Origin of the sequence: Pseudoalteromonas sp. MMG010 (assembly GCF_018100905.1) — a bacterium.
Lineage (GTDB): Bacteria > Pseudomonadota > Gammaproteobacteria > Enterobacterales > Alteromonadaceae > Pseudoalteromonas.
Genome location: NZ_JAGJEG010000015.1, coordinates 1 through 57,671 on the forward strand (window position 1 = coordinate 1; position 57,671 = coordinate 57,671).

At 38.5% G+C, this 57,671-nt stretch carries 58 protein-coding genes (1 of these 58 running past the window's edge); 35 read left to right on the forward strand and 23 right to left on the reverse strand.

What is annotated here, in order from left to right:
- Window positions 1-1,080: 1,080 nt before the first annotated feature.
- On the reverse strand, window positions 1,081-1,500 hold the full coding sequence (locus J8L70_RS13635; protein WP_211056152.1) for a TIGR02444 family protein: 420 nt from the start codon (window positions 1,498-1,500) through the stop codon (window positions 1,081-1,083).
- Window positions 1,484-3,406 carry a ribosomal protection-like ABC-F family protein gene (gene abc-f, locus J8L70_RS13640; RefSeq protein ID WP_211056153.1) on the reverse strand — a complete coding sequence of 641 codons (1,923 nt, stop codon included), beginning with the start codon at window positions 3,404-3,406 and terminating at the stop codon, window positions 1,484-1,486. Before abc-f ends, J8L70_RS13635 begins: the two co-directional genes overlap by 17 nt.
- 119 nt (window positions 3,407-3,525) lie before the next feature.
- On the opposite strand from abc-f, the gene J8L70_RS13645 reads away from it, so the two are divergent.
- Window positions 3,526-3,729 (forward strand): YheV family putative zinc ribbon protein, encoded by a 204-nt coding sequence (locus tag J8L70_RS13645; protein WP_211056154.1) that lies wholly within the window; start codon window positions 3,526-3,528, stop codon window positions 3,727-3,729.
- Window positions 3,730-3,764: 35 nt separating this feature from the next.
- On the opposite strand, the gene J8L70_RS13650 is transcribed toward J8L70_RS13645, so the two are convergent.
- Both J8L70_RS13650 and J8L70_RS13655 read right to left on the reverse strand, forming a co-directional pair.
- Window positions 3,765-3,980 carry a SlyX family protein gene (locus J8L70_RS13650; protein WP_211056155.1) on the reverse strand — a complete coding sequence of 72 codons (216 nt, stop codon included), beginning with the start codon at window positions 3,978-3,980 and terminating at the stop codon, window positions 3,765-3,767.
- Window positions 3,967-4,965, reverse strand: a complete 999-nt coding sequence (locus J8L70_RS13655) for a hypothetical protein (RefSeq protein WP_211056156.1) — start codon at window positions 4,963-4,965, stop codon at window positions 3,967-3,969. The genes J8L70_RS13650 and J8L70_RS13655 overlap by 14 nt, the downstream gene beginning before the upstream one ends.
- A 211-nt stretch (window positions 4,966-5,176) precedes the next feature.
- Here J8L70_RS13655 and fkpA point away from each other — a divergent pair, with 211 nt between their 5' ends.
- Complete coding sequence (gene fkpA / locus J8L70_RS13660) at window positions 5,177-5,944, forward strand: FKBP-type peptidyl-prolyl cis-trans isomerase (protein WP_211056157.1); 768 nt, start codon at window positions 5,177-5,179, stop codon at window positions 5,942-5,944.
- Between the two features lie 41 nt (window positions 5,945-5,985).
- Here fkpA and rsd read toward each other — a convergent pair whose 3' ends face one another.
- Window positions 5,986-6,456: a sigma D regulator gene (gene rsd / locus J8L70_RS13665; RefSeq protein WP_211056158.1), complete on the reverse strand. Its 471-nt coding sequence runs from the start codon at window positions 6,454-6,456 to the stop codon at window positions 5,986-5,988.
- A 448-nt stretch (window positions 6,457-6,904) separates the two neighbouring features.
- Between rsd and hemE the strand changes: the two genes are divergently transcribed.
- Complete coding sequence (gene hemE, locus J8L70_RS13670) at window positions 6,905-7,969, forward strand: uroporphyrinogen decarboxylase (protein ID WP_211056159.1); 1,065 nt, start codon at window positions 6,905-6,907, stop codon at window positions 7,967-7,969.
- Between the two features lie 65 nt (window positions 7,970-8,034).
- Here hemE and sthA read toward each other — a convergent pair whose 3' ends face one another.
- Window positions 8,035-9,465 (reverse strand): Si-specific NAD(P)(+) transhydrogenase, encoded by a 1,431-nt coding sequence (gene sthA, locus J8L70_RS13675; protein ID WP_211056160.1) that lies wholly within the window; start codon window positions 9,463-9,465, stop codon window positions 8,035-8,037.
- Between the two features lie 13 nt (window positions 9,466-9,478).
- Entirely contained in the window at window positions 9,479-10,612 is a 1,134-nt protein-coding gene (locus J8L70_RS13680; protein WP_211056235.1) for a fatty acid desaturase, read from the reverse strand.
- A gap of 127 nt (window positions 10,613-10,739) precedes the next feature.
- Between J8L70_RS13680 and fabR the strand changes: the two genes are divergently transcribed.
- From fabR to leuD, 5 genes are all read left to right on the forward strand, one after another.
- Window positions 10,740-11,375, forward strand: a complete 636-nt coding sequence (gene fabR / locus J8L70_RS13685; protein ID WP_211056161.1) for an HTH-type transcriptional repressor FabR — start codon at window positions 10,740-10,742, stop codon at window positions 11,373-11,375.
- Between the two features lie 379 nt (window positions 11,376-11,754).
- A complete protein-coding gene (leuA, locus tag J8L70_RS13690; RefSeq protein ID WP_211056162.1) occupies window positions 11,755-13,308 on the forward strand; it encodes a 2-isopropylmalate synthase in 1,554 nt (517 codons plus the stop codon).
- Entirely contained in the window at window positions 13,305-14,381 is a 1,077-nt protein-coding gene (leuB, locus tag J8L70_RS13695; RefSeq protein ID WP_211056163.1) for a 3-isopropylmalate dehydrogenase, read from the forward strand. Before leuA ends, leuB begins: the two co-directional genes overlap by 4 nt.
- 54 nt (window positions 14,382-14,435) lie before the next feature.
- Complete coding sequence (gene leuC, locus J8L70_RS13700) at window positions 14,436-15,836, forward strand: 3-isopropylmalate dehydratase large subunit (RefSeq protein ID WP_211056164.1); 1,401 nt, start codon at window positions 14,436-14,438, stop codon at window positions 15,834-15,836.
- Complete coding sequence (leuD, locus tag J8L70_RS13705; RefSeq protein ID WP_211056165.1) at window positions 15,836-16,435, forward strand: 3-isopropylmalate dehydratase small subunit; 600 nt, start codon at window positions 15,836-15,838, stop codon at window positions 16,433-16,435. Before leuC ends, leuD begins: the two co-directional genes overlap by 1 nt.
- Window positions 16,436-16,482: 47 nt before the next feature.
- Here leuD and J8L70_RS13710 read toward each other — a convergent pair whose 3' ends face one another.
- Entirely contained in the window at window positions 16,483-16,878 is a 396-nt protein-coding gene (locus J8L70_RS13710; protein ID WP_211056166.1) for a hypothetical protein, read from the reverse strand.
- Between the two features lie 194 nt (window positions 16,879-17,072).
- On the opposite strand from J8L70_RS13710, the gene J8L70_RS13715 reads away from it, so the two are divergent.
- The 5 genes from J8L70_RS13715 to J8L70_RS13735 all read left to right on the forward strand — a co-directional run bounded on the left by J8L70_RS13715 (window position 17,073) and on the right by J8L70_RS13735 (window position 21,800).
- Window positions 17,073-17,660 carry an ECF-type sigma factor gene (locus J8L70_RS13715; protein WP_211056167.1) on the forward strand — a complete coding sequence of 196 codons (588 nt, stop codon included), beginning with the start codon at window positions 17,073-17,075 and terminating at the stop codon, window positions 17,658-17,660.
- Entirely contained in the window at window positions 17,657-17,983 is a 327-nt protein-coding gene (locus J8L70_RS13720) for a hypothetical protein (RefSeq protein WP_211056168.1), read from the forward strand. The genes J8L70_RS13715 and J8L70_RS13720 overlap by 4 nt, the downstream gene beginning before the upstream one ends.
- Before the next feature lie 303 nt (window positions 17,984-18,286).
- Complete coding sequence (locus tag J8L70_RS13725; RefSeq protein ID WP_211056169.1) at window positions 18,287-19,819, forward strand: serine/threonine-protein kinase; 1,533 nt, start codon at window positions 18,287-18,289, stop codon at window positions 19,817-19,819.
- 199 nt (window positions 19,820-20,018) lie between these two features.
- Window positions 20,019-21,131, forward strand: a complete 1,113-nt coding sequence (locus J8L70_RS13730; protein ID WP_211056170.1) for a hypothetical protein — start codon at window positions 20,019-20,021, stop codon at window positions 21,129-21,131.
- A gap of 45 nt (window positions 21,132-21,176) precedes the next feature.
- On the forward strand, window positions 21,177-21,800 hold the full coding sequence (locus tag J8L70_RS13735; protein WP_211056171.1) for a hypothetical protein: 624 nt from the start codon (window positions 21,177-21,179) through the stop codon (window positions 21,798-21,800).
- 93 nt (window positions 21,801-21,893) lie between these two features.
- On the opposite strand, the gene J8L70_RS13740 is transcribed toward J8L70_RS13735, so the two are convergent.
- The gene (locus tag J8L70_RS13740; RefSeq protein WP_211056172.1) at window positions 21,894-23,399 is read right to left on the reverse strand and encodes a DUF3360 family protein; all 1,506 of its coding nucleotides are present in this window, start codon (window positions 23,397-23,399) and stop codon (window positions 21,894-21,896) included.
- A 431-nt stretch (window positions 23,400-23,830) separates the two neighbouring features.
- Between J8L70_RS13740 and J8L70_RS13745 the strand changes: the two genes are divergently transcribed.
- Window positions 23,831-24,424, forward strand: coding sequence for a hypothetical protein (locus tag J8L70_RS13745; protein ID WP_211056173.1), 594 nt, complete (start codon window positions 23,831-23,833; stop codon window positions 24,422-24,424).
- A gap of 6 nt (window positions 24,425-24,430) precedes the next feature.
- Here the strand turns inward: J8L70_RS13745 and J8L70_RS13750 are convergent, their stop codons facing one another.
- Window positions 24,431-24,757: a hypothetical protein gene (locus J8L70_RS13750; protein ID WP_247664838.1), complete on the reverse strand. Its 327-nt coding sequence runs from the start codon at window positions 24,755-24,757 to the stop codon at window positions 24,431-24,433.
- 128 nt (window positions 24,758-24,885) lie between these two features.
- On the opposite strand from J8L70_RS13750, the gene J8L70_RS13755 reads away from it, so the two are divergent.
- On the forward strand, window positions 24,886-25,326 hold the full coding sequence (locus J8L70_RS13755) for a TerB family tellurite resistance protein (protein ID WP_211056175.1): 441 nt from the start codon (window positions 24,886-24,888) through the stop codon (window positions 25,324-25,326).
- Between the two features lie 6 nt (window positions 25,327-25,332).
- Here the strand turns inward: J8L70_RS13755 and J8L70_RS13760 are convergent, their stop codons facing one another.
- From J8L70_RS13760 to J8L70_RS13775, 4 genes are all read right to left on the reverse strand, one after another.
- Complete coding sequence (locus J8L70_RS13760; protein ID WP_211056176.1) at window positions 25,333-25,710, reverse strand: hypothetical protein; 378 nt, start codon at window positions 25,708-25,710, stop codon at window positions 25,333-25,335.
- Window positions 25,711-25,713: 3 nt separating this feature from the next.
- Window positions 25,714-27,315, reverse strand: a complete 1,602-nt coding sequence (locus tag J8L70_RS13765) for a S41 family peptidase (protein WP_211056177.1) — start codon at window positions 27,313-27,315, stop codon at window positions 25,714-25,716.
- 88 nt (window positions 27,316-27,403) lie between these two features.
- A complete protein-coding gene (locus J8L70_RS13770) occupies window positions 27,404-28,060 on the reverse strand; it encodes an endonuclease (protein ID WP_247664839.1) in 657 nt (218 codons plus the stop codon).
- A gap of 105 nt (window positions 28,061-28,165) precedes the next feature.
- The gene (locus J8L70_RS13775; RefSeq protein WP_211056178.1) at window positions 28,166-28,879 is read right to left on the reverse strand and encodes a hypothetical protein; all 714 of its coding nucleotides are present in this window, start codon (window positions 28,877-28,879) and stop codon (window positions 28,166-28,168) included.
- A gap of 174 nt (window positions 28,880-29,053) precedes the next feature.
- Here J8L70_RS13775 and J8L70_RS13780 point away from each other — a divergent pair, with 174 nt between their 5' ends.
- Window positions 29,054-29,434 carry a hypothetical protein gene (locus J8L70_RS13780; protein WP_211056179.1) on the forward strand — a complete coding sequence of 127 codons (381 nt, stop codon included), beginning with the start codon at window positions 29,054-29,056 and terminating at the stop codon, window positions 29,432-29,434.
- Window positions 29,435-29,439: 5 nt separating this feature from the next.
- On the opposite strand, the gene J8L70_RS13785 is transcribed toward J8L70_RS13780, so the two are convergent.
- Window positions 29,440-29,880, reverse strand: a complete 441-nt coding sequence (locus tag J8L70_RS13785) for a hotdog fold thioesterase (protein ID WP_211056180.1) — start codon at window positions 29,878-29,880, stop codon at window positions 29,440-29,442.
- A 364-nt stretch (window positions 29,881-30,244) separates the two neighbouring features.
- Here J8L70_RS13785 and lexA point away from each other — a divergent pair, with 364 nt between their 5' ends.
- The 8 genes from lexA (at window position 30,245) to J8L70_RS13825 (ending at window position 38,154) form a co-directional block, all read left to right on the forward strand.
- Complete coding sequence (gene lexA, locus J8L70_RS13790; protein ID WP_211056181.1) at window positions 30,245-30,862, forward strand: transcriptional repressor LexA; 618 nt, start codon at window positions 30,245-30,247, stop codon at window positions 30,860-30,862.
- 177 nt (window positions 30,863-31,039) lie between these two features.
- Complete coding sequence (locus J8L70_RS13795) at window positions 31,040-31,660, forward strand: SCO family protein (protein WP_211056237.1); 621 nt, start codon at window positions 31,040-31,042, stop codon at window positions 31,658-31,660.
- A gap of 226 nt (window positions 31,661-31,886) precedes the next feature.
- A complete protein-coding gene (locus J8L70_RS13800; protein ID WP_211056182.1) occupies window positions 31,887-32,153 on the forward strand; it encodes an STAS domain-containing protein in 267 nt (88 codons plus the stop codon).
- Window positions 32,154-32,163: 10 nt separating this feature from the next.
- Window positions 32,164-32,526: a response regulator gene (locus J8L70_RS13805; protein ID WP_211056183.1), complete on the forward strand. Its 363-nt coding sequence runs from the start codon at window positions 32,164-32,166 to the stop codon at window positions 32,524-32,526.
- A gap of 16 nt (window positions 32,527-32,542) precedes the next feature.
- A complete protein-coding gene (locus J8L70_RS13810; RefSeq protein ID WP_211056184.1) occupies window positions 32,543-34,516 on the forward strand; it encodes a chemotaxis protein CheA in 1,974 nt (657 codons plus the stop codon).
- On the forward strand, window positions 34,513-35,007 hold the full coding sequence (locus tag J8L70_RS13815) for a chemotaxis protein CheW (protein ID WP_211056185.1): 495 nt from the start codon (window positions 34,513-34,515) through the stop codon (window positions 35,005-35,007). Before J8L70_RS13810 ends, J8L70_RS13815 begins: the two co-directional genes overlap by 4 nt.
- Before the next feature lie 41 nt (window positions 35,008-35,048).
- Entirely contained in the window at window positions 35,049-37,325 is a 2,277-nt protein-coding gene (locus tag J8L70_RS13820; protein ID WP_211056186.1) for a methyl-accepting chemotaxis protein, read from the forward strand.
- A 16-nt stretch (window positions 37,326-37,341) separates the two neighbouring features.
- Window positions 37,342-38,154, forward strand: coding sequence for a protein-glutamate O-methyltransferase CheR (locus J8L70_RS13825; RefSeq protein WP_211056187.1), 813 nt, complete (start codon window positions 37,342-37,344; stop codon window positions 38,152-38,154).
- Window positions 38,155-38,162: 8 nt separating this feature from the next.
- On the opposite strand, the gene J8L70_RS13830 is transcribed toward J8L70_RS13825, so the two are convergent.
- Window positions 38,163-39,191, reverse strand: a complete 1,029-nt coding sequence (locus tag J8L70_RS13830) for a polysaccharide deacetylase family protein (protein ID WP_211056188.1) — start codon at window positions 39,189-39,191, stop codon at window positions 38,163-38,165.
- On the opposite strand from J8L70_RS13830, the gene dinF reads away from it, so the two are divergent.
- Window positions 39,171-40,505 (forward strand): MATE family efflux transporter DinF, encoded by a 1,335-nt coding sequence (gene dinF / locus J8L70_RS13835; protein WP_211056189.1) that lies wholly within the window; start codon window positions 39,171-39,173, stop codon window positions 40,503-40,505. The genes J8L70_RS13830 and dinF overlap by 21 nt on opposite strands.
- A 1-nt stretch (window position 40,506) precedes the next feature.
- Here dinF and J8L70_RS13840 read toward each other — a convergent pair whose 3' ends face one another.
- Both J8L70_RS13840 and nfuA read right to left on the reverse strand, forming a co-directional pair.
- A complete protein-coding gene (locus tag J8L70_RS13840; RefSeq protein ID WP_211056190.1) occupies window positions 40,507-40,776 on the reverse strand; it encodes a hypothetical protein in 270 nt (89 codons plus the stop codon).
- Window positions 40,777-40,784: 8 nt separating this feature from the next.
- A complete protein-coding gene (gene nfuA, locus J8L70_RS13845) occupies window positions 40,785-41,360 on the reverse strand; it encodes a Fe-S biogenesis protein NfuA (RefSeq protein ID WP_211056191.1) in 576 nt (191 codons plus the stop codon).
- A gap of 146 nt (window positions 41,361-41,506) precedes the next feature.
- Between nfuA and J8L70_RS13850 the strand changes: the two genes are divergently transcribed.
- The 3 genes from J8L70_RS13850 (at window position 41,507) to J8L70_RS13860 (ending at window position 46,655) form a co-directional block, all read left to right on the forward strand.
- Window positions 41,507-44,065: a M14 metallopeptidase family protein gene (locus tag J8L70_RS13850; RefSeq protein WP_211056192.1), complete on the forward strand. Its 2,559-nt coding sequence runs from the start codon at window positions 41,507-41,509 to the stop codon at window positions 44,063-44,065.
- A gap of 90 nt (window positions 44,066-44,155) precedes the next feature.
- On the forward strand, window positions 44,156-44,455 hold the full coding sequence (locus J8L70_RS13855) for a hypothetical protein (RefSeq protein WP_211056193.1): 300 nt from the start codon (window positions 44,156-44,158) through the stop codon (window positions 44,453-44,455).
- A gap of 79 nt (window positions 44,456-44,534) precedes the next feature.
- Window positions 44,535-46,655 carry a TonB-dependent receptor gene (locus J8L70_RS13860; RefSeq protein WP_211056194.1) on the forward strand — a complete coding sequence of 707 codons (2,121 nt, stop codon included), beginning with the start codon at window positions 44,535-44,537 and terminating at the stop codon, window positions 46,653-46,655.
- 9 nt (window positions 46,656-46,664) lie between these two features.
- On the opposite strand, the gene J8L70_RS13865 is transcribed toward J8L70_RS13860, so the two are convergent.
- Window positions 46,665-47,360 carry a ComF family protein gene (locus J8L70_RS13865; protein WP_211056195.1) on the reverse strand — a complete coding sequence of 232 codons (696 nt, stop codon included), beginning with the start codon at window positions 47,358-47,360 and terminating at the stop codon, window positions 46,665-46,667.
- Between the two features lie 57 nt (window positions 47,361-47,417).
- On the opposite strand from J8L70_RS13865, the gene bioH reads away from it, so the two are divergent.
- The 3 genes from bioH (at window position 47,418) to J8L70_RS13880 (ending at window position 49,401) form a co-directional block, all read left to right on the forward strand.
- Window positions 47,418-48,155, forward strand: a complete 738-nt coding sequence (gene bioH / locus J8L70_RS13870) for a pimeloyl-ACP methyl ester esterase BioH (RefSeq protein WP_211056196.1) — start codon at window positions 47,418-47,420, stop codon at window positions 48,153-48,155.
- 91 nt (window positions 48,156-48,246) lie between these two features.
- On the forward strand, window positions 48,247-48,555 hold the full coding sequence (locus tag J8L70_RS13875; protein WP_211056197.1) for a hypothetical protein: 309 nt from the start codon (window positions 48,247-48,249) through the stop codon (window positions 48,553-48,555).
- 3 nt (window positions 48,556-48,558) lie between these two features.
- The gene (locus J8L70_RS13880) at window positions 48,559-49,401 is read left to right on the forward strand and encodes a putative metalloprotease CJM1_0395 family protein (RefSeq protein ID WP_211056198.1); all 843 of its coding nucleotides are present in this window, start codon (window positions 48,559-48,561) and stop codon (window positions 49,399-49,401) included.
- A gap of 77 nt (window positions 49,402-49,478) precedes the next feature.
- Here the strand turns inward: J8L70_RS13880 and J8L70_RS13885 are convergent, their stop codons facing one another.
- The 4 genes from J8L70_RS13885 to greB form a co-directional block, all read right to left on the reverse strand.
- Window positions 49,479-51,806, reverse strand: coding sequence for a Tex family protein (locus J8L70_RS13885; protein WP_211056199.1), 2,328 nt, complete (start codon window positions 51,804-51,806; stop codon window positions 49,479-49,481).
- A gap of 167 nt (window positions 51,807-51,973) precedes the next feature.
- Window positions 51,974-52,555, reverse strand: a complete 582-nt coding sequence (locus tag J8L70_RS13890; RefSeq protein ID WP_211056200.1) for a CBS domain-containing protein — start codon at window positions 52,553-52,555, stop codon at window positions 51,974-51,976.
- Window positions 52,556-52,603: 48 nt separating this feature from the next.
- Window positions 52,604-52,915, reverse strand: coding sequence for a hypothetical protein (locus tag J8L70_RS13895; RefSeq protein WP_211056201.1), 312 nt, complete (start codon window positions 52,913-52,915; stop codon window positions 52,604-52,606).
- A gap of 116 nt (window positions 52,916-53,031) precedes the next feature.
- A complete protein-coding gene (gene greB / locus J8L70_RS13900; RefSeq protein ID WP_211056202.1) occupies window positions 53,032-53,511 on the reverse strand; it encodes a transcription elongation factor GreB in 480 nt (159 codons plus the stop codon).
- A 178-nt stretch (window positions 53,512-53,689) separates the two neighbouring features.
- Between greB and ompR the strand changes: the two genes are divergently transcribed.
- The 4 genes from ompR to J8L70_RS13920 form a co-directional block, all read left to right on the forward strand.
- Complete coding sequence (gene ompR / locus J8L70_RS13905) at window positions 53,690-54,409, forward strand: two-component system response regulator OmpR (protein ID WP_282098182.1); 720 nt, start codon at window positions 53,690-53,692, stop codon at window positions 54,407-54,409.
- A 5-nt stretch (window positions 54,410-54,414) separates the two neighbouring features.
- A complete protein-coding gene (envZ, locus tag J8L70_RS13910; RefSeq protein ID WP_211056204.1) occupies window positions 54,415-55,728 on the forward strand; it encodes a two-component system sensor histidine kinase EnvZ in 1,314 nt (437 codons plus the stop codon).
- Window positions 55,729-55,865: 137 nt separating this feature from the next.
- On the forward strand, window positions 55,866-56,489 hold the full coding sequence (locus J8L70_RS13915) for a methylamine utilization protein (protein WP_211056205.1): 624 nt from the start codon (window positions 55,866-55,868) through the stop codon (window positions 56,487-56,489).
- Window positions 56,479-57,671, forward strand: the 5' portion of a protein-coding gene (locus J8L70_RS13920) for a hypothetical protein (RefSeq protein ID WP_211056206.1). The gene runs 37 nt beyond the window's last position; 1,193 of the gene's 1,230 nt are visible here — the first part of the coding sequence; its start codon is at window positions 56,479-56,481; the stop codon falls past the right edge of the window. Before J8L70_RS13915 ends, J8L70_RS13920 begins: the two co-directional genes overlap by 11 nt.

Here is a 57,671-nt window from a genome sequence, read left to right on the forward strand (position 1 = left end):
CAGCGTCTCCTAAGCGAAGCGCCTCTTTGTGCATATATGTCTTAGTTACTTAAAACCAAAGACAAAAGCCATTGCTCACAAAGAGAAGTAAATGAGGGTAAATGAGAAGCCAAAAAACAAAGACAATCGCTAAATTACTAGGTCACTAAATCACTACTCTGAAGCGTAGTGTCTCTGTGTGCATAAATGTCTTAATCACTAGCTTTAATCACTAACAAATCAAAGACAAAAACCATTGCTCACAAAGAGAAGTAAATGAGGGTAAATGAGAAGCCAAAAAACAAGCACAATCACTAAATTACTATCACTACTCTGAAGCGTAGCGTCTCCAAAGCGCAGCGCCTCTTTGTGCATAAATGTCTTAATCACTAGCTTTAATCACTAACAAATCAAAAACAAAAGCCAATGCTCACAAAGAGAAGTAAATGAGGGTAAATGAGCAGTGATAACACATGCTCTAGTCACTAAATCACTACTCTGAAGCGTAGCGTCTCCAAAGCGAAGCGCCTCTTTGTGCATAAATGTCTTAATCACTAGCTTTAATCACTAGCAAATCAAAAACAAAAAACATTGCTCACAAAGAGAATAAAATGAGGGTAAATGAGCAGTGATAACACATGTTCTAGTCACTAAATCACTACTCTGAAGCGTAGCGTCTCCAAAGCGAAGCGCCTCTGTGTGCATAAATGTCTTAATCACTAGCTTTAATCACTAACAAATCAAAAACAAAAAACATTGCTCACAAAGAGAAGAAAATGAGGGTAAATGAGAAGTGAAAACACATTAAAAACAACAGGCTAGTCACTAAATTACTACTCTAAAGCGTAGCGTCTCCAAAGCGCAGTGTCTCTTTATGCATAAATGTCTTAATCACTAGCTTTAATCACTAACAAATCAAAAACAAAAGCCAATGCTCACAAAGAGAAGTAAATGAGCAGTGAAAACACATAAAAGTAATGGCTTAGTCACTAAGTTACTAAAAAATAACCATAAATAAATAGCAATGAAGAGCCGTAAGATAAAGCTCGTGTTTGTATAGCATCGGTGTTTTTGTTGAGAATCAGCCGCGGGAATATAATCTTATGCTTTTATATATAATTCTATATTGTTGGGGTTTTTGGCTTCTAACAATGTAAATTCATTGACTGTGTTAATTAGTATGTGTTGTTGCTGTTTTTCTAACTTTAGTTCAGCACTTAATAACTCTTTACGAATGAGAGCGTAATCGGGAATACTATCTTTATTTGATTTTAAATAGTATCTGGCAGAGCGTAAGGGCTGTAAAGCATGAGTATCAAATAGCGCGATAGCATTAATTAAGCAGGCTAATTGCTCATTATTAATGCTCAACTTAAGCGAGTCTAAATAGAATAATAATAAGCACAAATTAACATTTTTACCTTGCTGGTCTTGCATTGCCAGCAAAGTTGTTTGTTGTTGTGGCTCTGCGTATAAAGTACACGCAAATTGCCAAAAAGCATCTTTATTTAGCAAGTTCATCGGCAAAGGCCTGCTCTTTTTCTTCCATTTCTTCAAGGGCTATCAGCAACTCTTCTTCAGTGTGATTGAGCTTAGGTGTAAGTGTTGCTTGTTTTGTTATTAATTCTTTTAACTTGGCTTTGTTATCATCGTTATATAAATCATTATCACCCAGTGCCACTTCTACATCGCTAAGCTCAGCACTGTATTTGTCGAGCTGTTTTTCGAGTTTATCAATTTGCTTTTTAAGCGGTTGAATATTTTTTCTAAACTCGGCTTCTAAACGTTTTTGCTCTTTTCGGTTTATACCACTACTTACTTTTTCATCGTCTGATTGCTGGCTTTTAGCAGCTTCTTTATTGGCATTTAGTAACCATTGATAATAAGCATCTAGATCATAGCCAAATTGTGTGACTTTTCCGTCGTCTACTAAATAAAATTCATCAGCGGTATTTTTAAGCATATGACGATCATGCGATACCGTAACCATCGCTCCTTCAAAGCCTTGCAGTGCCATAACTAAGGCATGGCGCATTTCTAAATCGAGATGGTTGGTTGGCTCATCAAGTAATAAAAGGTTTGGTTTTTGATAGACTAACATGGCTAATACCAGTCGTGCTTTTTCTCCACCTGAGAATGGAGCGACGGGTTCGAGTGCTTTATCGCCTATGAAGGCAAATCCACCTAAAAAGTCTCTTAATGATTGCTCACTGGCTTTTGGGTTTAAACGTTGAATGTGAGTAACCGCACTTGCTTTTAAATCAAGTGATTCTAATTGATGTTGTGCAAAGTACCCAATATTTAAACCATGGTGCTGTATTACTTTACCAGCTTGCGGCTCGAGCTCGCCCGCTAATAATTTTATAAGAGTTGATTTACCTGCGCCGTTTCGTCCAAGTAATGCAATACGACTTCCAGGTACTAAGTTGAGCGCTATATTATCTAAAATAGTAACATCACCATAACCGGCCTTTGCTTTATCTAAACTCATCAGCGGGTTAGGTAAAGCTGTTGGCTCGGCAAATTCAAAGTCAAACGGTGAATCGGCATGCGCCGGTGCGAGTTTTTCCATGCGTTCTAGCGCTTTCACACGACTTTGTGCTTGTTTTGCTTTGCTGGCTTTAGCCTTAAAGCGTGTAATAAACTGCTCAAGGTGGGCTATTTGCTCTTGTTGCTTTTCGAACATCGCTTGTTGTTGTAATAAGCGCTCTGCTTTTTGGCGTTCAAATTGAGAGTAATTACCTTTGTACACATTGATCAGTTGTTTATCTACATGCCAAATTTGATCAACCACCGCATCTAAAAACTCTCTATCGTGCGATATCAGAACTAGCGTACCAGTATAGGCACGTAAAAATCGTTCTAGCCAGTAAACGGCATCTAAATCTAGGTGGTTTGTTGGTTCATCGAGTAATAATAAATCCGCATCGCGGATCAGTGCCTGAGCAAGGTTTAAGCGCATACGCCAGCCACCAGAGAAAGCACTGACGGGGTTTTCTATTTGATTATTTGCAAAGCCTAAACCATGTAATAACTCGCCGGCCTTTGACTCTATACTGTAGCCTTTAATATTTTCTAATTGAATATGTACTTTAGCTTGCGTGTCACCATCATTAACTTGCTCAGCCTCACGTAATGCAATACGTAAAGCGTAATATTCAGGATGTCCTTGTAGTACGTAGTCTATTGCACTTATTTCAAGAGCTGGGGTTTCTTGTTTAACCGAGGCAATAGACCAATCTTTTGGAATATTACAATCGCCTGCATCAAGCTGTAGTTCTGATTTTAATAAACTAAATAAGGTTGATTTTCCGCAGCCATTGGCACCTACTAATCCAACTTTATGTTCTGGAAATAAAGTTGCAGAGGCATTTTTTAATAAGGCTTTACCGCCACGAAGAAGTTCGATTTCTGAGATTTGAATCATTACTATACATACCCTTATTTAGTTGCGCAGTATGATAACACAATCGGTTTTCTTTAAACGTATCCTCCATTAAGGATATGCGATAAAATAACCTTAGTTAACATGATGAGAATGATTAAATGAAGCAAAAAAAACGATTTATTGCAGGTGCAATCTGTCCAGAATGTAAAACTATGGATTTAATGATGTTGTACAAAGAACACGATGTAGAAAAAGTTGAATGTATGCAATGTGGCCACAAAATGGCTCAGCCAGAACAAGCAGTTCAGGCATCTACACGCCAATTTGAACAGGTTATCGGCGTGTTTAATCCCGGCGATTAAAAAATGCCTTCGGCTTAGCTAGTCTCATTACTTTTTTAGTAATGAGGCGGTGGTGGCTCTTGCATTTGTGACATAAGAGAAGGCGATGATTGCGACTCTTTTATTTTTTCTGCCAGTAGCTCCGTTTGACGCTTCATTTTAGCTAGCTGTTGCTGGTGTACTTTTATTTCGTCATTTAACACTTCGATTGTTTCGTCTTGAAAAGCAACTTTAGCTTCAAGTTCCATTAAGCGGTGTTCAATTGTGTTCATTATGTTCTCGTATAGTAAAACGCTCGGCGATCCCGCTTGAGCTTTCTGTAAGTAATGACAATTCGTCATCAATAAATGCAATATCTAATACGACTGCCGATTTTGGTCTACTGCCTTTTCGAGGGGTTACCTGCCACGATTGTAGCTTTTCACCATTACTCACACGCCATAAGTCGACTTGTTTATTCGGTGAGCCTGTTGCAAGCAGTGTACCTTGTTGATTAAAGCGAACAGCTGTAAATATTTTCTGGCGAGCAATATACTTTAGTTTGCTCACAAGATCACCTGTAGTCAGCTGCCATACATGTGCTTGCTGCATACTGTCTGCGGTAAATGCGTACTGACCTTGTGAGTCAAGTGTAACTTGTGTCACCCGAGTAGGGTGATTAAATCGATGTATTACTTGCCCTGTGCGTGTGTCCCAAAAATAAGCTGCATAATCGTTAGAGCCCGATAATGCATAATATCCATTGGGTGATATATCTACGGTATTAATTTTATCTTGATGTCCAAGGAACTCTATGCGCCTTGCAGTCTCTAAGTCAATGTAGACAACAACGCCATCACTGCGCCCGTATAGTACGCTGCGGCCCTGATTGCTAATAGCGATGTCGCGAATACTTGACGTTTGTATTTTGTAATAACCGAGGTTTTCACCGGTTGAAATACTCCATACTGAAAATGTATTTTTTTCTGCGGTGACAGCCACGCTATTGTCATAAGCAATAGCTACTGTGTGGACTAGACTGTCTTGGTCTTGTTGTTCTGACCAGAGATATTTAAGGGCGTGCTGTTGATTATCCCACAGAGCGACCCCATGATTTATAGAGGAGATCAGGCTGTATTTACCATCATGTGATAACGCTGATGAAAAAGCACCTGTCGATGTGTGTTCATAACTCGCCGTTGCTTGTTGATGCTTATCTTCGCAAGAGAAGATGAATAAGCAGCTCACAGTAAGTAAAAATGTACGAAATATCGTCATGTTACAAGATTTCCTCTTAACTCTCAGTGATTGAGAGGTTAGACTAAGTTTGTTGAAGCTTAGGTTGTTTGTCTAATCACTGGCTATGTATTTAGTTTAGCTAACAACGTACAATTTAGTTATTAAACAAACAGCCTATCATGAAGGCTAATCATGTTTAACTGGTATTAATATAACAAATGACAACTGCAAAGTATGTCGGAGACTTAAAATGAGAAAAACGATTAAATTATCATTAATTGCAGCGTCAGTTTTAGCACTTACTGCATGTAATGATGAAGCTAAAACAGAAAAAACTGAAGCTGTAGCAGCAACCGCACAAGTTGAACTAAATACGCTAGAACAACAACAAGCATATGCATTTGGTTCTTCTGTAGGTAGCTTTTTAGGTAAAGATTTAGAGAGAAGAAAAGAGCTTGGCTTTGATGTAGATCTTAAATTACTACTTCGTGGTTTAGAAGACTCTTTAAAAGGTGAGTCGCAATATGATGAAGTAAAAGTTAATGAAATCTTAACGCAATTTGAAGCATCGCTACAAGAAAAGCAAGAAGCACAAATGAAAGCTGAAGCTGAGAAAAACATTGCTGCTGGCACAGCTTATTTAGCTGAAAACGCTAAAAAAGAAGGTGTAAAAGTAACTGAGTCTGGTTTGCAGTACAAAGTGATTTCGTTAGGCGAAGGTGCTAAACCTGCTGCAGAAGATACAGTGAAGGTACATTATAAAGGTACTTTGCTTGACGGCACTGAATTTGATAGCTCATATGCGCGTAACGAGCCGGCTACATTCCCATTAAATCGTGTGATTTTAGGTTGGACTGAAGGCTTACAGTTAATGCCAGTTGGCTCAAAGTTTGAGTTTACTATCCCAAGCGATTTAGCATACGGGCCAAGTAATAAAGGTCCAATTCCAGCTAATTCTACGTTAATCTTTGAAGTAGAGTTACTTGCTATTGAAAGTGATGACGCTGCGGCTGAGTAATAATACGCCGCTAAAAAAGGGACCCTTTAGGTCCCTTTTTTTTAGGCTGTATGATTAGAATATAAGTTATCTATTAATTCATCTTCAAGTTCAAAGCGAAGTTCTAACGCCTCACCTAAAATCGATAAGTCTTTATCAAAATCTTTTAATAAATCTTCTTTATCTACCTCAGCGTATTTATCATTAAAATCTAATGCAACATCGGTGGTGTCAGAAATACGTGGGTAAAGTGCGTTTGCTAATTGCTGACTTTTAGGGCCTTTATGCTCACACGCTTTGGCAATGTCATCATAAATCTCAAAATGTCCCGCTGATAGATAATCCATCATTAGCTGACAAAATGATAAAATTTTCTCGGGTAATGGCAAAGAGTGATCTTTTTTATCTGCAGGTGAAAAGCCCGCTATTTGACAATATAAAACGATTAACGCTTGTCGTTCACTTAGCCAAGTATCGATAACTGTATGGCTACCACCCCATTTCTGTTGTGCTTTTTCTACACGTGTCAGCATGCTTGTTCTCCTAGAGTGAGTTATCTACGTAAATCAATAAGCTATTATAAATTAAGATATAGCTAAATTAAGTGTATATCAATGTTTTATAATCAATTGGTAAAAAAGTATTGGACTGAATGATTGATAAGAAAAAGCCACCGAAAAGGTGGCTGAATTTCTTTTTAATGGCTTGCTTAAACAAGCTTTTTATTTTTATTAAAATGATTTGTTATTGTTTTATAAACACGAAAGCACAATAGCAAGCTTTTACTTGTGTTGCAAATACATTAACAAGTGGTTTTTATGTTGTTTTATTGAAACTAAAATATCGTTTTTTGGTAAATAAACTTTGTATTTTTAACAGCTGGTTTAAGAAAGTTCATTTTAACGGTTCATTGAATAGAGAGGGGAGAAATATGGTGGTATAATATTCGTTCATACTCTTTAGCTTTGGACTCTTTTTACAATGAGCGAATTAAAAAACGACCGTTATTTACGTGCATTAGCAAAACAACCTGTTGATGTAACACCGGTATGGATGATGCGACAAGCAGGACGCTATTTACCAGAGTACCGTGCCACACGTGCACAAGCGGGCGACTTTATGAGTTTATGTAAAAATGCTGAGCTAGCTTGTGAAGTCACATTACAGCCACTTCGTCGTTACCCATTAGATGCCGCTATTTTATTTAGTGACATTTTAACCATTCCTGATGCGATGGGCTTAGGCTTATATTTTGAAACCGGCGAAGGTCCTAAATTTGAGCGCCCAATTTCTTCATTAGCTGATGTTAAAAAAATTCCAAAAATAGACCCTACCGATGAGCTTGGCTATGTCATGAATGCGGTGAGCACTATTCGTCGCGAGCTTAAAGGTGAAGTGCCATTAATTGGTTTTTCTGGTTCACCATGGACTTTAGCAACATACATGGTTGAAGGTGGTAGCAGTAAAGTATTCGGTAAAATTAAGAAAATGGCATTTGCTGAGCCACAAACATTACACTTACTTTTAGATAAAGTCGCCGATTCGGTTATTGATTATCTTAATGCACAAGTAAAAGCCGGTGCGCAGTCATTAATGATCTTTGACTCATGGGGTGGAGTGTTAAGTCCACGTGATTACAATGAGTTTTCATTACAATATATGCATAAAATTGTTGATGGCCTAATTCGTGAAAACGATGGGCGTAAAGTACCTGTTACTTTATTTACTAAAAATGGCGGGCAATGGATTGAAGCAATTGCGGCAACAGGATGTGATGCCGTCGGCCTTGATTGGACTATTAATATTAGTGATGCAAAACGTCGTGTTGGTGATAAAGTTGCATTGCAAGGTAATATGGACCCATCAATGTTGCACGGAACACCTGAACGCATTCGCCAAGAAGTCGGGACTATTTTAGAAGATTTTGGTACGGGTAATGGCCATGTATTTAATTTAGGCCATGGTATCACTCCAGATGTAGACCCTGAAAATGCAGGCGTGTTTATTAATGCCGTGCATGAGCTTAGTGCTAAATACCATAAGTAAAATTGGCTAAGTAACATTAAAAAGCCCGCTTAATGAGCGGGCTTTTTGCTATTTTAAAATCGTGTTTATTTAAACATACGATTTAAACCATTAAGTGCAGCTACTCGATAAGCTTCTGCCATCGTGGGGTAGTTAAACGTGGTGTTTACAAAGTAATCAATTGTATTACCTTCCCCTTTTTGCTCCATAATAGCTTGTCCAATATGTACAATTTCAGAGGCGCGTTCACCAAAGCAATGTACGCCAAGTACTTCTTTGGTTTCTGTGTGGAATAAAATTTTCAAGCTACCCACTTGTGTACCTGCTATTTGTGCACGTGCTAAATGTTTAAATTGAGCACGACCCACTTCATAAGGGATTTTAGCCGCGGTAAGCTCTTGTTCTGTTTTACCAACAGAGCTCATTTCTGGAATGGTATAAATGCCCGCAGGAATATCTTTAATAAGTTTCTCATCACAGTTACCTGTGGTGATTGCATCAGCTGCGATTCTGCCTTGGTCATATGCAGCACTTGCTAAACTTGGATAGCCAATAACGTCACCAACAGCATAAATATTATCAATGTCTGTTTGGTACATTTCATTTACTCTAAGCTGGCCTCGGCCATCTGCTTTTAGGCCCACAGCTTCTAAGTTAAGTGTATCTGTATTACCTGTTCGTCCATTGGCAAATAAAATACAGTCAACTTGTACACGTTTACCAGATTTTAAATGCATTACCACGCAGTCTTCACGCGTTTCGATACGCTCAAACTCTTCGTTGTGGCGAATAACAATGCCGCTGTTCCAAAAGTGGTAGCTTAATGAATCTGAAATTTCTGCATCCATAAAGGCCAAAAGGCGGTCACGTGTATTTACTAAATCGACCTTGGCACCTAAACCTTTAAAAATCGAAGCATACTCACAACCAATAACACCCGCACCATAAATCAGTACGCGTTGAGGATCATGTTCTAGCCCTAAAATAGTATCGCTGTCGTAAATACGTGAATGGGTAAAATCAACCTCTGGAGGGCGATATGGACGTGAACCAGTAGCAATTACAATTGTTTTTGCTGTGATTCGATCTGATGTTCCATCTGGGCGTTTTACATCAATCGTATGTTGATCAACAAAGCTTGCATTACCTTTATATAAATCAACTCTATTACGATCGTAAAAACCACTACGCATGTTAGATTGATCGGCAATAACAGAGCTTGCATGGCCAAGAATATCAGGGAAAGTTAAACGGCTTGAGCGCTCGTTTAAACTAAATAATGGATTCGCTTTATATTCGATATAACGGCTAACTGAGTGGCGTAATGCTTTTGAGGGAATTGTTCCCCAGTGTACACAACCACCACCGACTGACTTGTGACGTTCGATCACGGCCACTTTTTTGTTGTTTTTTGATAACTTCATGGCGGTGCCTTCACCGCCAGGGCCTGTGCCTATAATAATTGCATCATATTGATAAGAAACAGGTTTTGTTTTTTTCTCTGGTTGTTTTGACACAGCCACTCCTAAATTAGCTAAAAGAGGCTTTTAACAACCTCGCATTAAGTGCAAGCCAAGCCTGCTTTTGATTTTGCCAAGCAGCTTCAAGCTCATGATATTGTGCCATTAAAGCGGATTCTTCGCACTGTTTTGCCATATTATTTTTCTTAATTTCGAGAATTTCTCTTTGTAATTGGCAATAATGCTGCAGCTTTTTCAATAATAAATCATACTCGTTCTGTAATAATGTAAGCTTATCTTGCGTTAAAGGCAATTTTGCTAAACGAATTTGGGTTTTATGCATTAGTGTTTCGGCTTTTGCTTTTTCAATACGCTCAACGGGTGTACGCTTTAATTTACTTGCTAAACCTATAGCAGCTAACGAGCGAATCATCCACTTTGTTGGATCATAATGAAACCAGCGAATACCATTTCTATAGTCACTAGCAAAAATATGATGATAATTATGATAGCCCTCACCATAAGTAAATAAGGCTAAAAAGCCATTATCACGGGCAGTATTTTTTTCTGTATACGGACGAGCACCCCAAATATGAGCCACTGAGTTAATAAAGAAAGTAAAGTGTTGGCTTAATACTAAGCGCAATAACCCAACCAATAATAGCATACCCCAAATATCGCCTATTAAAGCACCGAGTAGTAAAGGGAGTCCTACATTCATTAAAATGACTAATTTGAAGTAATGCTTATGTTGCCACATAACAATTTTATTGCGTTGTAAATCACGACAATTACTATAATCACCGTAACTATCACCTTGGTAGTTTCGTAGCATCCAACCTATATGACTATACCAAAAGCCGTTTGTGGCTGCGTATGGGTCTTTTACAGGGTCGTCTACTTGGCCATGATGAACTCGGTGATCACTGCTCCAGTGCAAAGCACTATTTTGTAATGCAAATGCGCCGCCTAAAGCAAAAATAAATTCAATAGCTGGGTGAGCTGAATAAGCTTTATGTGCCCATAAGCGATGATAACCTGCGGTAATAGAAAGCCCCGCAAAAAACATACAGATAACAAATATCACCCAATGCGTGGCACTAAAACCAAAGGTAATACCGTACCAAGGCACTAAAGTAACAGCACCGATAAAGGTCAGGCTAAAAAATAGGACGTTAGTCCAAAGTAAAGGTGGTTTTTTCATCATTTATAATCTCAGCGTACAACTGTAAGCTAAAATAGTATTTCAATCTCTTGCCGTCAAGTATTAGACTAGGGATCTGAGCAATAATCATCAAAATTTAATATATTGGCATTCTGGAGAGCAATAAATGTCTGGTGTTAGAGCACAACAAAAGCAAAAAACACGACAAGCACTAATTGAAGCGGCATTTAATCAGCTAAGTGCTGACCATAGCTTTTCTAATTTAAGTTTACGTGAGGTTGCACGCGAAGCGGGTATTGCCCCAACGTCTTTTTATCGTCATTTTAAAGATATGAATGAGCTTGGTTTAACTATGGTTGATGAGGCGGGTTTAACCCTACGCCAACTCATGCGCCAAGCGCGACGACGTATTGCCGATGGCGGTAGTGTAATAAACACCTCTGTTGTGACTTTTATGGAGTTTATAGATAACTCAAGTAATCAGTTTCGGTTATTACTACGTGAGCGCTCTGGTACTTCTAAAGCGTTTAGAGCTGCGGTAGCACGTGAAGTTAAGCATTTTATTTTAGAGTTGGCGCACTATCTTGAAGGCGAAACTAAATGCGACCCTGTACATGCATATATACAAGCAGAGGCAATGGTCACATTAGTATTTAATGCTGGAGCTGAAGCACTTGATATTGAGGGCCAACAACGTGATGAATTAATAAAGCGAGTGATATGGCAATTACGTTATATTAGTCGTGGCGCTGATAATTACACGCGAGATAAAAATAAAGTATTAGAAAGCAGTAAAAGTTAATATAAACATGGTGTAGGGTTGGGGTTGGTATTTTAAACGTTGAACCTCCATTATTTGTTGTTTTTATTTTTATTTTAACTAAATGGCGCATAAAAAATTCTTCAACTTGGCTTTTAATCCAATAATTAAGAAAATTTTATGCTTGATCCCTTGCCTTACAAGTGTTAAAAATAAGCCTCACTGAACACACACACGATGACAAGATGCAAAATATTCGTTTAATTACACTAAAACTTAACCTCTTACTGCTGATACAAGTAAGCGGGGATTAGTGTGTTTGCATCAAGTTAACATCAAAAAACCCCGCAATAGCGGGGTTTTTTTTATTTCGCAGCTGGGATAAGTTGAATTTTAAGTAGCACTGGAGTGAGGGGCAATTATGCAAGACCAAGATAAAGTATGGATTTTTGACACAACATTACGTGATGGCGAACAGGCATTAAAAGCAAGTCTTACTGAAGATGATAAAATTCAATTAGCGCACACTATCAGTCGCCTAAATGTAGATGTAATGGAAGTGGGTTTTCCGGTATCTAGCCCTGCTGATTTTCGTTCGGTGCAGCGTATTGCAACCGAAGTAAAAGGCCCTATTATTTGTGGCCTAGCGCGTTCTGTTGCAAAGGATATTGAAGCGTGTGGTGAAGCACTTCGCACCGCTCAACAAAGCCGTATCCATACTTTTATTGCAACCAGCCCGCTTCACTTAGATCATAAATTACGCATGAGTTTAGATGATGCTACAGCGATGGCGGTTAAGTCGATTAAATTAGCTCGTAACTATACTGATGATGTAGAGTTCTCGTGTGAAGATGCGGGGCGTACCCCTCACTGGGATTTATGTAAAATTGTAGAACAAGCGATTAAAGCTGGTGCTTCAACAATTAACTTACCAGATACCGTCGGCTTTGTTACTCCTGATGAATATGCTGCAATGATTCGTCATTTAATGAACAATGTTCCTAATATTGATCAGGCCCGCCTGAGTGTGCATTGCCATAACGATTTAGGTTTGGCAGTCGCCAACTCAGTCGCGGCTGTGCAAGCTGGTGCACGCCAAATTGAGTGTACTATTAATGGTATTGGCGAGCGTGCGGGTAACTGTTCACTTGAAGAAGTGGCCATGATCATGAAAATGCGCAAAGATCACTTAAAAGTACACACCGATATAAAAAGTGAAGAGATTTATCGCGCATCTCGTCAAGTGGCAAAAATTTGCAATATGCCAGTTCAACCTAATAAAGCGATTGTTGGCGAAAATGCCTTTGCACATAGCTCAGGTATTCACCAAGATGGCGTATTAAAAGCACAAAACACCTATGAAATTATGTCACCTGAGAGTGTCGGTGTGCCAAACAATCAATTAAATATGACTTCGCGTTCTGGTCGTCATGTTATTGAGCATCGCTTAGAAGAGTTAGGCTATCAAAAATCAGACTACGATATGGATAGCTTATACGAGAGCTTTTTAGCGTTAGCAGATCAAAAAGGGACAGTATACGACTACGACTTAGAGGCAATGATTTACTTTAACCAAATTAATGTTAAAGATGAAAAATACCAATTAGAGTTTGTTAATTCAGCATCTAACTCTCAATCGGTTGCCAGTTCGACTATCGGAATGTTGGTTGATGGAGAATCAAAGCAAGAGGCTGCAACAGGGAATGGACCTGTAGAGGCTTCGTTTGCCGCGATTGAACGTTTAACGGGCATTAGCGTCGAAATGATTGAATATAACCTAGAGGCAACAGGCCAGGGTGCCAGTTCTTTAGGTCAAGTAAATATAATAGCAAAATTTGAAGGACGCCCTTATCATGGAGCAGGTATTGCTGCAGATGTGGTTGAGGCGTCAGTACGCGCTATGATACGTGTGTATAACTTAATTTATCGTGCACAAAAAGTGTCTGATTTAAAACAACAAAGGAAAGCAGGATGAGTAAAACAAACTACAGCGTTGCCGTATTAGCAGGCGATGGTATTGGCCCAGAAGTAATGGCAGCAGCAGAGCAAGTACTTGATGCTGTAAGCAATAAGTTTGGTTTTACCTTGACCCGCGCACACCATGCAATTGGTGGAGCTGCTATCGATGAATTTGGTAAAGCTTTACCTGAAAGTACATTAACAGCATGTGAAAACGCCGATGCTATTTTATTTGGTTCAGTAGGGGGCCCTAAATGGGAAAACCTACCGCCAAATGAACAGCCAGAGCGTGCTTCTTTATTGCCTTTACGTAAACATTTTGGTTTGTTTTGTAACCTTCGCCCTGCACAGTTATTACCTGCATTAAGTGCCGCTTCACCACTGCGAGCCGATATTAGTGCACAAGGGTTTGATATTTTATGTGTACGTGAATTAACCGGTGGTATTTACTTTGGTGAAAAAGGCCGCAGCGGTGAGGGTGCAGATGAAGCTGCATTCGATACGCAAACATATTCTCGTAAAGAAATAGAACGCATTGCACGCTTTGCTTTTGAAGCTGCAAAATTACGTAGTAACCATGTGACATCGGTTGATAAAGCCAATGTATTAGCATCAAGCGTATTATGGCGTGAAGTGGTCACTGAGGTAAGTAAAGATTACCCAGAAGTCAGTTTAGATTATATTTATGTCGATAACGCTGCGATGCAATTAGTAAAGCAACCGAGCCAATTCGATGTACTACTTTGCGATAACTTATTCGGTGATATTTTATCAGATGAGTGTGCGATGATCACAGGCTCTATGGGCTTATTACCTTCTGCTAGTTTAAATCAATCGGGCTTTGGCCTGTACGAACCTGCAGGTGGATCAGCGCCTGATATTGCAGGCAAAGGCGTTGCTAACCCTATTGCACAAATTTTAAGTGCGGCGCTTATGCTCCGTTACTCTTTAGGACAAGATGAAGCGGCGCGTACGATTGAAAAAGCAGTAGCAGAAGCCGTTGAAGCTGGCGTTGGTACGCCAGATATCTACCCAAATGGTGGATACAGCACAAGCGATGTAGCAGCAGCCATCGTTTCACGTATTTAATATATAAGTCGCAGCACCGTTATGTTGCGACTTAACAGATTAGGGAATTAGCAAGTGGCCCAAACGTTATACGACAAAATTTGGCAGGCACACACCGTTGCCAGCATAAACGAGCAAACAGACTTACTTTATATTGACCGTCATTTAGTTCACGAAGTAACTTCGCCGCAAGCATTTGCGGGTTTACGTGAGAAAAGTCGTAAAGTACGCTGCCCAGAAAAAACCTTTGCTACGATGGATCATAACGTATCGACAAAAAGTCGTTCATTAGATGCCGCGAGTGAAGTATCTAAAAATCAATTAATGGCTTTAGATGCAAACTGTAAAGAATTTGGCATTGTATTGTACGATTTAAATTCAATTAACCAAGGCATTGTGCATGTAATGGGCCCAGAGCAGGGCATTACCTTACCCGGTACCACTATAGTATGTGGCGATAGTCATACTTCAACGCATGGAGCATTTGGTGCGCTAGCACATGGTATTGGAACCTCTGAAGTTGAACACGTATTAGCAACACAAACATTGCAACAGAAAAAAGCTAAATCACTAAAGATTCAAATTAATGGGGTATTACGCCCAACCGTTACTGCTAAAGATTTAATCATGGCAGTAATTGGTAAATTAGGTACCGCAGGCGGTACTGGTTACGTAGCAGAGTTTTGTGGTGAAGGTATTGAAGCGCTGTCCATGGAAGCACGTATGACATTGTGTAACATGAGTATAGAAATGGGCGCTAAGGCCGGTTTAATTGCTTCAGATAAAGTGACTTACGATTACTTAAAAGGCCGCCCATTTGCACCTAAAGGTGCTGATTTTGACGCAGCAGTTGAATACTGGGAGACGTTAAAAACAGATGAAGGCGCGCAGTTTGATTTAGTTGTTGAATTAGAAGCTGTAGATATTCAGCCACAAATTACGTGGGGCACTAGCCCTGAACAAGTAATTGGTGTTGATGAGTGTATTCCTGATCCTGATAAAGAGCCTGATTTAATTAAAGCGGACGCAATTCGTAGCGCACTTAAATACATGGATTTAAAAGCCGGTGATAAGCTTTCAAGTGCAAAAGTCGATACTGTATTTATTGGCTCATGTACTAATAGCCGAATTGAAGATTTACGTGCAGCGGCCAAAATTGTTGAAGGCAAACAGGTTGTAGCGGGTATTGAAGCGTTAATTGTACCGGGCTCAGGCTTAGTTAAAAAACAAGCTGAAGACGAAGGCTTAGCCGATATCTTTAAAGCCGCAGGTTTTGAATGGCGTGAACCGGGTTGCTCTATGTGCTTAGCAATGAATGATGACCGTTTAGAAGCAGGCAAACGTTGTGCTTCAACTTCTAATCGTAACTTTGAAGGGCGCCAAGGCCGTGGCGGTCGTACGCATTTAGTTAGCCCTGCAATGGCTGCTGCTGCGGCAATACATGGTCACTTTGTTGATATTAGAGGAGAAGCCTAATGAGCGTGTTTTTTAGTGGCTTAATGGCCCCACTTGATAAAAATAATGTCGATACAGACCAAATAATTCCAAAACAGTTTTTAACATCAACCAGCCGCGATGGCTTTGATGCGGCATTGTTTTACGATTGGCGTTATTTAGACAATGGTGATGCAAACCCTGAGTTTATTTTAAACCGTCCGTGTTACCAAGGCGCAAAAATACTATTAACACGTGATAATTTTGGTTGTGGTTCTTCACGTGAGCATGCTCCTTGGGCACTTAAGCAGTATGGTTTTGAAGTCATTTTAGCTGAAAGTTTTGCTGATATTTTCTTTAATAACTGTGGTAATAATCAAATGCTGGCAATTGCTTTACCAGCTCAAACGCTAGAGCAATTATTTGTGCTAAGCGAGCAGCATGATGATATTCACATTGATATTGATTTAGAAAACCAAACATTAAACAGCAATAAATTTGAACCAATTAGCTTCGACATTCGTAAAGATGTGAAAGAGCGTTTATTAAGTGGCTTAGATTTTATTGGTGTTACCGAAACACTTAATCACCAAATTGATGCGTTTGAGCAGCAATTAGCTAGCGCACGTTCTTGGCAGTAAAAGTACACGATATTTTCCCTATTTAGCGCGGCAAACGCCGCGCTTTTTTATACATCTTTACGTTTGTACTCGGTCATAAATAAGGTGTCTTCTTTGATTATTTCATTATCGCATGGATAAATTAACGATCCTTTAAATTGCTTTTCATAGTGGGTATCTACTTTAAGTACTAATTTATGGTCGTAAAAAAACAGCAACTGTGTCCCTTCTCTTTTTTTTACAATATGTTGCGCGAATGCAATTTCATACTCTTGGTAACTTAAAAAATCTGTGTGTTTATAGCTGATAATCTTATGCATAATGCTATTAAAAAGAAGTTTAAAGTAGTCTTTATTAAGCTGTCTATCGGGTGTAGATAGGCCTATAAATGGTGCATCACTAGAAAAACGCAATCTTTTTGATTTAGCGAGTACCTCGCGTTCGAACATTTCATATTCGCTCATATTTATAACGTACTCATTCGTATTTTAAGGAAGGGGGCTACATCAAAAGATAGCTAACAGCATCATTTAAATGCACTTATTCGCTTTTTACGGATTTTAATATAAAAAACGTAGCTGTAAAACATGGACCAGTAGCGTAGATTATAACAACGATTGGCATAGTATAAGTAACGATTCGGTTTAAGGAAGAAATTATGCAGCATGATATGACTCAAGCCATTATAGATTGGCAGCAAGGAGAAGCGGCGTCACAAGAAAATATGTATTTGATTATTTATGATCAATTACGCACGCTAGCCTCTTCACAACGACGTAAAGTAGCGCAGAAATTTGGCGAGCAAACAATCGAAGAGCATATAAATTCAACTACCGCGATTGTGCATGAGGTCTATATTAAACTTGAGCATGCAAATAATGAGCAGTTTAGTAATCGCAAAGAATTCTTTTTAATGATTGCACGCACTATCCACAATATTTTAGTGGATCAAGCGCGTAAAAATGCAGCGCAAAAACGCCAAGTTGAACTCACTGTGCTTGATGAGAGAATTGATGATGATATAAATATGGCCGTGTTTGAACAAAGTCAGCAAATGATTGATTTAGGCAATGCCTTGCAGCTGATGGAGACGCAGTTTCCGCGTCAAGCACAAAGCATGCAATTAAAATACTTTGGTGGGTTATTAGTGAAGGAAATTTCAGCACTCCTCGCAATTAGTATCTCTAGTGCAGAAAAAGACATCGCGTTTGCAAAATCATGGCTAAAACTAAGGTTAAGTGAATGAAAAAGCTTATTATGACAACAAGTTATCAAGGGCTACCGCTGGCGTGTTATTGGAACTCTATAACAAAAAATATATTATTAATTAGTCAGCGCCATGAGCTTACTGTATTTACGTGTTTTGGTTTTTTCAAAGCAAAAAAAACTCTTAAAATCACACCTAAAATTGCAATCGAAATGCATTTTAGAAAGCTCAGTAAAGAAAAAATAGGCATTATAATGCTCAAAATAAAGGGTGTTTTATTGAAAGCGCAAGCGATTGATATTTCGTCGGGTGACAAAGTGGCGTTGGCATCATTAAATTACCAGCAGCTAGTTGCACGCTAAATTATCTATTTTTGAAAAATGAAAAGCCAAGGTAAAGCCTAAATATTGCGCGTAATAATCACGAATTAAGCATTATTAAATCGTATCCTAGCTTGCGCAAAGCAACGCTTTTTTAAGGTGTTGGGTTTTTTACGCCAAGTATATGCTCAGTATAGGGGCAACCATAACCGCCTACGTGCTCTGATAAAAGCCTTTAGACTGAGAGCTATTACTAAGTGAGTATGTTAACTTAGCATTTAACTAAAAGTAAGGTATTGATTAAAGGCATAAAATGGATTTTATTTTTAAAGTACAGGTATTTAAATGAGTGAATTAGCTTTATTTGAACATTTTTGTATTTTAATTGATATGCCTAAAAGCCAACATCAAGAGTATATTACTCAACATCTCAACAACCCCGAGTTAATAGCCGAACTAACCGCATTACTTAATCATCATTTTAGTGCCAACCCACACACACAATGGCATGACTTAATTGCTAAACAGGCACACACCGTCACCGGTGATGAGCAGTTGCAACACTTGCTTGGTTCTAAGGTTGGCGTATACACCTTAAAAAAAGTAATTGGTGAGGGTGGAATGGGGAAGGTGTTTTTAGCTGAACGTCACGATAAATTAATCAATCAACAGGTTGCAATTAAGTTTTTCAGTCCTTCAATTATGCAGGTCGTTGGGGCTAATTTAGCGCAAAACCAAGCTCAAATTTTAGCACAGTTAAATCACCCTAATATTACGTATGTTTACGATACAGGGGTGACTGAAAGTGGCCTGCATTATGTTGTTATGGAATATGTTAAAGGCGTGCCGATAGATCAATTCTGCGCAAATAAAAATCTTAATTTTATGCAACGAATTGAATTGTTTTTAACGGTATGCGATGCAATTTCTAAAACGCATTTAATTAATATTGCCCATAGTGATATTAAGCCAGCTAATATTTTAGTTAGTGATGAAGGTGTGGCCAAAATACTCGACTTTGATATTTCAAAAGTACTGCAACATAACGAAATTGAGACAAGCAACGACGGTGTGAAACGTTATTTACGAGCACTTAGTTTGGTATATGCATCACCTGAGCAGCTTGCGGGGAATGATTTAACACTTGCCACAGATCAATATTCGTTAGCGGTACTATTGTATGTATTATTAACTAACGAAGTTCCGTTTAATGTAAAAGATAAAGCCGTCAATGAGTTGATGACTGATATATCTGCTGGTAATGCTCAATTGTTAGATTTAGATGCTAAGACACTTAATATGAATTTATATCAACAATGGTATGTGCAAAGTGATATTAAATATATTATTAATAAAGCCATGTCTGTTGATATAAATAAACGATATAAATCAGTTAAAGCATTTAAATCAGATATTTATAAGGCCCTTAATTATTTTCCTACCGAAGTTTGCAGCAGTGTTAGGCATCGAGTAAAAAAATGGCTAGCTCGAAACCCTGTCATAGCAGTAAGTAGCTGTTTAATCGTTGTCTCGACGATCAGTTTATGTGTGCTTAATAATACACTTTATCAGCAACCACCAGGGAGTGTATTTAGTGCTATGCAAGGGGGGCAAAAAGACAGTGATAAGCGTATCGGGAAAGCGTTATCTGAGCGTGATAAGCTGCAGCTGTTTTATGATATAGCTTATGCTTTATATCAACATGAACAGTATAATCAAGCGATTAGTATTTTAGAGTCGGTACTTGATAACCCGCTTTATAGGCAACAAGATAGAGCGAAGAATACCCCTGTTTTGTCATTACTATTGATTGATTGTTATAAGAAAAACAATCAATTAAATAAAGCCAATACACTCAATAAAATAGTAAACAAATAACATATCACTCAATACGATGACATTGAGTGCGTACTCGTCTACGGCAATAAAAATCCACCAAGATTCACCCTCGTTTAGTACTTTGTAACTTTATTTATATTTTTTACCAAAATAATTACGGATTTTATTTTTAACTTCGTAGCTATTTTTAAAACCTTACTCAAGTACATTGGTTGTAAATTCAAAGAAGGAAACAATCATGAGTGATGAAACAAAAGAGCCACAAGGTAATGAAGTCGCAACTTCGCTAACAAACAACACAAATAACGACCAGCGAGAAAATTCACCTAAAACAGTTATTGATAATAGTTTAATGGCTGTATTGGATTTTTTAGCTAAACCATGGGGGCAGGTTTTTTCAACTTTAATACTGTGTAATAAGTTCACTGTTGCAATGTTGGGATTGTTTTTAGTTGCGGGATACTTACCTGCAATTGAAGTTTTTTCGAATACGATTTCTCTGTATGAACAGCTTAATGTTGGTATTTTCCCTTTGCTAGTTGTTGCCGTTATGGTGCTTTATGCACTTGGTGTAAAGCGCATAGTTAGTAAGTTAGCCTCTATCGCATTGGTTTTATTTGTGGTGTATCAACTTTATGAGGTTTACGACTATTTTTCACAGTTATCTGGTGGGCGAATGGGGCTTGATAAGCGCGCGATTGAAATGATCGCAGATACGGTTCGTTATGGCTTGGTACTTTGGGTAGTCAGTTTCATTATTGTCACTATGTTATCTTTTTTGCCTATTTACAAAACAAATGACAAGCTATGGCCTGCGCTTAAAAAAGTCGTTAACACCCCCGCTGAGAGTAATATTGATGTACAACAATATACACAAACTATTAATAGCGGTATTCAATCGGCGGTTAGTAAAGGGCAAGCCTCGTTAAAAGACGCCGATTTAAGCTCTAAAACCAAAGCGTTAACGAATGCAAAAGGGGGAGCCGTTATACAGAAGCTTGCCATTGCGATTGCTGTTATTGTCGCGTTATTTACATTGATTAGCCTATTGTTTTCAGGGAATTCGGCACCTAACGAAAAAGAAGTGCAGCAAGCCTTTGCAAAACAAGGTGTTATTAATCTTGGGTTTGTTAGCGGTGAAATTACAAATGTAAAACTCAATGACTGTGTTGAGTTAGAAGAAAAATCTCAGCCGACTTTTGAATGTAATATTGATGCGATGGTGAAATATGATTTAGGTGGTTTGGGTAAAATGTTTGGCTCTAAATCAGGTGGAGATGCATTTAATGAGTCGTTTAATGAATCGTTTATTTTTATTCAAGGGAGCCGTGGTTGGTACATTCAAGAATAACCTAGCATTAAGCGTAACCTATTGTATTTAAAGTAAGGAATAAAAATGAAATTAGTAAAAATAGCAGTAATGAGTTTATCGGTTTTAGTTTTGACGGCATGTGGGAGTGAAAGTTTTTATCAGGGGAGCTATGTTGATTTAAAAAAGGGGGATAAAAAATTAACGTTAACGGATTCTACAATAAAGTTAGAAAAAAGAGATAAGGTAAAATTAGAATCAGACATTGTGATTAACGATATTATAGAACCCGCAGATCGCTTTTCTCCAGGTGGTATGCGCGTGACATTTACAGAGAAAGAGAAAACCCACAACATTGCCTTTAGCTTTTTGAGTGAAGATATTGTATTAATTGATGGCACGATGATGGTGCGAGAAAATATCGATACCGATGACTTAACCGACTATGCAGAGCAATATTATGGTGAATATACTTTTAATGATGACAACAAAAGTATGAAAGTAACCTTTGACAGCAAGCAACTTAAAGTTATCGCTAAAAAAGGCAATAAAGAGCATGAGGAAGTTTTTACTTATTTGCAGGCATACCCCGTTGAAATACAAAATAAACAAATGATTTTATTAGCGAATGGAAAAAAAGGAATTATAGGTAAGTTTCAATATGATAAAGAGTGTATTAGCATTAAAGATGTAACATTGACGAAAATATAAAATAACAAGCGCGGCGTTTAGAAGCGTTTTCTATGACTCCGCGCTTGTACGTATCCATTTAGTGCTAATTACAACTTTAGAATAATGCTCAGTTTAATGTCTAAAATCAGCCATTAAAGCGGGTATCCCAGGTAACATACCCACAATAGCCATGACGCTAGTGAGTGTAATAAACATAATAAGCGGTATCACCCAGCGGCTCATTTTACTTAAGTTGGCGCTGCGTTCTTTGCAGCCAATTAATCCTAAGTTATCTAATAACATAGTGAGCGACCAACCAAAAGCAGGGTTAACTAAGCTCGATGCAAACACAACAATCGCTGCAGATTGCGTGGTTTTCCCCTCTCGGGTCATTTCCATACCAGCTTCTAACAAGGGAATAAATACCCCCACAATAAGGGCTACACACAGTACCGGTTGCCAAATTGCTAAATCCATAGGGTAACCCCATAATCCTGCAATAACACAAAATAAGGCCGTTAAAATAGCGCCGGCTGGAATGGGGCGTTTCGCAATAGCTGCTGGCACAATGTATGTCCCCCACGATGAAGTAAAGTTAGCTCCACCTGCCAGAGAACCAAACGTTTGCCTAATGGATGCACTAAGCATGGTGTCATCTATATCCATTTGTACTTTTTCGGTGCGCTGAGGGTAGCTAATTTTTTGAAACACTTGATGCCCTAAAAAGTCAGGTGACCACATCGCCACGGCAAGTACTGCAAATGGTAATACCACCACAAAGCTTTCAAGTGTGGGTAAGCCAAGCATCCAGCCTGTATTTTCACCCCACCAGTACATCGGGTTCATGTTAGGTAGCCCTGGTGCCGTATGAAACTCAAACGGAGCGCCTAAGGCAAATGCAACACCGCCACCAATAACGCAGCTAAGAGGCACTGCCAGCCAGCGCTTTTTAAAGTGCTCGAGCAAGGCATATAGTACAATCGTGGCTAAAATAACAATAAAGGCAATATGCGCCATATCAATACCTTCGGCCCAAGCGAATAGCTTTTTAACTTGCGAAATTGTGCCAATAAACCCTAAATATATAAGTAAACCACCACACACGCCTTTACTGGTTAAGCGTGCTAATAAACTCCCTCCTTTTGTAATGGCTAATATGAGCCCAAAGGCACCAATGAGTAAACCAAATGCCATAGGGTGTCCCCCAGCAGCAACAACAATAGGAATTAAAGGAATGAGTGGGCCATGAGTGCCGGCTAAATTTGCAGTAGGTAAAATAAAACCTGAAAATAAAATAATAAAAATAGAAACAATGAGTAATTCGTAACGTACGTTTTCCAGGACAAATGACTCGCTTAAACCTAACGGTGCTGCAAAGGTCGCTGCAATTGCGCCAACCATAACCACTTTACCAATAGTGCCTGCCATTGCTGGAATGGTGTCTTCAAATTCAAATCGGTAATCTCTAAACGGTAAATTAGGACGCCAGCGTTTAGGTTGCATTATTTGCAATTCGTGCTCTAGATACTCATCGCGCGTATTAAATTGTGAGCTTGGTTTGTGTTGCTTTTGATAGCTAGTTGAATCAGCATTATAAACTGAATCTTGTGGTTCATTACCCTGCGGGGTTGTTTGCATAAGCCCTCCTGTTACTCGTTTCTTAATTTGCGATACTGCGTTTGTTGAGGCAATTTAATAGTGAGTAAACAGAGTAACTTAGCTTTTATAAAAAACTGTATAGGCAAAAGGTCGCGTATGGTTGATTTTAATACAAAAAAAGTTGGATACGCTGCATATAATTTAATGTAGTGCTAAAAATATATTTTTTATTTTTAATAATCAATTAGTTATTGTTTTTCTTGGCGGGACCTTAATCAATGTTAGCTTTTAGTCTTAAGATAAGCGAAAGCTTCTTACGCAAAACAAATATGATAGCGAATCGATACAATCATGATAACGAGATGGCAAAGGAAATGGTTGAGGTGATAATACTATGTGGTTATTGGGTAAACCTTCCCCTTAGAGGTTTAACACGCTATGGTATTAAAAAATATGATAACGAGAACATTATGAAATTATTAACTGCAGCCACTTTATTAATGGCCACACCTTGGGTTATTGCAAGGCCTGCACCTTTGGTATCTATTGCCACACATGATGCGTTTTTTAATAATATTGCGGCGTATTGTGGTAAAGCATTTGAGGGCAAAGTCACGGTAGATAATGCACAAGGACCGAGTTCATTTACCGATAAAAAACTGGTTATGCATGTACGAAAATGCACAGATAACGAGCTGCAAGTGCCGTTTCATGTGGGTGATGATGCCTCACGGACATGGATCATCACTAAAACAGGCAGCGGACTGAGCTTAAAGCATGACCATCGTCATGAAGATGGCAGCGATGATATTTCAACTATGTATGGCGGTCACACGTTAGATGCAGGCTTTGCACAAATGCAGTCATTTCCTGCTGATCAATACTCAAAAGAGTTATTTGTGTCGCAAGGGATCGCGCAATCAGCCGGAAACACATGGCAAATGTATATTTACCCTAAAGTATTTACTTACCGTTTAATTCGTCAAGGAAGAGAGTTTAAGGTTGATTTTGATTTAACAAAACCGGTTAAAGCACCCGCAGCTCCTTGGGGCTATGTTAACTAAGCGTGCTTAGTTTTCTTCGCATTGTAAAAGTACATTTAAAGGTGGTTGATAAGCACGTGGTTTGGTGGGAAAGCGTTTGTATTCCTGTACACCTTCAAGCACCTTTAGCATAAAGGTTTTTCCGCGGCATAAGCGATCTGCATGACGCAACAAAAACATACTTTGATTGGCAAAGTGTTTGTAATCGTCAGATTGGATTTCTATTTTATAATTATTAGTGCCTATTTTAGTTTGTTTATAATGTACTTTATTATCAAAATCATATGACTTTGTGGTTTCGCCTGTATCTGCGCAGGCTGTGCCTATTCCTGTATAAGTGAAAACGGCTACCATAGATAGTAAGTTTAGTATTTTTAAGTGTTTCATATATATCCTTTTATTTACGAACTTAATACCGATTACGTACTCATATAAACTGTTATGTTTGTACCTAGAGTTTAACACCGAAAATGGGAATTGTGATGTTTAAACAAATAAAACAACTGTTTAATGTATTTGACCAACCACAGCCAGGCTTAAAGCAACATGATTTAAAAACAGCCGTTGCAGCTTTGCTAATTGAAGTTATGCGTGCTGATGACAAACTGCATAATGAAGAGCAGCACACATTAACGAACACCTTAAAAAAGTACTTTAATTTAACCGATTTAGAAGTGACTGAGCTCACTACTAATGCACAAAACAGTTTAGATAGTGCAACCGATTATTTTCAATTTTCGAGTCAAATAAATGAACACTGCACTGCTTCACAACGAATTGAAATTATAGAGTTATTATGGCGTTTAGCGTATGCCGATGGCGAGCTTGATCCCGAAGAGGAATATATAATACGCAAAGTAGCTGGGTTATTGTATGTGGCACACACTGACTTTATCGCCGCTAAACTAGCAGTTATAAATTAAGTTAAATTAGTGATTTACCACAATACATTGCACCTCTTCTAGGACTATCGAAAGCTGCTTTTTAGGGTAATATAAACTACATTGTTGATTTGATTTTTGTAATATAAATTTCTCTGAAGGCAGGTTATGGGCACCTAATATAGGCAGGCCATCGGGGCCTTTGGCGCTAACATGATCGATAAATAATTCACTACGCTTAGTAAATACATTATTAGCAAGTGCAACCGGGTGCCCCCCTTTAGCTTTAACAATAGCATGTTGCAGTAAAGCAATTGTTTGAGGCGAGCTTTGCGCTAATAATGCATTATGTCTCTCATCACTTGTTGAACGACAACCAGCAAGTAAAGCGAAAAAAATGAAGCTTGTAGTCAATACTTTAATCATTCGTTATTTATTCTCACTGGGCCAAGATAAATCCATATTGTTTAGGTGAATTGATTTATTTGGTTTAAGTAAAGGGACTGTCGTGTTTTGTGTTGAAAATTGGGCCGTGGGTGCTTTATTTACACTTTGCTCAATAGCGATAGGACAGCTTTCATTATCGATATAATACAAAGCAGCAGCGAGTACTTCTTCGTTACTATCCCCTAGCTGATTGTTAAAATCATCTGCAATTGTACAGCCTTTTATATCTGCGTTTGCCTGAGGGGTGAAAGTAGGGCTAAAGCCCGCAGCATAATCACCAAAGCCTTTATAGTTAGCGCCACTAAACTGAATCGTGTAATACGTTGTTGCACAGTTATGGGTTGGGGTAAATCCATACGGTTTCCCACAGGTCGTATCGCCAATTAAGATTACTTCGGTATCAATACCTTGTAAGCCATTGATAAATGCTTCTGAAGCAGAACAAGTACCCGATGTACTCAATACATATATTTTAGATAAGTTTAAATTGGGTAATTCATCACTTTTTAATTGAAAAGTAGAGTAATCAACTTCTTGGTCTATAAAACCAAGTGGTGATTCTACGGCTTGCTTATTGTTTTGAATAGTTTGATAAAAGTATCTGTTTTGAATATTAGCAGGGCCTGCGACCATATAAGCTAACTGCGCTGACATCGCCAGTAATCCGCCACCGTTGTATCTAAAGTCGATGATTAATTCATCGATATTTTTAGCTTTAAATGTATTTACTGCGTCGATTAGTCCATCTTGAGCAATGCTGATATGGCTATTAAACTGCATGTATCCCACTTCTTTATTTAAAGAGGAGGTGAATGTTTTAACATTTTGAACGGGTGATTGTTCTATATTGGCAGCGGTAATCGTAAACGATTTTTCGCTGTTATCGTTACTACGAACAACAATGGTATGAGAGTCGCCATTTGTAGGGCTAAATAACCCCTCATTTAACGTATTTACTCCTGCTTCGGTTGTGTCGGTAATGCTCACGCCATCAACCTCTAATACGGTATCGCCACGCTTAAAGCCCATCAGGCTAGCAGGTGAGTTATCTTCTAAGTATGCAACACGCAATACGCGATCTGATTGTTCACCAATAAACACCCAGTTTATGCCATAACCCGATGTGACTCCTGACTGCGCTTCTTTATAAAAATCTTCGGTTGGTTGTGAAAAATGAAAGTTATCTTTGTTATCACCGGAGTCTATCGTTTGTTCTGTTTTTAATTGTGCGAAATACTCGGCGACTGATGTAAAGTTTTGTGGGTTATTATCGGCAATTTCGTCATACCAAAGGTAGGTTTCATCACTCCACGATCGCAACCACATTTTTTCGTGCATCGAAGTGGCTGCTATATCTGGGTAAGGGTTGTTATCATTGTAAGGGTCGTTACCTGTGCGAGGTGTGTCGCAATAGTTTTTAAAGTTATCTGAAGGCTCAAAGCTGCCTGCTGTCCATGTAGGCGCTGTTGTCGTTTGGCTATTTTGTGTATTGTTATTATCACCACTACTACCGCCACAGCCAACTAAAGATAAGGTTGAGTATGTCAAAAGCAGGGCACTATAAAACGATTTGTTTTTAGTCATAATAATGGTGTTTCGTTAAAATACGTTATTAAAACTTACCATAAATTTGATTAAAAACAATTCACTTTATATTAAGTCGAAAATAGAGCTACAGCGTCTCATTTTTATTTTTGGCTAACGCTTGTTGTTGCCAAGCATTAAAAAGCTGTTGTTGTTTTTTCGATATTTTTAGACCATACGTTTTTTGCATATAACTATATGCTTTAACAATACGCTCGCGTGCATAAAAAGGAGGTTCTACAACGCGCTGTTTAAAATTTACTTTTACAGGGCAGCGGCCGTATTGATTAGCCTCACCGGTGAGCATACCAAAACGAAAGTTAGAGCGATCTGCGTTAACCTCGCCGATGGCAGGGGCTAAATTGTTTATATCGGCTTCCATTTTTCTAAACTTGGCACTATTTTTAACGCAGTTTTTGCGACCGCCATCTTGCCAGCACTGTAGCTGGTGGCCAAATTCCCATGCTGGTACTATATGTTCCCATTCAATACGTAAAGCACGTACATTTACTTTTCCCGAACGAGTGTAAGTGTTGCGAGGAATATAACCACAACTTGTTGGATCGGGTATTAATTTTTTTCCTTGGCGTTTTATATCGCAGCCACAATAAAGGCTCTTAGCGTTACTTGGCAGGGTTTTAATTAAATGCTTTTTTGCCGTTGAAAAACGGGTGAATTGCTCAGCATAAACGCCAAAGCACATCATTATGGCTGTAAAAGCCAAAATATATCGAATCATATCCATCACATAAGTGAACTACAGGAACGTGCATTTTATAGACGTTAAGCTTAAAAAGAAATAGCGATACTGATGCTAAAGCAACACAGACTATTTTATATTAAGCCAACCTTATTTGCGTTTAAAAAATACAAATTGCCGACGCCTAAGTGTTTGTAACAGCAGTAGCATGCCCGTTAAGCAAAATAACACGCTGCTTGCTGCAAAACTAATGAGTAACGGGTTATTAAAGTTTTCTCTGTCGTCGTAATCCATAATGTGCAACATCCAAAAAAAGTCAAAAATACGCCATAAATCACTACGAATAGCCATAACTTTGCCGCTATCTTTTGCTAAATATAAAGTAGTATTTAATATATCGTTGTATTGCAGTTGCCAAATATTCTTTTTATAACCGGCTTCACGGGGAGCTTGTTGTAGTAGGGTTGCTTGAGATAACGAGGCATTAATTAATAAATGCGCTTTAGCATTGGCAATTACTTGGCTTTTAGATGGCGCTTTAAATGGCTGGGCTGTGAGTGCATTAAATATATGTGTACCTGTTTTGCTTATCACTGTAATCGTCGGCGTATTTAAAAAATGACTGTATAAAATTTGAGTTGGGTTGACGACCTGAGTAACAATATCATCAAGCGACGCCACATAATCGGCGTGGCTAAAGGGGTTATTTATACTGCGCTTAGCTAAGTGTTTGCCGTGTACTTTTTCTAAGGGGATTGCACTCATCACTAATCCACCTAATAACCATACGAGTATTTGTATTGCTAAAATATAACCTAACCATTTATGAATTTTACGTGCATTTTTAAATATTTTTTTTTGCATTTTTACTTAGAAAATATTATTTGGTATTTTGACGGTAATTATAAATGAGCAAATTACTTTGCCCCTGTGGCAAAGTGTCGCAGTTTTGTAAAAAAAACATCAACGCATAGTTTGGTATAACGCCAAAACTGCGGTAACCTTTGTCTGAAATTATCACAGAGTAAATAAGCAACAATGTCAGAAATTCAATTTTTAAATGTCGATCTTGAGCTTGAGTCAAAACAAGATATTAGTTTATTAGTAGCCGACCTAAAGAAAAGCGCGATGGTTTTGCATTATGATAAAGATGAATATAGGCAACTTGCGCGCATTGAAGCCAGCGGAGAAGTAAATACTCCAGATAAAGCGATTAACTATTTATGTGAGTTAATAGAATCATGTTCTCGCAATGCTTTAAAGCAATGGCTGAGTTGTTCAAGACGTACATTTGATATTGGTTTTGAGTCGGGAGAATCACCAAAGTGTTTTAACCAAGCGCTGCACGCCGATACTTTATTACGTATCTCTGCTATTGGCGCTGGTTTGGAAATTACAATTTATCCTATTGAAAAATAGTTATTTTATTTTCGCTCGACCACTGCTGCGGTCATCTTCGATACGCAGCAAAGTTCTCCTCGACTATTTGTAATTTTTATTTCCCATACTGAACTGCGTTTACCAATATGAAAGGCTTTTGCAGTGGCTGTTAAGAGCCCATTACGAGATGCTTTTAAGTGACTGGCGCTGATTTCTTGGCCAACACAATAGTATTTATCGGTATCCACAACAAAGTTTGCAGCATAACTGGCCACCGTTTCGGCAAGTACGACATTTGCTCCACCATGGAGCATACCAATCGGGTTATGATGCTCAGGTATTACAGGCATAGTCGCAGTAAGATAATCATCGCCAATCTCAGTGATCTCTATCGCCATCGTTTTCATTAATGTGCCTTTACCATGCAAACCTTGATCAAGTTGTTTGCACAAGTCTAGCGTAATGGGGTGGTGCCAAATAGCCATCGTTTTTCCTTATATGTTACCTGTGTGTTTTTAGGAATATTTTTGGAGATTGAGGTTTTTTAATCTAAGGCATAGGTAAAAATAGAGCAACGCTATTAGACCTAGCGATTATCCTTTACCTAAATTTATAATAAGCTTAAAAATCAATCATTCAAGGTTAACTCGCCCAGGTATTCACATTGACATTTTTACTTTTAAAATGCAATTTCCAATACTATTTCAGTAATTTAAGTCCTTTTATAGTTAACAATAACCCGATATAAATTGGTTTTTTTAAGAGCATTTATGAAGTTAAATTAAATTTGCGATTTTAATATAACTGTATATACTCACAGTTAATTGTACTGTATGGAAAACCAGTTGTATGCGCCCACTAACAAAACGACAAGCACAAATTCTTGAACTAATTAAAGTATTTATAAAAGACACGGGGATGCCTCCAACACGTGCGGAAATAGCTAAAACACTGGGCTTTAAAAGTGCAAATGCAGCTGAAGAACATTTAAAAGCACTGGCCAAAAAAGGTGTTATTAAAATGAAACCTGGTGCCAGCCGTGGTATTCAATTAGTAGAAGAAGATGAGCCAGAGCAACTTGGTTTACCATTAATTGGTCGTGTTGCTGCCGGTGAGCCGATTTTAGCGCAACAGCATGTTGAGAGCCATTGCCAAATTGATCCGTTAATGTTTAAACCTGCCGCTGATTTTTTACTACGCGTTAATGGCATGAGTATGAAAGATATTGGCATTATGGATGGCGATTTATTGGCTGTTCATCGCACTCAAGTAGCAGAAAATGGCCAAGTCGTGGTCGCACGTGTTGATGAAGATGTTACGGTAAAACGATTAGAAAAAGCAGGTAGAAAAGTATTATTACATGCTGAAAACGAAGAGTTTTCTCCAATTGAAGTAGATTTAGAGCACGAGTCTTTTAATATTGAAGGACTAGCAGTGGGTGTGATCAGGAACGCTGACTGGATGTAATTGTGGTTAAAGCCAGGCTTTTATAAACGCGCTTATATAGCGCGTTTATCGTTTGTAGTAGCACATTTTATCGCCTTGTTTTCATTATAATGTCTACTAATAATACGACGGTAAGCGTTTTTAGATTGTATATTTGATAGTATTGTTGATTCTATCTTTTAAAAAGTGGTTAATGTGATGAAATATTTATATACCGGGTTTATTGCTGCTTTATGCATACTGTTAAGTGCGTGTTCTAATGAAAATAATCCGCTGGATGTAGACGCATTGGTATATGAAAAAGCAAAGCCGTTGTCGGATTTTACTCTAACGGATCAAAACGATAGCTTAGTCACTAAAGCTGCTTTTTTAGGTCAGTGGAATTTAGTTTTTTTAGGTTATACCAGTTGCCCCGATATTTGCCCTTTAACACTCGCTAAATTAAATAATGTATATAAAAATTTAGCAGCCGATTATCCCTTACAAATCTGGTTTGTATCTGTTGATCCAAAACGAGATACTGTAAAAAAGCGTAAATTATACATAGATTACTTCAACCCAAAATTTTTAGCTGTATCAGGTGAGCATAAAGATTTATTCCCGTTTGTAAGAGAGCTTGGGTTGATATATGCCATTCGCGATACCGATGAAGACGAATATTTAGTCGATCACAGTGGTTCGGTGGCGTTGGTTGATGAGCTAGGAAGCGTGAGGGCTATTTTTAAACCCGAGTTTAAACAAGGTGGCGTTCCAATCATTAACAGTAAAGAATTAGTCCGTGATTTTAAAAAAATAGCGGATTACTACCGTATTAATTAACGCTCATTTATTACTGATTCATGGCTTTTTAAATCAGCCAATGCAGGGGGAAATGTCTCCCTGACTCTTATTTTACGACTTTAAATTATGACCCCTTAGGATGAATAACGTCGAGTTTTCATCTCCTGTCCCTGTGTTAGAAAATATTTTCGTCCTTTTATGGCATTTTTTGTAACTAAGGCTAAGCTTTTGTTATGAATTGAAAATAATATTTAGTTAGTGCCCTATGTTACAGCTTCCTAATGAACTTAATGCTAATTATGCCGCTACGCTACAACAAAAAATTATGGATGAGTTTATCACCGGTGATGATCTATCTATTGATATTAGTGGTGTTGTTCAAGTCGATACCGTTGCGCTACAGGTACTGTGTGTACTGCAGCACCACTTATTACAAAAGGGTAAAAAAATTAAGTGGTTAGGTGAAAGTAAAGAAATGGAAAAAACAGTTCAAACATTGGGCTTAAGTGATTATTTGTTAAAAACAATATAAGAAGGTAATAATGAAAAGAATTTTAGCTGTAGATGACTCTGCCTCGATGCGCCAGATGGTAGGCTTTACTTTATCTCAGGCGGGCTTTGAGGTTGTTGAAGCTAAAGATGGCAGCGAAGCATTGCTATTGGCAAAAGACACGGTATTTGATGCGGTTATTTCTGATATTAATATGCCTGAAATGGATGGCATAGCGCTAATTAAAGCACTACGTGCTTTGCCTGCCTATAAATTTACTCCATTGTTAATGCTAACAACCGAATCGGGATTAGATAAAAAAACGCAAGGAAAAGAAGCCGGAGCGACGGGTTGGATTATTAAGCCTTTTAACCCTGAGCAATTATTGGCTGTATTAAAAAAAGTAATACGCTAAAACACAGGAATTAAGCGTGAGTATAGATTTAAGTCAGTTTCATGAGGTGTTTTTTGATGAGAGTTTTGAAGGCCTTGATGCGATGGAGGCTGAGTTACTGCAATTAAATCCAGAGACATTAAATGACGATGCAATTAATACAATATTTAGAGCTGCCCATTCTATAAAAGGGGGGAGTAGTACTTTTTCATTTCAAGCAGTGGCTGATATTACGCATGAATTAGAAAGCTTGTTAGATAAAATTCGGCAAAATGTGATAACCATTACCCCAGATCATATCACCTTATTTTTAAAATCAATCGATTATATTAGAGAGTTATTGGATGCTTATAAGCGTAAGCAGACACCGGAACTAACGCAGTTACATCGCTTAGTAAACGAATTTAAAGCGTATAATAATACCGTGTCAGTCTCTGTTATAGCTAGTGAGCAATCTACTGGGCAAATGCAAACTTATATCATTGATTTTAAACCACATCCAAACCTATTTAAGACCGGAAATGACCCATTATATATAATTGACGATTTAGGTGAGCTGGGGCAATTAGAAACGAAAGCGTTTTGTGAAGCTTTACCTGAATTCGATGCCTTTGAAAGTGATGAATGCTACCTTTATTGGCAGCTTACGCTAACAACCGAAAAATCAAAACAGGCGATTATTGCAGTGTTTGATTGGGTTGCTGATGATGCGGATGTTCATATTGCGTTACAGCCTAGTAATACCGTGATTAACCCCATTAATGCACTAGCCGAGCAGCAGCAACCAGAGCGCCGTAGTAATGATGCCACCTCTATGCGAATCGATGTTAAAAAAGTAAACTCGTTAATTAATATGACGGGTGAGCTGGTGATTTCACAAAATATTTTAAACCAGTTTTTAAATCAAGAGTTAACACCAAGCTCGATTGCTAAAATTCAGCAAAGTCTTGCAGTACTTGCTAAACATACTCAGCAATTGCAAGAAAATATATTACGTATCAGGATGCTGCCAATTAGTTTGGTATTTAGCCGCTTTACGCGTTTGGTGCGAGACTATTGCATGGAGCATGATAAACAGATTGCACTTAAGGTCTCTGGCGAACACACCGAGTTAGATAAGTCCTTAATTGAGCGTATATCGGACCCCATTGTGCATTTAGTAAGAAACTCACTCGATCATGGTATTGAGAGTATTGCACAACGAAAAGCAAATAATAAACCGCTTTGCGGGACTATTTCATTACACGCTTTTCACCAAGGTGACACTATGGTGATAGAAGTTAGTGATGATGGGCAGGGCTTTGACAATGAAAAGATTGTAGCGAGCGCGGTAAAAAAGCAATTAATAGCCCCGAATCAACAACTCACAGAAGAAGACATATTAGCACTGTTATTTTTACCCGGGTTTAGTACGGCAAATCATATTACTGAGGTCTCTGGGCGAGGAGTCGGGATGGATGTGGTTAAGCGTAATATTGAATCGCTGCAAGGTACATTGCAGGTAACATCAGCGGTTAATGAAGGGGTTAAATTTACGATTAGATTACCTTTAACACTCGCCATTTTGGAAGGGCAGTTGGTGTACTGTGCTGAACAAACGTTTGTAATCGCATTAACTTCGATTATTGAGTCAATACAGATCAAACAAAGTGATATTACACACGACAGCCATGGTCGTAAAACAATTGAGTTTAGAAATGAATTGATTGCTATTTCATATTTAGGGGAATTATTTGAGTTAACTGATTATACGCTGGCAAATGATAGGTTATTACTTGTTGTTGTTGAGGCCGATAATGAACGTCTAGGGCTTATTGTTGATAGCTTTTTAGATCAGCAACAAGTGGTTGTAAAAAGTGTTGAAGAAAATTACAAAGCGATTGATGGTATTGCAGGAGCAACGATTTTAAGTAATGGACATGTATCATTAATTGTGGATATTGCCGGTTTGATAAAGTTAAAAAAACAGCACGCACACGAAATAACACAACTGATAGCAGCGCCCATATGAGCGATAAAAAAGCGATACGAAAACCAGTTGAAAATACTACGCAAGTAGACATTTCCTTACCCGAATTTGAGTTTTTAACTTTTTATCTCGAAGAGAAAGTGTTTGCTATAGATATTTTAAAAGTACATGAGATATGTACTGTACAACCGTTAACGAAGTTACCATTTAGCCCCGATTATGTCGTTGGGGTTATCAATTTACGTGGGGCAATTATACCAATAATAGATTTGCGGATTCGATTTTCATTATCAGCAAAAACCTATGGAGCATTGACGACATTCATTATTATTTCGCTAGAGGTTGATGGGCAGTTTAAATTAATTGGCGCTGCTGTAGATAAAACAGGTGATGTATTAGCGATACCCGAAAATAAAATAGTGTCTGAACAAGAAACAGATTGCAGCGAAAGCAGTCAATTTAATCAAGGCTTTGTTGTTGATGGAGAATCAAAGATAGCACAGCTCAATTGGAAACAAATATTGTATACGTAATTTAAAGTAAATACGTGTGGATAAATAGAGAAAGGTGTGAAATGGAGCTATTAAGTTTATTTAACAAGAAAAAATCAAAAAATGACTTAATTGTCGAAACCTTACAATCATCTTTGGCGGTGATTGAATTCGATAAAGAAGGGAATATTCTCGATGCAAACGAAAATTTTCTAACGATATTTGATTATCAACTCGATGAAGTAATAGGGCAGCGGCATTCTCTGCTCATTGATAGCGAAGATCATAATTCGTCTGATTATTTATTGTTATGGCAGCAGCTAGCTTCGGGTGAGCTTGTTGCTGGGCAGTATAAGCACCTTTCTCGAAGTGGGAAAGAGCTGTGGTTACAAGTACGTTATAACCCATTACTCAATGATGATGGTGTGGTTTCCTCTATTATTGCTTTTGCTAGTGAAGTGACTCAACAAAAGCAATTAGCAATTGAGGTTGAAGGGCAAATTAACGCGATTAACAAATCACAAGCAGTGATGGAGTTTTCACTTGATGGTACGATTTTAGCTGCGAATGATAACTTTTTAAGTGTATTTGGTTATCAATTAAAAGACTTACTAGGGCAGCATCATAGCTCGTTAGTTAAGCAAGACTTTGCTGAAAGTGAGGAATATAAAGCGTTTTGGCAAAAGCTGGCCAATGGTGAGTTTGATTCAGGAGAATATTTACGCATAGGCAAAGATGATAAAGATGTTTGGATACAAGCATCGTATAACCCTATTTTTAATGTGCATGGAAAACCATATAAAGTTATAAAGTATGCAACAGACATCACTGCGCAAAAAGTGTTGGAACAAAAATCAAAAGAGGCCGCTGATTTAGCTAATGCATTAAAAGTTTGCCAAGCGAATGTAATGATTGCAGATAATGAATTAAACATTATTTTTATCAACGATAGGGTAAAAACAATGTTACAAGCGCGCGAAGAGACTTTAAAAAAAGCGATCCCTAACTTTTCGGTAAATGAATTACTCGGTCAGTCTCTTGATGATTTTCAGCATCACCCTTTGTATCAACGAGAACGCTTTGTTGGCGCGAAAAAACCCTACCAACTAGATATAAACTTAGCCGATTTGCATTTTAAGTTGATTATTTCACCGTGGGTAAATGCCGCGGGTAAGCGCTTAGGCACTATTGTGGAGTGGGAAGATCGTACTTCTGAGGTGGCAATTGAAAATGAAATTGCAGAATTAGTCCATGCTGCTGGGTGTGGCGATTTAGATATGAGGCTAAAAGAAAGCGGTAAAAGCGACTTCTTTTTAACATTAGCAAAAGGACTTAATAGTTTAGTTAATATTGTCGATCATACGGTATCGGATATGGCCAGAATGTTAGATGCATTAGCGCGTGGTGATTTATCTAAACGATTAGAAAAAGACTATCAAGGGTCTTTTGATAAGTTAAAACAAGATGCAAATACAACCGCAAATAAATTAACTGAAGTCATTAACCAAATTAACCTTTCAGCGAGTTTTGTTGCAACGGGGGCTCAACAAATATCGCAAGGTAATGCTGACTTAAATCAACGTACTGAAAAACAAGCATTGTCATTAGTTGAGGCAGCATCGAGCATGGAAGAGATGACTAATACGGTGAAACAAAATGCCGATAATGCCAAAATAGCGAATCAATATGCCGAGCAGGCTTATTCAAAAGCGATAAAAGGCGGAGAGGTTGTTAACAAGGCTGTGGTGAGTATGTCAGCTATTAATGACTCGAGTAATAAAATATCAGATATTATAGGTGTTATAGATGATATTGCTTTTCAAACTAATTTATTGGCACTTAACGCCGCCGTTGAAGCGGCAAGAGCGGGTGAGCAAGGGCGTGGTTTTGCTGTTGTCGCAGGGGAAGTTCGTAATTTAGCACAGCGCTCAGCCAGCGCCGCAAAAGAAATTAAATCATTAATCCGTGATAGCGTAAGTAAAGTGGCTGATGGACGTTTATTGGTTAATGCCTCTGGTGAAACACTTAAAGAGATTGTTGTGTCGGTGCAAAGTGTTACGCAGATGATTGCTGATATAGCGCATGCATCACAAGAGCAAAGTGCAGGTATAGCGCAGGTAAACAAAGCGGTAGTACAAATGGAAGGAATGACGCAGCAAAATGCAGCCTTAGTAGAGCAGGCCTCAGCTGCGGGTGAGTCAATGGCAGAGCAAGCTTATGAAATGCATCAGTTATTGCAGTTTTTTACTGTTTCAGAGCCAATGAATCAATCTACATCGGTTAAAGCGCCTCTACGTTTTGACAATAATTTAAGCCATGGATCTAATCATAAAAATGAAACCGGCTGGGATGACTTTTAATCTTTAGGCAAATAAATTGACACCCTTTAAACTGACTGAAAGTGATTATCGTGAGATCGTCAACATCGTTTATCAAACCAGTGGTATTGTACTTAACGATACAAAACATGAAATGGTGTATGCTAGATTAGTGCGACGTATTAGGCAGTTAAAACTAACCAGTTTTTCTGCTTATTTAGACTATTTAGCGTGTCATAGCGAGCTTGAGCTAGATATACTTATTAGTGCAATTACGACTAATTTAACGTCTTTTTTTCGTGAGCCTCATCATTTTCAGTTTATAAAACAATATTGTGTACCTAGTATTCTTAGCCGTAATAAGCAAAGTAAGCGTGTACGTTTTTGGTCAGCTGGCTGTGCAACAGGAGAAGAAGCATATAGCTTAGCGATTGCGATTCAAGGGATGTTTCCTGCTGATTGGGATGTGAAAATCTTAGCGACCGATATAGATGCTCAAGTGATAGAGCAAGCTAAACAAGGTGTTTATAGTAAAATAAGCTTATTAAATGTAAGTATTGAACAAAGAGAGAAGTGGTTTTACAAAAATAAACAAACGGCAAGTTATTCACTCCATCCGAGCATTGTAAATAAAGTCACTTTTAAGCGCTTAAATTTGCTATCGCAGTGGCCTATGCAAGGGCCGTTTGATTTGATTTTGTGCCGCAATGTGATGATTTATTTTGATAAATTAACAAAAGAGCAGCTACTGTATCGTTATAACGATATTTTACACCCGCACGGGTATTTGTTTTTAGGGCATAGTGAAATGATAGCGCAAAAAAATAGCTCATTTATTAGCTTAGGCCACACCATGTATCAAAAAGTATAGCGCATAAGTTAGGGAGTAATGACCCAAGGTTGTGATAGCCAGTAATAACTACCCGGATGTGATTTTGCTGGGGCTGTACAGTTATATCGAGAGCGCCCTTGCTTAAGTTCGGTTGGTGAAACAATACGTACGCTGTGTTCATCAAGCCAATTTAACGTTGCTTTACCCGCCCCAGACACATAACACGTAAATTGATTTTTATTAAAATCCCGCTTTATAAACTGTATTGTAATAGCGGGTGGGTTTTCAGTACTGACACTATTTTTATATACCATGGATTCAATAGCAAAAGCGCGGGCATTAAGTTTAGTTTTAAGTGTTGTTAAGTTGCTATATACCCCGGATGCAGGAAAACGAGGCAGGCGACTAAAATCAGAATATTGACTAACAGCGCCAGAGTGCTGACCAATGCCAACAAAACCTAACTCGGTAATTAATACTTGTAATGCATTATTAAATTCACCGTATGGGTAGGCTAAGTATTTAAAATCATGGCCAATCTCTTGCTTTATTCGCGTTTGAGAATGAAGAATGTCGTTTTTAATACGTAATTGCCATTGTGTATCGGTTTCACCTTTTAATTTTTGATGTAAGTAATTGTGTTGGGCACTATGATTGGCAATTAACGCGCCTTTTTTAGCTAGCTCTCTGAGGTGATCCCAGCCCATTACATAATTCATTTTTTCATCAATTAAGGTCGGATTTACAAAAATGGTATACGGATAACCAAATTTTTCTAAAATAGGTGCAGCTTGTTCGTAGTTATTTTTATAGCCATCGTCAAAAGTGATGGCAACGGTTTTATCAGGTAACATTTTACCTTGCTCGAGTGCATTTATCAGCGTGTTAAGCGCAACAACATTATAATTATTTGTTTTTAAATAACGTAAATGCTCAGTAAAAGTATCGCCAGAGATGCTTGTAACGCTAGGAAGGGTGTTACTCACATGATGATACTGTAAAATAACGGCAGCTTGAGTGCGAAAAGAAACACACGTGAGGATACATAACACTAAATGAAACAATTTCTTATACATAATAAAGCGCACCATAAAAGTTTACTGTTGTTAGCGACGCCAATGATATTATCAAATATTACGGTGCCTTTGTTAGGAATTGTTGATACTGCAGTGATAGGCCACCTTGAAAGCGCTCATTACTTAGCGGGCATTGCGCTAGGCTCTGCGGTTATTTCGTTGTTATTTTGGCTTGCTGGGGTGTTACGGATGAGCACCACCGGGTTAGTAGCGCAAGCTTACGGTAAAAACGATTTAGCACAGTTGTCTGCGTTACTTAAGCGTAGCTTATTGCTAGCCGGTGCTGCGGCGATATTGCTCATTTTACTCTCCCCCTTAATTGCACAAGCAATGGCATTCCTTTCGGGCGCGAATAATGCAGTGCTTACACAAGCGAATACCTATTTTAGTATCCGTATTTTTAGTGCTCCAGCAGCGCTATGTAATTTAGTTTTACTAGGGTGGATGCTTGGGGTGCATTACGCGCGAGGACCTTTTTACTTATTATTAGTCACGAATATCACTAATATAGTCCTTGATATTTATTTTGTCGTTTACCTAGATTGGGGGGTAGCAGGTGCCGCTTGGGCCTCCTTAATTGCTGATTACAGTGCTTTTATTTTTGCTTTGTTATTAGTGATTAAACTTGCAAGCAAACAGCAGATTAAACTCATCTTACCTGGGTGGCTGAGTGTTGCTAAAATGGCGAACTTATTACGCTTCAATAGCGATATATTTATTCGCTCTTTAATATTGCAGTTGTGTTTTAGCTTTATGACCTTTTATGGCGCACGATTAGGTGAGATAACACTTGCAGCAAATGCTGTTTTGCTTAATTTTTTAATGTTAGTGAGCTTTGCACTAGATGGTGTCGCTTATGCAAGTGAGGCTAAAGTAGGCCAAGCAAAAGGGCAAAAGAGTGTTAAAAATATTGAGTTGTGGGTAAAAGTGAGCGCATTTTGGGGGATGCTGTTTGGCATACTTTATAGTGTGTTTTTTGCCTTGTTTGGTTCTAGCATTATTAAGTTACTAACAAATGTACCAGAGGTTATTAGCACTGCTAATGAGTATTTACCGTGGGTTGTCGTATTACCTGTTTTAGCAATGAGTTGTTTTTTATTTGATGGGGTTTTTGTCGGATTAACACGAGCAAAAAATATGCGTAACAGTATGTTTATAAGTGCTGCTATCGGCTTTTTTGGAGTGTTTTTTGTATTCATTAATTGGCAAAATCATGCCTTATGGTTAGCAATGAGTTGCTTTATGCTTATGCGTGGAGTGACATTAATTATAAAGTATTTACAGTTAAAGCAAGATAAACAATTACTTGATTAGCTTATTTCCAAAGATCAGGGTCGTGGTTTTTAACGCCTATATCTTTTAATACTTGAGAAAAGCGGTTAGCAAAAATACCACTGTAGCCCCATGCAGCTAAAATAAGTGCTGGTATCAGCAAAATAATGCCAATAATTTGTAGAGCAAAATGGGTATAATAACCGGCAAAAATGAGCATCGCGGCAAGTACAAAAAGTACTACGCCGCGAAGAAAGCGCTTTAAACTCAATTTAGGTTGGCTACCTAAACGGTATATAAACGGCTTTAACATAAGTGTGCTTAGTAGTACGAATGATCACCAGCTTGGTGCTCGGTAATATCAGCAACACCGGTAATTTCTTCAAATTTAGCAATCATTTCTTTTTCAATGCCTTCTTTTAGCGTGACATCGATCATAGAGCAACCATTACAACCACCACCAAATTGAAGTACAGCAATACCGGCTTCAGTGATCTCAACTAAGCTTACCTGTCCACCATGGTTAGCTAATTGTGGGTTTACTTCGGTTTCGAGCATATGTTGTACACGCTCGTTCAGTGTTGCATCGTCACCAATTTTACGCGCTTTAGCATTAGGGGCTTTAAGTGTTAACTGAGTCCCCATTTTATCAGTAACAAAATCAATTTCAGCTTCTTCTAAAAATGGTGCGCTTTCAGCGTCTACCACTGCATCAAAGCCATTAAAATTAAGGCGAATATCACTGTCTTCAACAGCGTCTTCTGGGCAGTAAGATACACCACACTCTGCTTGTGAGGTACCAGGGTTTACAACAAACACACGAATATTGGTTTGTTGCGATTGATCTGCTAAAAGTTTAGCAAAATGCGCTTGCGCTGTTTCGGAAATAGAAATCATAACACCGTCTATACTTGACTAAATTACTCGGATACTGCATATCATACTCCGCTCATCGTGTTGCGGCTAGTATTGAGCGTAAAAAGTTGGCATCTTATTTTGCCAATGCTAGCGTAGCACCATTAAGCCATTTTTGAGTGTAATACATGCGTTTACTATTATTTATAACCACAGTAATGGCGACATTAGTTAGTTTTTCAAGTGTCGCTAAACCCTTATCTTATTATTTTGCTGATGATGTTGAATTTGATCCAGCTATTCCTACGCCCCAACAAGTTTTAGGTTATGAAGTTGGACAATGGCATGTACGTCCTGATCAGTTAGTACAATATATGCAGTTATTAGCGCAAAAAAGTGACCGTATTAATTTTGAAGTCATTGGGCGCACCCACGAGCAGCGCCCATTGGTGATGCTAACAATTACTGCACCTGATAAATTAGAAAATATCGAGAAAATTCGCAGTGCTCATTTAGCGCGACTAACAGATAAAGTCGCTAAGAGTGAAGATGATAGTGCCGTTGTATGGATGGGCTACAGTGTACATGGCAATGAATCATCGGGTAGTAATGCTGCATTGCTTGTGGCTTATTATTTAGCCGCGGCGCAAGGTGATGAAATACAAACATTATTAAATAATACGGTTATTTTGCTCGATCCATCTTTAAACCCGGATGGTCTAGCTCGTTTTGCAAATTGGGCAAACAGCAACCGTGGCATGAATTTATCGACCGACCCAAAAACTAGAGAGCATATTGAAAGTTGGCCTAGCAGTAGGACAAATCATTATTTATTTGATTTAAATAGAGATTGGTTACTACTTCAGCACCCTGAGTCTCGTGCTCGTATTGCAAAGTTTCATCAATGGAAACCAAATATTTTAACTGACTTCCATGAAATGGGACCAAGCAGTAGTTTTTTCTTTCAGCCTGGAATTGCAACAAGAAAACACCCCATCACCCCCGATGAAAATGTTGATTTAACGAAAGCTATTGCCACTTATCATGCAAAAACGCTAGATGCGAATAATGCGCTATATTTTACCGAAGAAAGCTTCGATGACTTTTATTATGGTAAAGGCTCAACTTACCCAGATGTAAATGGCGGGGTGGGTATTTTATTTGAACAAGCGAGTTCACGTGGGCACAGTCAAGAAACCATTAATGGGCTACTCACTTTTCCTTTTACCATTAAAAACCAACTTCTCACTAGCTTATCAACATTTAAAGCGGCAGTAGATAACCGCGAAGCATTACTTGATTACCAAGCTCGGTTTTATAATCAAGCGATAGAATTAGCTAATGATGATAACTTTGAAGGGTATATCGTAGAAAACAATGGTGATAATACCCGTATCAATGATTTTTTAGCGCTATTAAAGCAACATCAAATTAATGCATTTGCGACTACTAAAATGCTAAAAGTAAATGGTGAAAGCTATGCTAAAAATAGTTTTTATGTACCATTAGCACAGAAACAATATCGGTTAGTTAAAGCTATTTTTAGTGAGCAGAAAAACTTTATTGATAATACGTTTTATGATGTTTCGGGTTGGACTTTAGCCCACGCTTTTAACTTGCAGTTTGCCAAAGTTACAAGCGACTGGGGATTAAAAACAGAAAAAACACCTTGGGAAAAAGCAAAATCCACATCGATAAAGACGTTAGGCAATAGCTATGCTTTTGCTTTTCCGTGGGATGATTATTTAGCGCCTAAAATGCTCAATAGCTTATTGCAAAAAGGCATAAAAGCACGAGTGGCATTAAAAGCTTTAACGGCTACCACGCCTTCAGGTGAAATAGATTTTGCTGCCGGTAGTATTATTGTTGCTGCGGGTTTACAAGACAAAAACAATTGGGTAACGCTACTTAATAACGCGCAAAATGAATTTGGAATTGCTATAACCCCAATTACTACAGGGTTAACCAGCCAAGGAGCTGATTTAGGCTCACGTACCATGGCCGTTGTAAAAGCACCTAAGGTGTTATTGATAGGGGGCAGTGGTGTTAGCCAGTATGAGGTGGGCGAAGTATGGTATTACTTAGACCGTTTTGTAGGTGTTGCCCCAAGTATTGTTGAAATAAGCCGTTTAGATTCGCTTGATTTAGATAACTATAGCCACATTGTGCTCACTCATGGCAACTTTGATCGTATCACTGACAAAATGAAAGTCGCTATTAAAAACTGGGTACGAGAAGGGGGAGTTATTTGGGGCCATAAAGGAGGCGCAAAGTTTTTAGCCGATCAGCAACTGCTTAAAGCAAATTATTTATCACGTCGCGATCTAGCTAGTGCCTTTGAAACTAAAGACTTACATTATGGTGATAAAGATCATTTAGCTGGTAGGCAACGAATCGCAGGAGCGATTTTTAATACCGACGTTGATTTAACTCATCCTCTTACCTATTCGATTAAACGAGACACCCTACCGGTATTTAAAAATAGTACATGGCTATTACAAGCATCACAGGCTCCGTTTGTAAATGTACTTACGTATACTAATAAGCCGCTACTTGCCGGGTTTAGTGATAAGGTAAACGTTGATCAAATTGCCGGAGAAGCTGAATTGATAGCACATTCATATGGACGAGGAAGTGTTATAGCGATGACCGACAACCCGGTGTTTAGAGGGTACTGGTATGGCACAAGTCGGTTGTTAAGTAATGCACTCTTTTTTGGGCATACTTTTAGAGCTAATGGCGATTAGAATAAGCATGCACGTATGGTAAATATGTTTGTATACAAAAGCATATTTACCTATCGACAAAATAACCGGTAACGTTATAGTATATCAACTATGCAAAGATTGATTTTACACTCACTTAGACGCCACACCACATTATTAAAATATAGTGTGGTGCTTTTGTTGTTGTTCAGTGTTATTTCTCTTTGGCACGATACCTCGCATGCAGCAAATACAGACCAAGAATGTGAGCTATGTTTAAGTTCTTTTGATTTAGACGAATCAATTTCAAGTAAAGTAACTTTATTTGAAGGTGAAATTGATTTATACCCACCTACTCCCCTAATTAGTAAGCACTTTTATAGCAAATTTATTGCTATTACAGGTAATAGAGACCCTCCAAGCGTTATTTAGAAAACAAATCAGTTAAACGAATTTTGTGCTCGTTATTTTATAGCGAGTAAGTTTTATTGTGTATTTTAGAGATAACAACATGAGAAATAACTATTCACCTTTAATGCTCGCTTTATTAGCAGCCATGAGTAGCACGGCCTATGCCGATGAAAAAAACATCCAAAAAGATGAAACCGATATAGAAGAAATTGTCATTACAGCATCGCCGATAAAGCGTACTGTACTTGAATCAAGCACCCCCGTTAGTGTTTTAAGTGGTGAGGAGTTAGATCAAAATCAAGCGGCCACCTTAGGCGACACTTTAAAAAACATACCCGGTGTACATAGCTCTTACTATGGCCCTGTAGCAAGTAGCCCAATTATTCGTGGATTAGATGGACCAAGAATTAAAGTGGTACAAAATGGCTTAGGTGCCTCTGATGCATCGCGGGTAGGCCCAGATCATCAAGTATCTACAGAGTCCTCTACAGCTACTCAAATCGAAGTATTAAGAGGGCCTGCCACACTGCTATATGGTAGTGGTGCTATTGGTGGTGTTGTCAATGTGGTTGACAATCGGCTGCCTTCACAAAAACAAGAGGGGATCTCTGGCGAGGTCTTTGCGCAATACGATAATGTAGCCGATGCAAAAACACTTTCAACAGATTTAAACGCAGGAACAGGCGATTTTGTTTTTCATATTGATGGCTACACTCGTAAAACTGATGATTATAAAATACCAGTCCCAGGTGATATAAACGAAGAGGGTGGCAGTACTACACTTGCTAATTCTGCTATTGATGCGAGTGGCTATAATTTAGGTGGCGGTTGGATCACCGATGACTCACGTGTTGCGCTTTCATATGGGCATATGGAGTCTGATTATGGGCTACCCGGTGAAGAGGGCGTGTTTATCACTCTAAATCAAGATCGCTACCAAGGTGTTGTTGATTGGAATAACCTAAATGGTTTTATAAATGCCGTACATTGGCAAAATGCCTATACCGATTACGAACATTCTGAGATTGAAGGTGCTGAGATAGGCACTACGTTTAAAAATGAAAGTGTAGAATCTAGATTATGGGCAGAACATGCGCCAGTTTTTGGTTGGCAAGGGGTTGTTGGCCTACATTATAACAAAAGTGACTTTGAAGCTGTCGGTGAAGAAGCATTTACCCCTGCAACTAAAACAGATAGCGTTGCCGTATTTGTAATGGAAGAAAAAGAGGTTGGCTCTTTATTATGGCAAGTCGGTACGCGTATTGAGCAATTAAATCATGATGTAGATAATGATTTTTTTACTGATTTAAGTTCTGATAATGCTATTTCGTTTGATAATAAAGATTATACCGCCGTTTCAGGTTCAGCTGGTGTTGTGTGGAGTATTAACAATAAACATTCACTCGCGTTTAATTATGCGTACTCGCAGCGCGCCCCCTCTGCTTCTGAAATGTATTCATATGGGCCCCATATTGGCTCTGGTACGTACGAAGTTGGTGGTAATTTTGAACTAAGTAGTAGTAACGGCCAATACAGCGTTGTGCAAACTGATAAAGAGATGAATAAAGAGGTTTCTAATAACTTAGATTTAACCTACCGATACCAAGCGGATACGTGGAATGCCAATATTAGTGTATTTAATAACGAAATTAATGACTATATATTTGAAAACTTTACCGACTTAGTGATTAGTGATGGTGCGTTTATCTCCTCAACTGACTATGAAAACCAAGTGGCTATATCGGGCGAATCAGATGAAGAAACAGATGGTTTACCGGTTGTGTTATTTTCGCAGCAAGATGCAAGACTTTATGGCTACGAAGCGCAAATTGATTGGCATTTAAATGATGACTGGCGTTTAGAGGTGTTCACCGATTACACCCGAGCTAAATTAGATGCAGGGGGCAATGTACCAAGAATACCGCCAATGAGAATTGGATCATCAGTGCACTATGAGTTCGGTAATTGGCACACTGAAGTGGAGGTTATTCGTAATAGTAAGCAAGATAAAATAGCAGATAACGAAACACAAACTCAAGGTTATACCATGGTTTCGGCATCGGCTAATTACTATCTTGATTTAGATAATGTAGATATGACGATTTATATCAAAGGCGATAATTTAACGGACCAAGAAGGGCGTGTGCATTCATCTTATTTAAAAGATGAAGCACCTTTACCTGGACGCTCTGTAAGCTTAGGTATTAGGGCTCGTTTTTAACCTTTAACATTATAAGGGGGTTAAGCATGTGGTAAATGCCCACACATGCTTAGCACCCGCCTCTTTTAAGGCCCGAGTGGCTGCATTTAATGTGGCACCAGTAGTCATAACATCATCAATAATAGCCACTGTTTTATCGCTCATATCCTGCGTACAAACAAAGGCTCCTTTTAAATTTTTCATACGTTTAGCTTTTGATAATGCCGATTGCGCTTGTGTTTTTTTATTACGTATAAGACTTTTATTTATTGGTGCATATTCAGATAGTAAAGGCTGCCATACTTGGCTCACTTGGTTAAAGCCTCGCGCTAAAAAACGGCTGTTATGTAAAGGTAAAATAATAAATATATCTGGTCTGGTTGGACTAAAAAAAAATAGCTGAATTAACTGTTTTTGAATCACTTGCTGTAAGGCTACTTTATAGTGAATTTTATTATTAAATTTGAGTTTTTTTAACCAATAATCAAAAGGAGGCTGGTAGAAAGCACATGAAAATAACGAATCAAATTCGCAATTAGGAAACATCTCATAAATATCGGGGCGTTGTAATAAATTAGTATGCTCGGCTAAATTAAATAAAGGTAAATCTTCTAAGCAGTAATCACATAACGCAGCACAATGCTTAATTGGGCTATGGCACTGCACGCAGCTAGATGGAAAAAACCAATTGATAATTGCTGGCAGTTCGCTAGTAAAGTAAGTCATTGCATTGCTTCTTTTAAACGCTATGATAACTTTAATTTTGGTTAAAGTTATAAGAATATGCAAAGTGAATTAATATTACTTCATGGTTGGGGTATGAATCAGGGGATATGGCAAATAATACAGCCAGAACTTGAGAGTATTTACGATGGTAAAGTGCGAGCTCTAGATTTACCGGGTTATGGCAGTAGTGAATTTTGTCCTGAACCTTATGATTTACATTCAGCAGCACATTATATTAGTAAGCAACTTAAGCCAAATTCAACGTTAATGGGGTGGTCTCTTGGCGGGGTATTTTCGTTATATATAGCAAAACATTGGCCAGATAAAGTGGGCAAAGTTATCCTTATTGCATCCAGCCCTAAGTTTTCTGAGGGGGCTAGTTGGCCTGGCATTAAACCTGCGGTATTAACTCAGTTTCAACAGCAGCTAACAAAACATCGAGAAAAGACAATTGAGCGCTTTCTTGCCATTCAAGCAATGGGCAGCGAAACCGCCAAGCAAGATATAAAGCAAATAAAGACACTACTTGATCAATACCCTGCACCTAATGAACATGCATTAACGGCTGGTTTGGCTATTTTGCAAAACGTTGACCTACGCGATGTGTTTTCATATTCAGAACAACCAATACACGGTATTTTTGGTCGTCTAGATTCGCTGGTTCCGTGTAAAGCAATTTCTGAAATGTTAATAATAAAAGATGGCTTTTACTGTGAGGTTATCGAAAAAGCATCCCATGCACCGTTTATTTCTCATAAAAAAGAATTTATATCTGCCGTCAAATCAATGCTTTAAAAAGTAACGAAAAATAACCCGTATTTGGGCTTTATTTTGCGCCATGCGTGAGCGATAATTAATCAATGAAATTTGTTTAAAGGGGTATCTTATGCCTATAGGATCTGTATTTAATAGTGGTATTGAAGGTTTTAACCGTGCCAGTCAAGGTATTGAAAAAGCCAGCGCAGAAATAAACCGCGCAACTATTGAACAACAAGATGATGCTCAATTAGCGCAACAACGCCAACTTACTGCTGCGAGCTCTGATGAGGCTGTAACGGCCCCGGTGGCACAGCCAGCAAAAGTTGACGAAGCATTAGTTAATTTAAAAGTTGAAGAATTTAATGCCAAAGCCAATACACAAAGCATTCAAACGGCTGATGATGTATTAGGTACTTTAGTTGATATAAAAGTTTAAAGTATGAATATTGTTACGCCGACTCCTACCATAAACCTCAGTACTGCAAATGTGCAGACAGAGTCGGCTAGGCGTGACAATCAATTGCGTGAAGTTATTCCTGCCCCTGTCGCAACGACTGCTAGTAATAGCGATAATAAAGCTTTAAGCGATACCGATAAAGCACGTGTTTTAGGTGATAGCGAAGGTACTACCTATGATGCCACAGGTAAGCTTTCTGATGATCAAGCTGTTCAAGCTCAAGAAGAGCAGCAAGATGATGCTACAGAACAAGAACAACAAGAAAAAGCAGATATAGCTGAGCAAGAAGAGCAAGTACTAGCACAAGAGCAAGAAGAAATATCTGAACTAAAAGCGCGTGATACTGAAGTGAGAATTCATGAGCAAGCGCACGCTTCGGTCGGTGGGCAATATGCCGGTTCACCAAGTTATGGCTATGAACGAGGCCCTGACGGAAATAATTATGCGGTAAGTGGTGAAGTACAGATAGACGTTTCTGAAATACCGGGCGATCCACAAGCCACTATTGATAAAATGCAAACGGTACGTTCAGCAGCGCTTGCCCCAGCTGAGCCCTCAAGTGCAGATAGATCTATTGCAGCAGACGCCACACAAAAAATGGCCGCTGCTCAAGCCGAATTAACGCTTCCTGACGATGAAGAAAAAACAGATGATTCGCAAGATACTGTTTCGGCTAGTGAAACCAGTACCGCAAAGGCAGAAAATGAACCAGATACAGATCAGACTCGCGATCAAGAAATAAACGAACGCGCAGACCGAATAGCTAATTTTTATCAAATGACTAGCTCACCACAAAGTGAAAGTGGTTTTTCGGCTTTTGGTTAGAGTGGATTATTTACGTATATTAAAAAAGCCGCATGTTGCGGCTTTTTTCGTTTTAACGATTGCGCTTAGTAAGCTATTTACTTTTTCACTTTTGCATTAGCAAAAGCATCAGCAAAGGCGTTACCCATCATTGCATTAGCGTTATCGCGCTTTGGTTTTGCTGTGCGAGGCTGTTTTTCAGTATTGCTACGTGATTTGTTCTGTGACGTTGTTGTAGATGGCTTTTTGCTTGTATCTATCTCGTCATCTAAACGCATGGTAAAACTAATTCGCTTGCGTGATGCATCGACTTCAACTACTTTCACTTTAACAATATCACCTGCTTTAACGACTTCGCGAGGATCAGATATAAACTTGTTAGTAATAGCCGAAATATGGACCAGGCCATCTTGATGTACACCTACATCAACAAAAGCGCCAAAGTTAGCGACATTAGAAACAACACCTTCGAGTACCATACCAGGTGTTAAATCACTAATTTTTTCAACACCCGCCTTAAACGCGGCTGTTTTAAATTCAGGGCGCGGATCACGACCGGGTTTATCAAGTTCACTAATAATATCGGTCACTGTAGGCAAACCAAATTTTTCGTCTGTGTAGTCACTTGGCTGCAACTTAGCGAGTAATTCGCTGTTTCCTATTAAGCTATTCACATCAATAGCATTTTTTTGACAAATACGTTTAACAACAGGGTATGCCTCAGGGTGAACTGAGGAATTATCTAGTGCATCTTTAGCATCAGTAATACGTAAAAAACCTGCCGCTTGCTCAAATGCTTTTGGTCCTAAGCGCTCTACTTTTTTAAGTTCACTTCGCTTACTAAATACGCCATTGGTGTCACGATAATTAACAATGTTTTGCGCCAGAGTTTTATTTAGCCCCGAAACACGTGTTAATAGTGGAGCCGAAGCCATATTTATATCAACGCCAACAGAGTTTACACAGTCCTCTACGACACCGGTTAAAGATTGTCCTAATTGGCTTTGTGACACATCATGCTGGTACTGACCAACACCAATCGACTTAGGCTCAATTTTTACAAGCTCGGCGAGTGGGTCTTGTAAGCGTCGTGCAATAGATACCGCGCCTCGTAGTGAGACGTCTAAATCAGGAAATTCATTGGCAGCAAATTCTGAAGCTGAATAAACTGATGCGCCGGCTTCGCTAACCATTATTTTGTTTAACTTTAATTCGCTGTTTGCTTTTATTAATTCGCCCACTAACTTATCTGATTCACGCGAAGCTGTACCATTACCAATAGCGATGAGCTCTACTTTATGTTGACGGCAAAGCTGCTCGAGTGTGCGTAACGATTTGTCCCAGTGATTTTGAGGCGCATGGGGGAAAATAGTTTGTGTGGTTAATAACTTGCCCGTGCTATCTACTACGGCAATTTTACATCCTGTTCTTAAACCAGGATCTAAGCCAAGAGTAGTGCGTGGTCCTGCGGGGGCAGCAAGTAATAAGTCTTTTAAATTTTTAGCAAAAACATCGATAGCGCCTGTTTCGGCTTTGCTGCGCATGCTAGCTAAAAATTCATTCTCAAGATGTAAAGCAAGTTTTACTTTCCATGCCCACTGTACAACACTCATTAACCATGGGCTAGCTGCTTGGCTTGATACATTTAAGCGATAGTGATCCGCAATCATTTGCGCACAAAGCTGTGCAGGGTTTTCACTACTTGGCTCTGGATTGATTGTGAGCTGTAATATACCTTCGTTTCGGGCTCTTAACATAGCAAGTGCGCGATGAGATGGTATTTTCTTTAATGTTTCTTGGTGGTCAAAGTAGTCGCGGTATTTAGTGCCTTCTTGTTCTTTTGTAGCGACTAATGTGCTTTGAATCGCACCATTTTGACTAATTTGTTTTCTAAACTTTGCTAATAATTTTGCGTCTTCAGCAAAGCGTTCCATTAATATAAATTTAGCACCGTCTAATACGGCTTTTATATCGCTAAACCCAGCATCGGTATTTATGTACTGGACCGCTTGCTCCTCGGGTACTAAATTAGCGTCATTGAATAATGCGTCGGCGAGAGGCTCTAAACCAGCTTCAATAGCTATTTGCCCTTTAGTTCGTCGTTTAGCTTTATAAGGTAGGTATAAATCTTCGAGCTCTGTTTTACTAGGTGCTGCTAAGATATCGGCTTTTAATTGTGGTGTTAATTTTTTTTGTGACTCAATAGTGCTTATAATAAAAGTACGGCGATCTTCTAGTTCACGTAAGTACACTAAGCGCTGTTCAAGTAAACGCAGTTGATTATCATCTAACCCACCGGTTGCTTCCTTTCTGTATCGGGCAATAAATGGAACGGTTGCGCCATCATCAAGTAATTTAGTCGCAGCAATCACTTGTTGCTGTTGTGCGTTTAACTCGGTCGCTAAACGTGCAGAGATATCGCTCATGCAAAAACCTTTTCAAAACAAAATTAAGAACAGTTAAAAATCTTAACTGACACTGTTAGTTGCTTGAATAATATCACAGGGGAGGCTAATAAAAAGCTCTTAACTGAGCTAATTTTATAAAGTGGAATGTGGGCTATAGATATTGTTAAATATAGCCCAAGGAGTCATTAATGTGGGTGTTCTACGTTTGCTATTACATCACTAAATGTTTGTGCGATTGGCGTAATATGTAGTGGTATCTGCAGTTTTCGTGCGATTTCACGAGCAGAAATTAAACCACAAATTTCGTTATGCGCGGTCGTGACGAGTAAAAACATAACACCTTGATGCTCCATTGTTTGCAGTGCATCGCCAATACATGAATAACTTAAGCTTTGCATACTAACTCCGGCAAGATCTGTGATTGGAGTCATTACGTCACTTAAACTCACTTCGTTATTTTTTACACCCAAGCGCTGTGCAATGATAGTAATTTTAGCGCTTTGCAAATCAGCACTTGATACAAGGCCTAATAGATTCTGTTGTTCGTTTGTCACTAATACGTAATCTGATTTATCGCCGCTAACCAGCTTTAATGCTTGGCTTATAGTGGTATTTTCTGTTGCACGCAATGGCGATTTTTGTGTGAAATTATGCACTACTTTTAATGAGGGTGAGGTGAGCTTTAAAATTGGCTCTTCATCAATAAATGTATGCGCTAAAACGCCTTGAGAAATATTTTGGATACGTAATTCTTTAAAGTTAGCCATGATAAGCACCTTTTGATAACTAGATTTAATTGTAAGAAAAAATGAAAATTAAATGAGTTGTAAAGGAGGTGCTCGCTGAGAAGCAAGATTATATATTTTTGCTATTGTGGCATTGTTATAAAAGACATTATCGTTAGTTGAGAGTGGTTGAAGCTCGCAAATAGACGCGATATTAACATGGGAGTCAATATCAAAATCAAGATTGGCTTGGTCGGGAGTGTCACAAGCAAAAGAGGTATTAATGGTGACAAGTGAATCACTTTTAACACTTTGCTTTTGGGCAGGCAAATTCAAACTTACACTGATTAGCAGTGTAAATAATACGGCTTTGTAAATTAATCGCTGTACTAAGTTCGACATTGTTAACTACCTAAAAGGGCTTTTAATAGATGCATAAAACTTATGCACTACATACCTTATATCCTATTGCCAAAATTTACACAATACTTAATTAACATGATCTGAATCAAAGTCACTTATTCACTTTTTTGATAGTGAATCGTATTTACGTACCATTGTTTTTCGCCTTGAGGGGTACTTACTGCAAATTCGTCATCGACTTGTTTTTTTAATAAAGCGCGAGCCATAGGCGAATCTATAGAAATATAGTCGTTACGATCATAAATTTCATCGGGGCCAACAATTCTAAACTTTTTTATCTCATGTAGATCATTTTCGATTTCTACCCATGCACCAAAAAATATTTTACCGTCTTGTACTGGGTCATAATCAATAATTTTTAAATCGGGTAAACGTTTACGTAAATACCTAACTCGCCTATCTATTTGTCGTAATAAGCGTTTATTGTATTGGTAATCTGCATTTTCAGAGCGATCTCCCAAACTGGCAGCCCAACTCACAATTTTCGTTACTTCTGGGCGTTTTACGTTCCATAAGTGATCGTGCTCTTGCTGCAGTTGCAAAAAGCCTTCACGGGTAATTAAATTGGTTTTCACTGTGTTTTCTTCTTCATTTTATATACTTGGCACGTTAGACAATTTGCTATTTGTTGTCGAGTTTAATTATTCTTATTTACTTGAAATGTTCAGTAACAATCTATTCGTTTAATTCATTTTTATTCTTTAGTTTTTCATTTATATTAACAGGTAATTTGATATAAAAATAAGAATGGTTATGGGACATGAAACAGTCAAAATTTTAGTTGTCGATGACGATATGCGCTTACGTAGTTTACTTGAGCGTTATTTAATTGAACAAGGGTTTATAGTCCGTACAGCTGGAAATGCAGAACAAATGGATAGGTTACTCAATCGAGAGAACTTTCATTTGATGGTACTTGATTTAATGCTCCCAGGGGAAGATGGTTTAGCTATTTGTAAGCGTTTACGACAAAAAGAAAATGAAATACCCATTGTTATGCTTACAGCAAAAGGCGATGAAGTTGATCGGATTATTGGCTTGGAGCTTGGGGCTGATGATTATATCCCCAAGCCTTTTAACCCGCGTGAATTACTTGCTCGTATCAAAGCTATTTTACGTAGGCGTGCTAAAGAAGTACCTGGTGCACCCGCAACTCAAGAAAATCGTATAGATTTTGGTGAATTTTCACTGAATTTAGCAACCCGAGAAATGAACCAAGGCGATAAAACAATTTCATTAACCAGTGGTGAGTTTGCCGTTTTAAAAGCGTTAGTTTCTCACCCTCGTGAGCCATTAAGTCGCGATAAATTAATGAATTTAGCTCGAGGCAGAGATTACAGTGCACTGGAGCGTAGTATTGATGTGCAAGTATCTCGGTTGCGAAGAATGATTGAAGTTGATGCAGCAAACCCTCGTTATATCCAAACAGTATGGGGTTTGGGATATGTATTTGTCCCTGACGGTGAAAAGTAACGTATATGGGAATGTTTCCGCGCAGTGCTTTTGGGCAAACGGTTTTTCTGGTGGCCGCTTTGCTTTTTATAAATCAAATAGTGTCTTACATTACTGTTAGTTTATATGTCGTGAAGCCCACAATCGAGCAAGTCAATTTAATGCTGGCGAAGCAAATTAAAACAGTTTTTATCGATTGGGAAGATGGTGTTGAAATAACTGACGAATTGTCGGATAAGTTTTTTGAAATTACAGGCATTGACGTCCTAACTCAGCGTGAAGCTATGCGTCATGGCTTAGGGCAAACTCGTGAGTATTCTATGTTATCGCGTAGCATGTCTGAGCAGTTAAATGGTTCGGCTCGTGTTAGAATTAGTCAAACCGATCCGTTGATCTATTGGGTAGAAGCCCCGCAAGCCCCAGGTTATTGGGTTAAAGTCCCCCTTACGGGCTTTCAAGAAAACAATCTAGAATTTTTGGTCTTTTACTTATCAAGTATCGGCTTTTTAAGTGTGTTGGGTGGCTGGCTTTTTGCGCGGCATTTAAATAGCCCACTAAAAGCACTGCAACAAGCCGCAGTTAAAGTGGGTAAAGGTGACTTTAGCACCAAACTTGAAGAGGAAGGCTCTAGCGAAGTGATAGAAGTAACCCGGGCATTTAATCAAATGTCTCGTGGTATTGCTGCACTAGAAAATGATCGTCGTTTATTAATGGCGGGGGTATCTCATGATTTACGTACACCGTTAACACGTATTCGTTTAGCAACGGAGATGATGGTAGATGAAGATAGCTACCTACGTGAAGGGATTATTTATGATATTGAAGATATGAATGGCATTATCGATCAATTTATTGAATATTTACGCCATCATAAGCGAGAAGAGCTTAACGCTGAAGATATTAACGCATTAGTTAGTGAGGTAGTAAGTAGCGAGCTTAAGCATCAACGCAATATTATATTTAAAAGTAATCCCACCATACAGCCTATCCCAATTAGCATGATCGCAATAAAACGCGTTGTGACAAATATGATTGGTAATGCGTTACGTTATTCTGATGGTGATATAGAGGTATTAAGCTACTTTAGTAAAAATAAAAAATATGTTGTGATAGCGGTGAATGATAACGGACCGGGTATTCCAGAAAGCGAGTTGGAGGCTGTTTTTGAGCCTTTTAAGCAAGGCGATGCAGCAAGAGGTAGTGAAGGCAGTGGTTTAGGCTTAGCGATTATTAAACGTATTATTGATATGCACGATGGGAAAGTTAAACTAGAGAATCGTCAGCAAGGGGGCTTAAGTGCTCAAATATATCTACCTGTTAATATTGAGGAAACACGATGATGAGTCGACCTACAACTACAGCGGTTTGTTTTTAATGAAAAGTATTCTTTAAAAATGACAGGGGCGATTAAAAATAGAAAGCGCTTTGCGCGTTTGTCGGTCTATACTATAAATAACTTTAATTAATGGTTAAATTAATGATAAAAAAAATAATATTCCTCTCTCTATTAACTGTTCATTTTTTTACCGATGCCAGTGAAATAAATATAAAAACACTTGATAATAAGCCCTTAGCTAATGCGGTAGTTTGGTTAAAGTCTGCTGATACAGAGCCACCAAGTGAATCAGAGATTACTTATGCAATGAGGCAAGTTGATCGTGAGTTCACACCTCGTATTTTAGTTGTGCCACAAAATGCAAAAGTGGTGTTTCCTAATGAAGACTCAATTATGCATCACGTATATTCTTTTTCAAAAGCGAAATCATTTGAATTAAAATTATATAAAGAACAACCTAAAGCTCCCATAGTATTTGATCAAACGGGTGTTGTTGAGCTTGGTTGTAATATTCATGATTGGATGTTGGGTTATATTGTTGTGGTTGATAGTGCTCTTTTTGCGATTACAGATGCAGAGGGAAACGTAGAGCTACCAGCTACTGCTGGAACGTATGAAATGAGTGTATGGCACTCTGGATTTAGTGATATTAGTAAAGTAGAAACCAGTGAAGTGACACTATCAGGTATCGATTTCGAGTATGTTGTTAAACAACCTATCACGGCAACAATCGATTTTACGACGGATGAGTTTGATGACTATTAAGCACGTTTTAAACGGTCTTTTAATTAGCCTTGTTATTACAAGCTTTAGTGCAAGCGCTCAAGTTAAAGGTTTAATTCAAATCAGAGCAGTGGCAAGCGATGATGCGACTGCTTTTTTAGATAATGGTGTGGGTTTGTATCGTCATGGTGGGGACAGCGACAATGTGCTGCTTTCGCAAGGTGTAATCGATTATAAAGCTGATTTAACCACTGGTTGGTCGGCTCATGCCGTATTAAATGCCAACCAAGAGCCAAAAGTAAGCCTGGGTTTTACTCAGGCGTACTTTCAATATCAGCCATTAACCCGAAGTAAATACAAATGGCACGTGCGAGTGGGTGGGTTTTATCCACTTATGTCGTTAGAAAATCCCGATATTGGGTGGCTTTCACCTTATAATTATACCAATTCGGCAATTAATAGTTGGATTGGCGAAGAAGTGCGTACTATTGGTGCTGAGTTGACTATTAAACGTCCTGCCAGACAGTTTAATAGTAAGCATAGTTTTAGCTTTGTAGGGGCAACGTTTAAAGGTAATGACCCTACGGGGACGATACTATCGTGGCGAGGTTTTGCATTACATGACAGGCAAACAACGTTTAACGAGGGAATAAAACTAGGGCCTATCGCGTCGCTAAATGAATTTGATTTACGCTGGCAAGCTTCACAAGTATTACCTTTTGAAGAGGTAGATGGGCGATTTGGTTATTACGTGGGGATGCATTGGGATTATCTAAAGAAATCTCAGTTTAGACTTTATTACTATGATAATAACGGGGATCCAACAGCCGTAAATTATAGCTCTGGACAATATGCTTGGGATACCCGTTTTAGTAGTGCTGCGTGGCTATATAAGTTTAATAATAATACGCGGTTTATAGCACAAATCTTAAAGGGTGAAACTGAGATGGGTGCCAATGCCCTTATAGATAATGCATTTTACAGCCATTATTTAATGCTCAGTCATAAGCTTGATAAACATAGGTTATCAATAAGGTATGATTACTTTAATGTAGATGATAACGATACGACAACATTTGATGATAACGCGAGCTATGGCGAAGGTTTTACAGCGACCTGGCGTTACCAAGTGAGCAAAACGGTGCAGTTAGGGATTGAAGGCTCTGCATTAAAAAGCTTTATTGATAATAGGGCTGCAAGCAATTTAGCGCAGCGTATATCGCA

Bases quoted from the DNA above. Each gene is read 5' to 3' on its own strand.
- J8L70_RS13770 (WP_247664839.1), bottom strand. From the start codon at position 28,060: ATGGATATGATTCGATATATTTTGGCTTTTACAGCCATAATGATGTGC.
- abc-f (WP_211056153.1), bottom strand. From the start codon at position 3,406: ATGATTCAAATCTCAGAAATCGAACTTCTTCGTGGCGGTAAAGCCTTA.
- J8L70_RS13865 (WP_211056195.1), bottom strand. From the start codon at position 47,360: ATGACTTACTTTACTAGCGAACTGCCAGCAATTATCAATTGGTTTTTT.
- hemE (WP_211056159.1), top strand. From the start codon at position 6,905: ATGAGCGAATTAAAAAACGACCGTTATTTACGTGCATTAGCAAAACAA.
- fabR (WP_211056161.1), top strand. From the start codon at position 10,740: ATGTCTGGTGTTAGAGCACAACAAAAGCAAAAAACACGACAAGCACTA.
- J8L70_RS13830 (WP_211056188.1), bottom strand. From the start codon at position 39,191: ATGTATAAGAAATTGTTTCATTTAGTGTTATGTATCCTCACGTGTGTT.
- J8L70_RS13745 (WP_211056173.1), top strand. From the start codon at position 23,831: ATGAAATTATTAACTGCAGCCACTTTATTAATGGCCACACCTTGGGTT.
- J8L70_RS13720 (WP_211056168.1), top strand. From the start codon at position 17,657: ATGAAAAAGCTTATTATGACAACAAGTTATCAAGGGCTACCGCTGGCG.
- envZ (WP_211056204.1), top strand. From the start codon at position 54,415: ATGGGAATGTTTCCGCGCAGTGCTTTTGGGCAAACGGTTTTTCTGGTG.
- J8L70_RS13645 (WP_211056154.1), top strand. From the start codon at position 3,526: ATGAAGCAAAAAAAACGATTTATTGCAGGTGCAATCTGTCCAGAATGT.
- bioH (WP_211056196.1), top strand. From the start codon at position 47,418: ATGCAAAGTGAATTAATATTACTTCATGGTTGGGGTATGAATCAGGGG.
- J8L70_RS13780 (WP_211056179.1), top strand. From the start codon at position 29,054: ATGTCAGAAATTCAATTTTTAAATGTCGATCTTGAGCTTGAGTCAAAA.
- fkpA (WP_211056157.1), top strand. From the start codon at position 5,177: ATGAGAAAAACGATTAAATTATCATTAATTGCAGCGTCAGTTTTAGCA.
- J8L70_RS13860 (WP_211056194.1), top strand. From the start codon at position 44,535: ATGAGAAATAACTATTCACCTTTAATGCTCGCTTTATTAGCAGCCATG.
- J8L70_RS13875 (WP_211056197.1), top strand. From the start codon at position 48,247: ATGCCTATAGGATCTGTATTTAATAGTGGTATTGAAGGTTTTAACCGT.
- J8L70_RS13680 (WP_211056235.1), bottom strand. From the start codon at position 10,612: ATGAAAAAACCACCTTTACTTTGGACTAACGTCCTATTTTTTAGCCTG.
- J8L70_RS13820 (WP_211056186.1), top strand. From the start codon at position 35,049: ATGGAGCTATTAAGTTTATTTAACAAGAAAAAATCAAAAAATGACTTA.
- J8L70_RS13850 (WP_211056192.1), top strand. From the start codon at position 41,507: ATGCGTTTACTATTATTTATAACCACAGTAATGGCGACATTAGTTAGT.
- leuB (WP_211056163.1), top strand. From the start codon at position 13,305: ATGAGTAAAACAAACTACAGCGTTGCCGTATTAGCAGGCGATGGTATT.
- lexA (WP_211056181.1), top strand. From the start codon at position 30,245: ATGCGCCCACTAACAAAACGACAAGCACAAATTCTTGAACTAATTAAA.
- rsd (WP_211056158.1), bottom strand. From the start codon at position 6,456: ATGCTGACACGTGTAGAAAAAGCACAACAGAAATGGGGTGGTAGCCAT.
- J8L70_RS13715 (WP_211056167.1), top strand. From the start codon at position 17,073: ATGCAGCATGATATGACTCAAGCCATTATAGATTGGCAGCAAGGAGAA.
- J8L70_RS13775 (WP_211056178.1), bottom strand. From the start codon at position 28,879: ATGCAAAAAAAAATATTTAAAAATGCACGTAAAATTCATAAATGGTTA.
- J8L70_RS13750 (WP_247664838.1), bottom strand. From the start codon at position 24,757: ATGGTAGCCGTTTTCACTTATACAGGAATAGGCACAGCCTGCGCAGAT.
- J8L70_RS13755 (WP_211056175.1), top strand. From the start codon at position 24,886: ATGTTTAAACAAATAAAACAACTGTTTAATGTATTTGACCAACCACAG.
- J8L70_RS13795 (WP_211056237.1), top strand. From the start codon at position 31,040: ATGAAATATTTATATACCGGGTTTATTGCTGCTTTATGCATACTGTTA.
- J8L70_RS13730 (WP_211056170.1), top strand. From the start codon at position 20,019: ATGAGTGATGAAACAAAAGAGCCACAAGGTAATGAAGTCGCAACTTCG.
- J8L70_RS13655 (WP_211056156.1), bottom strand. From the start codon at position 4,965: ATGACGATATTTCGTACATTTTTACTTACTGTGAGCTGCTTATTCATC.
- J8L70_RS13805 (WP_211056183.1), top strand. From the start codon at position 32,164: ATGAAAAGAATTTTAGCTGTAGATGACTCTGCCTCGATGCGCCAGATG.
- J8L70_RS13880 (WP_211056198.1), top strand. From the start codon at position 48,559: ATGAATATTGTTACGCCGACTCCTACCATAAACCTCAGTACTGCAAAT.
- J8L70_RS13800 (WP_211056182.1), top strand. From the start codon at position 31,887: ATGTTACAGCTTCCTAATGAACTTAATGCTAATTATGCCGCTACGCTA.
- leuA (WP_211056162.1), top strand. From the start codon at position 11,755: ATGCAAGACCAAGATAAAGTATGGATTTTTGACACAACATTACGTGAT.
- J8L70_RS13740 (WP_211056172.1), bottom strand. From the start codon at position 23,399: ATGCAAACAACCCCGCAGGGTAATGAACCACAAGATTCAGTTTATAAT.
- J8L70_RS13635 (WP_211056152.1), bottom strand. From the start codon at position 1,500: ATGAACTTGCTAAATAAAGATGCTTTTTGGCAATTTGCGTGTACTTTA.
- J8L70_RS13650 (WP_211056155.1), bottom strand. From the start codon at position 3,980: ATGAACACAATTGAACACCGCTTAATGGAACTTGAAGCTAAAGTTGCT.
- J8L70_RS13710 (WP_211056166.1), bottom strand. From the start codon at position 16,878: ATGAGCGAATATGAAATGTTCGAACGCGAGGTACTCGCTAAATCAAAA.
- J8L70_RS13765 (WP_211056177.1), bottom strand. From the start codon at position 27,315: ATGACTAAAAACAAATCGTTTTATAGTGCCCTGCTTTTGACATACTCA.
- J8L70_RS13915 (WP_211056205.1), top strand. From the start codon at position 55,866: ATGATAAAAAAAATAATATTCCTCTCTCTATTAACTGTTCATTTTTTT.
- J8L70_RS13735 (WP_211056171.1), top strand. From the start codon at position 21,177: ATGAAATTAGTAAAAATAGCAGTAATGAGTTTATCGGTTTTAGTTTTG.
- J8L70_RS13895 (WP_211056201.1), bottom strand. From the start codon at position 52,915: ATGTCGAACTTAGTACAGCGATTAATTTACAAAGCCGTATTATTTACA.
- J8L70_RS13885 (WP_211056199.1), bottom strand. From the start codon at position 51,806: ATGAGCGATATCTCTGCACGTTTAGCGACCGAGTTAAACGCACAACAG.
- J8L70_RS13760 (WP_211056176.1), bottom strand. From the start codon at position 25,710: ATGATTAAAGTATTGACTACAAGCTTCATTTTTTTCGCTTTACTTGCT.
- ompR (WP_282098182.1), top strand. From the start codon at position 53,690: ATGGGACATGAAACAGTCAAAATTTTAGTTGTCGATGACGATATGCGC.
- J8L70_RS13840 (WP_211056190.1), bottom strand. From the start codon at position 40,776: ATGTTAAAGCCGTTTATATACCGTTTAGGTAGCCAACCTAAATTGAGT.
- dinF (WP_211056189.1), top strand. From the start codon at position 39,171: ATGAAACAATTTCTTATACATAATAAAGCGCACCATAAAAGTTTACTG.
- J8L70_RS13785 (WP_211056180.1), bottom strand. From the start codon at position 29,880: ATGGCTATTTGGCACCACCCCATTACGCTAGACTTGTGCAAACAACTT.
- J8L70_RS13815 (WP_211056185.1), top strand. From the start codon at position 34,513: ATGAGCGATAAAAAAGCGATACGAAAACCAGTTGAAAATACTACGCAA.
- leuD (WP_211056165.1), top strand. From the start codon at position 15,836: ATGAGCGTGTTTTTTAGTGGCTTAATGGCCCCACTTGATAAAAATAAT.
- J8L70_RS13725 (WP_211056169.1), top strand. From the start codon at position 18,287: ATGAGTGAATTAGCTTTATTTGAACATTTTTGTATTTTAATTGATATG.
- J8L70_RS13855 (WP_211056193.1), top strand. From the start codon at position 44,156: ATGCAAAGATTGATTTTACACTCACTTAGACGCCACACCACATTATTA.
- J8L70_RS13890 (WP_211056200.1), bottom strand. From the start codon at position 52,555: ATGGCTAACTTTAAAGAATTACGTATCCAAAATATTTCTCAAGGCGTT.
- nfuA (WP_211056191.1), bottom strand. From the start codon at position 41,360: ATGATTTCTATTTCCGAAACAGCGCAAGCGCATTTTGCTAAACTTTTA.